Source organism: Desulfobotulus alkaliphilus, from assembly GCF_007830435.1.
Classification (GTDB): Bacteria; Desulfobacterota; Desulfobacteria; order Desulfobacterales; family ASO4-4; genus Desulfobotulus; species Desulfobotulus alkaliphilus.
The window spans coordinates 1-46426 of sequence record NZ_VLLC01000009.1 but is presented as its reverse complement, the minus strand read 5'-3'; the positions used below and the strand labels follow the sequence as shown (position 1 = coordinate 46426).

Here is a 46426-nt window from a genome sequence, read left to right as displayed (position 1 = left end):
CGGGGAGTTTTTGCCGCTTCCGCACAGGGCAAGAAGCTCCCGAATAAGATTGCGTCACGGGCAAATAGCCTGGAGCCTGTGCATCTGTCTTGCAGGTATGATATGAAAAACTGTGCTGAATAATTACTGAAAACAAAGAAGAGAAAGGGAGGCGATCATGCTGAATGCACTTGGAATGGTGGAAACCAAAGGTCTTGTGGGAGCCGTTGAGGCAGCCGATGCCATGGTAAAGGCAGCCAATGTGACGCTGATTGGCCGTGAGCAGGTGGGCAGCGGCCTTGTCACCGTGATGGTACGGGGGGATGTGGGTGCCGTTAAAGCTGCAACGGATGCCGGTGCCGCCGCAGCAGACCGCGTAGGCGAGCTTGTGAGCGTGCATGTAATTCCCCGCCCCCACAGTGAAGTGGAAAGGATTCTTCCCAAGGGGCCTGCCGTTTAGGTTTTTCATGGCGTTGAATGATGGAATTTGATTCCTTACCCTGCCCGTTTTCCGGAGAGAGGGGCAAATGTAAACCCTAGCATTCGGGTGGATGGTGCAAAAAGCAGCCGCAGACAGGCCGGAGAACCGGGAGGTTTTAAGGATGACACAGTTTAACGGAAGAACAAAAATCTGCTACGGATCCGATGCCATTGAGACTCTGGAGAAGCTGCCGTCAAAGCGGGCTTTTATTGTCACAGATCCTTTTATGGTTAAAACCGGTTTTGCAGACAGGATCAAAAGCCATCTGGACCGGACAGGGATGGGGCATCAGATCTTTGACGGGGTGGAGCCTGATCCTTCTCTTGAGACGGTAACCCGGGGAACCCTGCAACTTTTAAAGAGTCAGGCGGATCTGGTGATCGCTCTGGGCGGAGGATCGGCCATTGATGCGGCCAAGGCCATTCTCTTTTTTGCCCATAAAGCCGGTCAGGAAAAGGAAAAGCCCATGCTGGTGGCCATTCCCACCACCAGTGGCACAGGCTCTGAGGTAACGGCCATTTCTGTGATTACGGACACGGCCAATGGCGTAAAAATTCCCCTGAATGACGAACTTCTCATTCCGGATATGGCCATCCTCGATGCCCGTTTCACCCGCACCGTGCCGCCCGGTGTCACCGCTGTTACGGGAATGGATGTGCTGACCCATGCCATTGAAGCCTATACCTCACGTCAGGCCAGCGCATTTACTTCAATTTATTCGGAATATGCCATTAAGTATGTGTTCCGCTATCTTTTCCGGGCCTACCAGTGCGGGGATGACATGGAAGCAAGGGAGATGATGCTCCTTGCCTCCTGTATGGCGGGAATGGCCTTTAATAACAGCGGCCTTGGGATTACCCACAGCATGGCCCACAGTCTGGGCGGACTTTTCCATGTTCCCCATGGCAGAGCCAATGCGGTGCTGCTCCCTTATGTGATCCGGTTCAACAGTTTTGACGTGGGGGTACGGTACAGGGAAATTTCCGAAATGCTGGGACTGGCTGCCCATACGGTGGAAGAGGGCACCACCAGCCTCATAGCGGCGGTACGCAGCATGAATGAATCCATGGGGATTCCCAACAGAATCCGGGAGCTGAACATTGCGGAGGATCTTTTCCGGGAACATCTGGATACCATGGCCTCCCATGCTTTGGAAGATGCCTGCACAAAGGGGAATCCGAGACTGCCATCCCATGGAGATATCCGGGGTCTGCTGGAACAGGCCTGGTAAGGGAGAGGTGGTATTTTCTGCCGGAACCGGACTGCCTGTCAGAAGAGAGGCTGGCCATTTAAACGGACAGTGGGGACTGAAATGAGAGAACAGATTGTTGAAAAAATAAAGAATGCGGGGGTTGTGGGGGCTGGTGGTGCCGGTTTCCCAACCCATGTGAAGGTGAATGCGGATGTGGACACGGTACTGGTCAACGGTGCTTCATGTGAGCCTTTGCTCATGAGTGATCCCTACCTCATGGAAGAAGAGCTTGCCACCATGATCCGGGGCCTTGAAACGGTACTGGACAGCACCGGGGCCAAAAAGGGGATCATCTGCCTGAAGGGCAAGCATGAAAAGGCCATGGCTGCCGTAAGAAAAGCTGTTTCAGAAAATCCTTCCGGTCGCCTTGCCGCCTTTGAGCTGAAGGATTTTTATCCGGCAGGGGATGAGCAGGTACTGGTCCGGGAGGTTCTGGGAAGGACCGTGCCCGAAGGCGGCATTCCCCTTCAGGTGGGTGTTGTGGTCAGCAATGTGGAATCCCTTTATAATGTGGCCCTTGCCATGGACGATCAGCCCCTTGTGGATCGCTATGTGACCGTCACCGGTGAGGTGAAGCGGCATATGGTGGTGAAGGTTCCCGTTGGCAGCCTTGTCTCTGATGTGATTGCCTTTGCAGGCGGTCCTGTCATTTCCGATTTCAGGGTGGTGGATGGCGGTCCCATGATGGGCCGGGTGCTGCCGGACATGGATCAGCCCGTGACCAAGACCACCAGCGGACTCATTGTGCTGCCTCCGGACCATACGGTGGTGGCCAGAAAAATCATGGATCCTGAAAGGGTGCGCAAAATCACCAACAGCATATGCTGTCAGTGTTCCCAGTGCACGGATCTTTGTCCCCGCAATCTGCTGGGGCATTCCCTGAATCCCCATAAACTCATGCGGGTGCTGGCTTCCGGCGAGCTTGGCAGTGATGCGGCCCGTGAGGCGCTTCTCTGCTCCGAGTGCGGGATCTGTGAAAAATTCGCCTGTCCCATGATGGTTTCACCGAGGGAAGTGAACGCCCAGATCAAAAAAGTTCTGATGAAGGAAGGTATCCGCTGGCAGGGCGCCGGGAGGGAACCTGTGAACCATCCCTTCCGGGAAAGCCGCTATGTACCCACCAAACGTCTGATGATGCGCCTCAATGTCATGCAGTATGACACCCATCCGGGTCTGGTGACGGGTTTTGTGCCTTCCCTTGTTAAAATTCCTCTGCATCAGCATATCGGAGCCCCGGCCATCTGTCTTGTGGCCGAAGGGGACAGGGTGAAGCGGGGAGATCTCATCGGAGAGATTCCTGAAAAGGCTCTGGGTGCCAGAATCCATGCCAGTATTGATGGTGTGGTGACAAGCACCGCAGGAGGTGTGGTAACCATTGCCGCCTGATGTTTCTGCCCTTGTGCAGAGGTCTGCCCGATTCAGGGACCGTATTCAGGAACACAGGTATCTACTTCAGGGATTTAATCAGAGAGGGTGAACATAATGGATTTAAGAACGATAGGTTGTGTGGAACTGAACAGCATTGCCCTGGGCATGCACACCGCCGATGAAATGGTCAAGGCCGCAGAGGTGAAACTTGTGCTGGCACGTCCCACCTGTCCCGGCCGCTATCTTATTATGGTGGCGGGGGACACGGGGGCCGTGAAAAGCTCCGTGGAAACGGGCCTTGAAATTGGCGGCGAGATGATCATTGACTGGTTTGTCCTGCCCAATGTCCACAGTGGTGTGATTCCCGCCCTCAACGGAACCGGGCTGCGGGCCTCCATCGACGCTCTGGGTGTTATTGAAACCTTTACCACGGCTTCCTGCATTCTGGCCGCCGATGCCGCAGCCAAGGCAGGGCAGGTGGATCTTCTGGAAATCCGTTTTGCAGCGGGTCTTGCCGGTAAATCCTTTGTGACCATGACCGGTGATGTGGGATCTGTGAGATCTTCTGTTACCGCAGGTGTGGAAGGCGTGGGAGACTCCGGACCCGTTTACAGCCATGTGGTGATCCCTTCTCCCAGTTCGGATCTGAAGGCTCAGCTGCTGTAAGGGGACGGACGACAGACTCCCCTTCAGTTCTCCCTCTCCCTCCGGGAGAGGGCCGGGGTGAGGGTTGAAAATACTGACAGGAGGAAAAAAATGGTGATGGCCGATGCACCCAAACAGCGGGTCATTCAGGAATATGTTCCGGGAAAACAGGTGACGCTGGCCCATGTGATCGCAAGCCCCCAGAAAAGCATCTACCTGAAGCTCGGTCTCGACGATGATGCAGGAGACGCCATCGGCATTCTCACCATCACCCCCAGCGAGGGCGTTATCATCGCAGCGGATATTGCCACCAAGGCTGCTTCCGTGGACATCGGTTTTCTGGACCGCTTTGGCGGCTCCCTTGTCATTGTGGGGGATGTGGCCAGTGTGGAGGCCTCTTTAAGGGCCGTTCTCCACTATTTTGACGAAGTGCTGCACTACGCATCCGTTGACATGACACGTTCATGAAAACAGGAAGGAAAGCCCATGCCGAAGACCATGAAAAGGGTGCTTCTCATTGGTGAAAACGGTGTGGGCAAGACCGCCCTCATGGAAGCCCTCTCGGGACAGCGTCCTGCCACCCGCAGGCCCATGGCCCTTGAATTCTGCGGCCCCTTCATCAACACGCCGGGTGAGTTTCTGGAAAACCGGCGCTTCTATCCCGCCATCATCACCACCTCCGCAGACTGCGACATGGTTCTTATGATTCAGGACGCCACCCGCATCAGCAGCCTTTTTCCGCCCCAGTTTGCCACCCTTTTCACCCGCAGGGTGCTGGGTGTGGTCTCAAGGGCCGAAGCCCCTGAAAATCAGGTGGAAAGGGCAAAACGTTTCCTTCAGAACGCCGGAGCCAAAGAAATTGTGTGCTGGAATACGGAAACGGGGGAGGGGCTTGGGGCTTTGAAATCTCTGATTTTTTGAAAACAGCATTTATAAAGCGGAAATTTTACCTTTTTTCTGTCATGCCAGCCTTATGGAACTTTAGTCTGAAGAACCGTTTTTAGAAATTTATTGAATGCATGGTTTATTCAAAAGAGGGGTTTTCTTGTTTTATGGAAAAAAACTCGTAAATTCATGTGTTTAAAATGTGAGTATATGTTCATAAAACAGATTTTACAGGCGGATAACGCCAAAATATCTGGTCTAAACAGGGGCGGGTATCTTAGGAGTACATCGATTTCCGGCGCCTATGTAAGGCTCTGAAAATCTGGTAACCGCAACAACAATCATGAGTTTCTGCCCTTGTTGCCTTCCTGTCTTTCCTCGTTTTCAAGGAGAAAGGTCATACGAAGGAGCAGAAGATTTCTGGATCTTATAGACGAGAAGGCATTCAAAAAGGCAGCCTGAAAAAATAATCAGGCTCTAAAAACGGATCTTTCAGCGGCTTCAACAGGCATTGTCAGGCCTGGGGCTGGAAGATCCGTTTTTTTTACCCTTTGCTATATTTTGAAACAGACATAACGGCGACTTTAAATTATGACTTTTTCGAATAATGACGAACTTTGTTGCATATGAGGGTTTTACATCTGCAGAGTTTATATTGACAAAAAATGTCTGTTATTGACCTTATTTGTTTCGGATGTTGACACAGAAGACCTGTTTCTGTGTGCTTTATGTGGGAAAAAGGCAGAATATGTTTTTTTAGTAACGCACGTCGTGTTAGGGCGTTTTGTGACAAAGAAACTTTTGAAGTTGTCCAGAAGCAACCCACGCCTGTTACAGCGTCTTACCATAGAATAACTCGTTGTCGGATTCAAACTCATTTCCACCAGCGATGGATGATTGGCTTTTTAAGTTATTGAATTTAAAAAACCAAATTAAAACCGCTCAAAAGCGGCATACTATTTGCAATGTGCGAGTGAAATGTTTGAAAGCAGACTTTTTGTCTGTGTGTATTTCGTTTTGCTGCTTATTCTCTGGCTCAGCCACGGTTTGGTGATCCGGTTGTTATTGTCAGGTCATATGGGCGCAGATGTTTTATGCAAGCTCACACAAAGCTGTCCTGTGAAAATTTTTTAACACCTTCTTTTGCTGGGGTACCCCTCAGAGGTGGAGCAAAATCTGATTATACAATTTTCCCGAGTTAAGGTTCGCATGGGGGAAAAATTGTGGCCCTTTGATTTGTTAAGGGGTTGGTATGGCCAATTGCAGTGCGTGCCAGGTTTTCTTTACTCGTTTTTGTAGCTGGCGATCATACTCTTTATTTGTCTGAACCCTGATACTCCGGAACTTATCCTTTTAACAAGGAAAAGAGAATGCCGACACTAAAAAACTTTATCATAACGACTCTCACCCTTTGTTTTTTAGTTATCTTTCCGAATCAGCAAGCAGAAGCATCTGAAAAATATGCGACCATGGGCGAAAAGCTCATTGAGGTTCACGATGCCCTGTTGGGCCGGGTTGTGGAAACACTATACACAAACAATAATTATATCTTTGATAATCAGGGAAAATTTTATGTTGATTGTTCTTATTGGGTGGGAAAAATTCTGGAAGAGCTGGATACTTCCATCCCTGATCCGGATCATCCCTCGCCCTATTTCAATGATTTTCCTAAAAGCAGTCGAACTCAACCTGATAATCCCCAAAGACCCCGTGCAAAGGATTACTATGAGCACATAATGGACATTGCTAATGGTAAGCAAAGCCCTTACTGGCAGTCTGTGGGGCATATCCGTGATGCCCTGCCGGGAGATCTTATTGCCTATAAACATACGGATGGCGATGTCCCAGGAAATACGGGTCACGTCATGATAATTTATTCCGAACCCCAAAAGATATCCGAAGATACCTATGAGATGTATATTGCCGATGCCACGTCATCGCCCCATGGAAGTGATACGCGTAACAAAGAAGGCGATTATGCTCACATTTTCAATTACGAGTCCTTGCCCAGAGTGCCCGGCGGCCTACCAAGCGGTGTAGGTATCGGGAAAATGGTATTTTCCACTCCTGAAGTGGGAGACCATACGTATCGCTGGCGTGGCAATACTCCGGACAGTCCTCCCACGAAAGCCGGAAGGGATGGCATTCTTGCAATTGGAAGGCCCGTTGAAACTTTTACCGTAAGTACCGTATCCGGCTTTACGGATGCCATAAGGCCTGTCAGCAGTCATGTTATTCAGGGTAATACCACGTCTTTTACCCTGTTTCCGCCTTCCGGATACACCATTGATCACGTAAGGGGCTGTGGCGGCAGTCTTTCCGGAAACACCTACACCACAGGGCCTGTGACCGGAGCCTGTACAATAGAGGCTTCCTTCAGGCTGCGGACCTATGCGGTGAATACCCTGTCCTCCGGTGCAGGCGGCAGTATTCAGCCCGACACCCGCAGCGTTGGGCACGGACAGAGCACAAGTTTTATAATATCTCCGGACAGTGGTTATGAGATTGAAAGTGTCGGCGGCTGTGGCGGCAGCCTTTCCGGAAACACCTACACCACAGGACCTGTGACCGGAGCCTGTACAATAGAGGCTTCCTTCAGGCTGCGAACCTATGCGGTGAATACCCTGTCCGGTGCAGGCGGCAGTATTCAGCCCGACACCCGCAGCGTTGGGCACGGACAGAGCACAAGTTTTGTAATATCTCCGGACAGTGGTTATGAGATTGAGAGTGTCGGCGGCTGCGGCGGCAGTCTTTCCGGAAACACCTACACCACAGGACCTGTGACCGGAGCCTGTACAATAGAGGCTGCCTTCAGGCTGCGGACCTATGCGGTGAATGCCCTGTCCGGTGCAGGTGGCAGTATTCAGCCCGACACCCGCAGCGTTGGGCACGGACAGAGCACAAGTTTTATAATATCTCCGGACAGTGGTTATGAGATTGAAAGTGTCGGCGGCTGTGACGGCAGCCTTTCCGGAAACACCTACACCACAGGACCTGTGACCGGAGCCTGTACCGTGGAAGCTCTATTTCAACCTATAGCGCCAGTCTCCCATACAGTAAGTACCCGATCCAGCCAGGGAGGAAGTATCTATCCTTCCGCCCGTAATGTTCATAATGGGCAGCGAACCGAGTTTATTATATTAGCCGAGCCAGGTTATGCCATTGAAACAGTTGATGGCTGCGACGGTATCCTTTTCGGCAACACCTATACCACAGGCTCCATCAACGCAGCATGTACCGTCGAGGCCGATTTTAAATCTGCTTCTGTTTATTACACCCTGAATTATCATGCTGGGATCAATGGTAAAATCTTTGGTCTGGCCATGCAGAGTGTCAGGGAAGGAAGTCATGGAACAATCGTCTCGGCCATTCCCGACCTCGGTTACGTCTTTGCAGGATGGAGTGATGGCTCTAAGGAAAATCCTCGCAGGGATCTGAACGTCAAAGCCAACCTCAGCGTAACTGCAAGTTTTGAACCTTCTTCTTTTACGATAAAAGACAAGAATGGTAACTCTGTGGATAAAATCTCTGCAGAGCTTGGAGATGTTGTTTTCTTCTCTGTTTCGGATGGTTTTGCCCCGGAGATCTCACAGGTTCGCATTAATGACATTACCTTGCCTGTGGAAGATCTGCTTCGGCAGACGGATGTCGGAAAGTATGAGCTGGATATACTGAAAACCGGGTTGTACAGCATCGAGGTTCGGGATCTTGCCAGGAAGGAAGTTCTGAATATTATAGTTTATCCAAGGGTAGGCTTTGTTTCTGAAACCCAGACTACGGGTGCTGGTAATGCTGTTTCCGTAAAAATTTTTATGGAAGGCAGAGCACCGTACTATCCTGTCCGGGTACCCTTTGAAACGCAGGGAGCCGCGTGGATTTTCCCTGAGGACCTCAGAAAAGGAGAAATCATTTTTAATAAGCCACTGCAGGATGAGGCAGAAGTACAAATGGCAGCCCTTGTTTTTCAAACTACCGCAAAAATTTCTTCTGCTCTGGATGTCGATTTTGTACTGGGAGAGCCTGTACATGCACAAAAAAGTACACTTGCAAGACATCCCCTGCCCCTTTCCCCAGCCCCACAACCGCCGGTCATTCACCTGTCTCTGCTTCAGCCGGATATATCCATGCCCGTTACAGCCCTTGTGCAGGGGCAGGGGCCAGGAATGATAAGATCCTATATGGTCAGGAATGGTTGCTCAGACGTTGTCTATGAATGGAGTCTCTTTGACACCAAAGGCCGTCCCGTGCACGCACCTGGCAACGTATCTGAATGGGTTCTGGATCCCTCTATTTTTCCTTCGGGGGTTTATGATTTAGGTCTTCAGGTATCCAGCGCATCGTGCGATATTTCTTCCTATGCCGGAATGCGCTTCAGAATATTGGATACCTGCCCGGCCCCCTCTGCCCCTGGAGATGGTTGCGGTGTGCTGGATTTTTCTGAAAACAGAATACCCGATTATCTGGACCCGGAGCATGTCCATCCAAACAGGATACGGCTTGTTCCTGGGGCGAATGATTATGCGGAAACGGTCCCAGGGCTACGAATCCGTCCAGGCCCGGTGGCCTATGCCGCAGGAAAACAGGGTATTCAGATTACTATGGAAGATCTTCTCCTTTATGGCGGTCTTTCAGGAAGTCCGGCCCATCATGCAGAGGACGGGGGTATGCGACACTATGGTTTTTTGTATGATTTTGAAATTTCAGGTTTCAGCAGTTCTGGTCAAAGCACGAGACTGATTATTCCACTGACTTTAAATGGCGGTATTCAAAGGGAAAGTATTTTACGTATATATGACAGCCTGTACGGATGGCACACCTTTGTTGAGGATAGCAGAAACCGGGTCCGGTCGGCGCATATGAAACCGGCGGGGATCTGTCCCGGGCCGGGATCCGGGCAATACAGTGACGGACTTGCTGAAGGGCATACCTGTGTTCTGCTGGAAATTGAGGATGGTGGTCCCAATGACATTAAAAGATATCCTGACGGAATCACAGGTTTTTTATGGGGGCTGGCCGTGTCAGAACAGCTGCCTCCTCCCGACCCTCAACCGCCTTCACAGCCTCATGCTGAAGAAAAAAGCAGCTCGGGAGCTTGTATGATAGGGGCTCTTCTTCCAGGTATCTTTTTAAAGTAAGGATTTTAGTCTTCCTTTTCAGTTCCGTGGAGCTTTTGAACATAAAATTCAGAAGACTGCAGCAACAAAAAGGCGGTTATGCTTTATTGGGCGGTATGGTGTTCAAAAATATCCGGATCATCCATATTGAAAAGGATGGTTTTTTGAAAATTCCTTTCCTTTATAAAACGGGTCTGGGTGATGAGGAAGGGAGCTTCCACATCCTCCAGCATGAAAGAAATACAGGAGTCCGAATATCCCGCATCAATGGGCATGAAGGCTGCTCCGGTTTTGATGATGGCCATCTGGGCCGTGATGAGTTCCGGACAGCGGTCCATGAGAAGGCCCACTACTGTTTCCGGTCCGGCACCCATGGCCAGCAGCTTTCGGCTAAGGGCATTGGATAAAGAGTCCAGCTTCCCGTAGGTCAGAACCCTTTCTAGCCACACCACAACCCTTGCTCCGGGGTTGCCGGACGGGCCTCTGCTTCCATATGGGCCTGAGGGGTATGGCGGCTTTCGGGGAGGGCATCCTTTGGGTTGAAGCCCTCAATCTGTTCCCCTTAAAACGGCAAAGAAGTGAAGGGGATGCTCCAGCATGGGCATGGGGGTTCTGCTTTGTTTATCCATCCACTCCATGCAGTCTTTCTCATCCCTGTCTGAAAAATCCAGCATGAGAAGGGGAATGTCTTCCCTGTCTGAAAAGTATTTCTGCGGAATGCCATCCGTTTCCCTGAACCGGACCTGAATATCCCTTCGGTTTTTCAGGAAAAGCTGCACGGCTTTAAACAGAAGATCCCCGTCTCCGGAAGGCAGCCGGAAGGAGGTGGGGACATTCCACATGGATGATTCCGGGTGCATTTTCTGGGTGAGGTAGATGCGTTTTTCCGCATGGGTCAGGGGATGAAAAGAAGGCATGGCAAAGACCCTTTCTCTCAAGCTGGGAGATATGATTATAAAAAAGCTGAAAAGCCGGGGTTTTTTGATGACAGGAAAAAGCTGTTTTGCTTTTGAATATGGAACGGTGTTTCTTATAGCAGGCAAAGCAGGGGAAGGAGAGGAAAAAACGGCAGGGACTGTCCATACCTCATGTCATTTTTTATTGATTTTTCTGAAGATGGTGCTGCGATTGATTTTAAAAATCCGTGCCACCTGCTGGACGGAGCCGTGGTGCCGGATGGCACGATTTAAAAAGTCAGATTCAATTTCTGCCATGATTTCTTTAAGGGAACGTTCTCCCTGCAGAAATTCTTTATAATCCTCTGCTGTTTCCGTTTTTTTTCCGTGAATAGAAGGTGGAAGGTCGGCAGGGGCAATGAGGGGCCCCTCATGGGTTATGACAAGGGAGTGGACAAGGTTTTCAAGTTCACGAACATTTCCCGGCCAGTGGTAATGGGTGAGGGTTTCCAGGGTTATGTCCATGAAGGCGATCTGTTTATGGTATCTTAGGCTGTACTGACGCAGAAAAGTTTCTGCGAGGAGAGGAATGTCAGCCCTGCGTTCCCGCAGAGGTGGAATTTTAACCGTAGCAACATTGAGTCTGTAAAATAAATCCTGCCTGAATTTTCCCTCTTCAATACTGCTGACAAGGTCCCTGTTGGTTGCTGCTATGATTCTGGCATCGACTTTGACGGGCTTGTTTCCGCCTATGCGCATAATTTCTCCATCCTGAAGAACGCGGAGGAGGCGGGTCTGCATGGTGAGGGGCATTTCACCTATTTCGTCAAGGAAAATGGTGCTGCCTTTGGCCAGCTCAAAGTATCCTGCCTTTCCCTTGCTTGAGGCTCCCGTAAAGGCTCCGGCCATGTAACCAAACATTTCCGATTCAACGAGAGATTCGGAGATGCTCCCGCAGTCAACCTTCATCATCACTTTATCGCAACGCTGGCTCTGACCGTGGACATAGCGGGCAAAGACATCTTTGCCCACGCCGGTTTCTCCAAGAATCAGAAGAGTGGCATCGGTTTTTGCCATGGTCTGCAGGAAGCTGAGGGTTTCCCGCATCACTTTACTTGCAAAAACAGGCGTTGTGGTCAGGGATTGTTCACGGGCCATATAGGCCATCTGTTCGTTGGTCTGTTCGATGAGCTGTTTCTGCTCTGAAATCTGCTCGTTCAGCTGGCTGATTCTTGTAATATCCCTTGCAAAGGTAATCACAAGGCGCAGGGCCCCGGATTCATCAAAAACGGGGGTTCCCGTGAGAACAAGCATTTTCCCGTTTCTGAGCCGCTGGGTGTGGGTAACGGTTTTTGATTTGCGGACCACTTCAGGATTCAGCGCTACGTCAAAAACACCTTCCTCAACCAGGGTTCGTACCTGACGACCCAGCACCTGATGCCGGGAAAGACCTGTCAGCTGTTCATACATCCGGTTTACGTAAAGTGTAATGCCCTCAAGGTTGGTAACAAAAACGCCCTCGGGAATGGCGTCCAGAATATCCAGGCTGTGCCTGGCCAGCAGATCCTTGGCATTTGGCAGCATATCTCTGTCTTGCAATGGAGGGTTAATGGCAGAAAACCCATGGTTTGTCATTAAGTCTCCGGCAGTCATCCGACACCGGAAATTCACCTGTCTCAGGCTTTGCCATAGAAAAAAATCCGGTCAGAGATTATCAGAATCATCTGTTAAAATAAAGAATTATCTTAAGCCATCGCCCTTAATCTGTCCTTACAAGCCTGTCTCCCAGTATGCTTTGCGCTGTATCCTGCAGGCTGGAAAAGCGTTTTTTATCAAGCTGAACTTCACCCATGGATGGTATCCGGTCAAGGAAATGGTATTTTTGTGTACCGAGGCGGTGGTAGGGCAGCAGTTCATAGGAGACCCCTTCTTTAAAGGGGCGCAGGAATTCGGCAATGGCCCTGATGGCCTCTTCATTGTCGTTGAAATCCGGTATGACCGGAGTCCGGACGAGGATGGGGGGAGTGTTCTGTAAACCGGCAAGGCGCTTGAAATTATCCAGAATACGGGCATTTCCCATACCTGTGTGCCGCTCATGATCCCCGCTGTTCATATGTTTGAGGTCAAACAGCATATCATTGACAAGCCGGGAGGCCCCGTGCAGTGTTTCCCAGGGAATCATACCGCAGGTTTCGATGGCCGTACGCACCCGCCTTTTTTTTGCTTCCCGCAGCAGGGCCATGGCAAAGTCATGCTGCAGCAGGGGTTCACCCCCTGACAGGGTAAGCCCGCCGCCGGAGCGGGTATAGAAAACCGCATCCTGTTCCACCACGGACAGCACATCCTCAACGCTGCGCATTTTACCATAAACAATAAGACTCTGGGCAGGACAGGCCTCGGCACAAAGGTGAGGGCAGTCACCGCAGAGACTTCTGTTTACATGCACAAGATTTTCTGCATCCGCACCGATGGCACCCTTTGGGCATACATCCAGGCAGTAGCTGCATTTGTCAAAGCCAAGGCACCGGCCTTTGTTGCAGGCCAGCTCAGGGCCATATTCCTGGGATTCCGGGTTGCTGCACCAGCTGCAGCGAAGCGGACAGCCCTTGGTGAAAACGATGGTACGTATGCCCGGCCCATCGTGTACGGAATATTTCTGGATATTGAAAATCATGCCTTGTACTTTTCTGTCTTCAAAGCTGCTCATGGAATCTCCTTGCGGTTTATTTTCTTGGAACAAAGAAGGCTCCGGACAAAGAAACTGTCCGGAGCCCGATGCAGGGCAGAACCGTTGAACTTTACATGTTGTCGTGTTCCGTACGCGCTATGAGGTCGTTTTGCAGATCGGGAGAGAGATCCACAAAGTAAGCGCTGTATCCTGCGATGCGTACAATGAGGTTTCTGTATTTGGCCGGATCTTTCTGGGCGGCGATCAGGGTTTCTTTCCGGATGACATTGAACTGAACGTGCCAGAGTTTCAGGTCACAGAGGGTTCGCATGAAAGAAACCAGCTTTTCCGTACCCTGATCACCTTCCACACACTTGGGGGTGAACTTGATGTTCAGCATCCGGGCAGCCCGCTCGCGCATTCCCATATTCTTGGTATTGTAATTGGAGAGCAGTACGGCGGTGGGCCCATTGACATCCGCTCCATGGGAGGCGGAGGAGCCGTCGGAAAGGGAGAACCACTCCGTACGCCCGTTGGGTGTGGCGGATACCACCTTTCCAAAGGGAACGTGGGAGGTGAAGGGTACATAACGGACATCGTTGTGAATGCCCAGTTCTTTGCTGTATGCCTTGCCAAACTCCACGGAGATGCGGTCAATGTCCCGGCCAATGGCATCGGCATAGGGATCGTTGTTGCCATAGCACGGAGCACTGCGGAGAAGGGCCTGCACATTTTCATGGCCTTCAAAATTGGCATCAATGGCATCCAGTACCTGACGCATGGTGAGGCGCTTTTCTTCAAAGACAAGCTTTTTGATGGCAGCCAGTGAATCCACCACCGTGCCAAGCCCCATGTATTCAAAATAACCGAGGTCGATGCCTTCGGGAATCCTGGGCTGATGCAGGTCCACGCAGTGTTTCATGCAGAGGTCATGCATGGCCGAACCCAGTGGCTGGGCAAAGTGGCGGGCCCTGAGCTGGATGATGATGTACTGCTGAATAAAGGCCGTTTTCATGAAAAGAATGTGCTGGGCTTTGTAGGCTTCCCAGAAGTCTTCCCAGGATGCAAAGGAGCAGGGATCGCCGGTTTCCACGCCCAGAACCTGATCTCCGTATTTTTTCATGCGGCCATTGCGGAGTACCATTTCCACGGCAGCGGCAAAGTTGATATAGGCCCCGCCTGAGGTATAGGTGTCGCGGTTGGGCATACGGGCTTCCGTGCATCCGGAAACGGCATAGTCCAGTGCCTCTTCAAAGGTGGCACCCTTGGATACATAAAGGGGAACAATTTCTTCGTCATTGATGATTTTGGGGAAGCCGGAGCCGTCCTTGATGGTCTCTGCCACATCCCAGAGGTAACTTTCCGGTGAGCGGGAGTGGATGCGGGCGGCAAGGTCCGGGTAATGAAGGGGAAATTCCCGCTTGGATTTCAGGATAAGGTGGGTCAGCTCGTTGGTGGCATCATAGCCTTCCGGTGTCTGGCCGCCAACGGTGACGGCTTCCCAGTGGGCATATCCTTCATTGAAGGCACCGCCCGTGGGCGATATGTACATATCGATAAACTCAGCCATTCCCACCCACATGCATTCCAGAAGCTCCATGGCCTGCTCTTCCGTAATCCGGCCTTCATTCATGTCGCTGATATAATAGGGGTAGAAATACTGATCCATGCGGCCGTTGGAAATGGTGGTGCCGGTTTTCTGTTCCAGACGGGAGAACATCTGGGTGAACCACTGGCTCTGCACAGCCTCGTAAAAGTTTCGGGCAGGCTCACCGGGTACATGCTCCGCAATTTCTGCCATGCGCTGGAGTTCGGCGCGGCGGATGGGATCCTTTTCCTTTTCAGCCATCTGATAAGCCAGTTCCGCATGGCGTCTGGCCCAGAGAACAATGGCTTCACAAACGATAACAATGGCTTCAAGGAAAGGTTTTTTCTCGCAGTTATCCACGGGGCTCATGGGATCAAGGGCTGCCAGTTTTTCTTCTGCCTCCCTGCGGATGCCGTTGAAGCCTCGTTTGAGGATTTTTTCATAGTCATGCACCCACTGGAGGGAGGACCGGAAAGAGGAGGTTTCATTAACAATGAAGCGGGAAATCAGCCCTTCAGGATCGTCATAGGTCAGTTTGTGAACCTCGGGGGGAAAGGCTTTGCTCAAGGCTTCATGGTAGGTTTTGCCTTTCCAGTAGGGGGCAACCTCTTCAATGACCAGCTTGGCGTCTTCTTCGGTGATGGTGGCAGGAGACTGGCTCCGGGTGGGCAGGTCACGTACGGCAATGTCAAGAAAGTCTCCATCCAGTTCCGGATATAAAATACCATAGCGGCCATCGCAGCCCGCACGTCCCAGCAGCAACTGGTCTTCCTGTACGTAAACCGTGATATTCTGAGCAATGTGCATGAGTGCCTTTGCCCAGCGCAGAGGCAGGGGCTGGCCTTCGGTTTCCTTCATGGACTGGGTGAAATACAGGGCACGTTCCACGTCAATGCGTGGTTTCTGGCCATCAAAGCGTTCCAGCATTTTAAAAACACGCGGATGGGTCTGGCGGAACATATTTTCTTTTCCTTCAATGCTTTCCAGAAGGCGCTGTTCCTGGGGGGATACACAGTCACACCCTGCATAATCGTACATAAATCTACCTCCTCTGTATTACCATATAATGAATGAACGGCTCACCTGGCCTTGTGATCACTCCTAAAGCAGTTTTATATAATTCAAATATTATGCCATGCTTGCATGTCACTGATTTTTAAGGATGATTTTTTATTTTTCATGGAATATTATTTCTGAGAGGTGTGGGCTGTTCTGTTTGGTTGCGTATTTGCAACATTGCATTGGAGAAAGGATGGATGGATTAAAAAATGTTGCGTAATTGCATCAATTTGAAATTCATTTTCCGCTTTGAAGGCAGCAGGCTGAACAGGGGAGTGATGACGATGTAATAGTTTTTAATTTCAGTTTTTTATCTTGTGTTAGCCGAAGTGCCCCGATGCATAAATGCAACGGTCCCATACACCGCAAAAGAAAAGCCACTGCCCAATGGCAATGGCTTTGGATGGATTCAGGGTGGAGGTGCAAGGATTTTACCGGAACTGATGGAGGACCTTTTCCTCTGCTTTTTTAATGAGAATATCCAGTTCTCCATTCTGCTTCATTTCCTTGATGACCGCATCCACACGGGGTATGAGGTGTCTGTTCTTTTCATGGAGGTAATGAAAAAGATCCAGCACCGCAAGGGGTTTTTCAGCAGGAACGATATCTTCAGAACCCAGTTGAAAAGGTTAGTTTTTTATTTCCAGTTTCAAAACTTTTTTTGCGTTTTCATACATGACCTTGGCCCTTACCTCGTCCGTCAGCGGGAAGGATTCATAGACAGCGAGGGCATGGCTCAGTTCAATAAAGGGGTGGGCACTGGCAAAAAGTACCTTGTCTGAAATGGTGGTAGCCATGGCTTCAATGAAAACATTTGCCATGGGGGCCTCTTCATATTCGGAAAAATCCATGTAGACATTGGCATTGCGCATGCAGGCAAAAATGCTTTCATTCACGAAAGGGTAGCCACCGTGACTCATGATCAGGGTCAGCTCGGGAAAGTCCCTTGCCACACGGTCGATGTCTCTGGGATCGGCATAGTCCATGATGGCTCCGGGTACCTGTGGGGGAGGAGCCATGGTTACAAAGACGGGTACATCCAGTTCCGCACACTTGGTGTAAATGGGATAAAATCGGGCTTCACTGGCCGGGATGTGGGCAAGGTAGGGGTCTATGGCGATGCCTTTCATCCCCAGCTCTTGAATGGCGTATTCAATTTCCCGGACGGCAGCCATTTTTTTGTGTGGATCAATTCCCCAGAATCCTGCAAATTTTTCAGGAAAGGCTTTGCAAAAGGAAAGGACGCTCGGGTTGTTTGCCGGGCTTCCATAGGTGGTTTCGCAATCCCTTCCCGTGATCACAGCCAGCTCCACGTTTCTGGCATCCAGATCCGCAATTATTTCCTCAAGGGACTGGGGTTTGCTGGCATCAAAGCCGATGGCCTTGCAGGCAGCTTTGAACATGGCGCTGTTTTTAATGCCATCTATAATTTCAGGTGTGTTGGGGCGGAAACGAAAATCGATAACTTTCATCTGGCTGTCCTTTTTTAAAAACGGGAGTCATGCAGTCACGATGGATATGTCCGAATGGTGCAGAAACCAGACGGGGGGCCGGTCTGCTGCGGTCAGACATTGACAATTGTGTGCACAACTCCCTTAAAATGTTGATGGTTTATCTGTTCCCCACAAGAAAGAGCGGTATTTCAGGAATAAAGGTGCAGAGCAGAAGGATGAGAAGCATGCATAAAAGCATGGGCAGCACGGCTACGGACACCTTCTCCAGCTTCACCTTGGCAATGCCACTGGCCACAAAAAGGTTGACGCCCACAGGCGGAGTGATGAATCCGATGGCAAGGTTAAGAACCATGATGACACCGAAGTGAAGGGGAGAAACCCCGACACTGGTTACAATGGGCAGCAGAATGGGAGTGAGAATTACTATGGCCGCAAGGGCTTCCATGAAAGTTCCGACAATGAGAAGAAGGATGATAACAAGTATTAAAATTATGTATTTATTGCTTGTCAGATCCAGCAGCCATCTGGCTATGCTTCCGGGAACATCCTCAATGGTCATGATATTGCCAAAGAGGGTGGCCATGGCAATCAGGACGATGATCATGGCCGATGTTTCACAGGCCTCCCTGCACGCAACGACAACGCCTTTTGCGTTCATTTCCCTGTAGACGCATACTCCCACAAAAAGTCCGTAAAAGGCTGCCACGGCAGCGGCTTCCGTAGGGGTCATGATGCCACCGTAAATGCCTCCCAGAACAATAACAGGAACCATCAGTGCCCACTTGGCATCCCATGCGGCCCGTGCAAAGGTGGCGGGTGTACGTTTTTTTGTGCTGCCGCGCCAGCCTTTTTTACGGGAATAAAGGTAACAGTATACCATCAATACAAAACCCGTGAGTAAGCCGGGGATGATACCACTGATGAAAAGATCACCAATGGAAACCTGGGCGGAAACCCCGTACACCACAAAGGGATTGCTGGGGGGGATCATCACGCCCACACATCCTGCGGCAGCAATCAGTGCCGCAGAAAAGTGGATGTCATATCCCCTCTCTTTCATGGCTGGAATGATGAGGGCACCAATGGCCGCCACCGTTGCCGGACCGGAACCGCTGATGGCTCCGAAGAACATGCAGGTCACAATGCAGGTCAGGCCCATTCCGCCGTACAGTCCACCCACGATTTCATCGGCAAGGGCCAGCAGGCGTTCGGAAAGCCCGCCTGCTCCCATAAAGACACCCGCTGCAATAAAAAACGGAATGGCCATAATGGGAAAGCTGTCTATGGAAGTAAAGGTAATCTGCGCCATGTAACCCACGGGCAGGGTGTCTGCGCAGATAATGGTGGCAAGGGTGGAAAGTCCAAGGCTGATGGCAATGGGCACACCCAGAATGCAGAGCAGGATGAAATAGCCGAAAAGTACGGGAATGGGCTCAATGTAATCGAAAATAAAACAGGGTGAAACGATGAGCATGGTGAGGGCCAGCCCTGTAAAACTGTCCTTTATCCCACAGATTCTGAACTGGCGGCTAAGGGACTGGAGAAGCCGGAGGGACATCAGGCCAAAGCCGACGGGCAGAATCAGATAGGGAATAAGGAAGGGGATGCGCATGGCCGGTGTTGTCTGTGGGAATTGAAGCAGGTTCTGAATTTTGCCGTAACCAAACCAGGCAATGGTGAGGGTGAGGCAGAGAAAAAGAACCTCAACAACGACCCAGCTGATATTCTGAAATCTTTTGGACAGTTTGTCATATATGATGTCCACCCGTATGGATGAGCGCTTTCGGATGGAAACACTCAGGGCAAGGTAGGATATCCAGATAAAGATATATCTTGATAACTCTTCGGCCCATACGGAACCACCAGCCCTTTCAATGAAACTTACAATGATGTAACGGTAGAGTACCTGCCAGGTAATGAAAAAAATGATGGTCAGAAGGCCGGTGACCATGAAGATGGATTCAAAGTTTTCGTCAATCCAGTGCAGGGGGCTTTTTTTCGTTCTTGCAGCTTCCATGCAATCGCCCTCGTTTTGGAAAAAAGTAGGCAGCAAAAAGGGGTATCTGTTTTTTGGCAGCTACCCCTTTGGTTTCAGATAGTTATTTCTGTGTTTCGGCAATCAGCCTGAGCAGTTCCGCAGGAATTTCCTTTGCAAATCTTTCACGGACCGGGGCTGTTCTTCTTTTCAGTTCGGCACGCTGTTCCGGGCTGAGTTCGGTAATTTCTATGCCCCTGTCCCGGAAGGCCTGCCATGCGAGCTCTTCAAGCCGGATGGTTTCCGCACGCTGCCAAGCCGTGGCTTCCCGTGCAGCTTCTGTGATAATACCCTGCTGCTCAGGGGTAAGGCGGTCCCACCGGTTTTTGTTCATCAGCAGAATATGCATGGAATAGTTATGCCTTGAGTCCATGGCATAACGTATGACTTCCGTGTGCTTTGCATCGTTCAGCAGGGAGAAGGTGTTCCCCTGAGCGTCCACCGTGCCCTGCTGCAGGGCCGTATAGGTTTCACCCCAGGCAATGGGAGAGGGATTCATGCCAAGCTCAAGGGCAACGGCTACTTCGACGGGTGAGGCCGTTGTACGGACCTTCAGGTTTCTCAGATCTTCCACCTGACGAAGGGGCTTGCTGGTGGACACGAAGTTTCTGTATCCGTATTCACTGAACATGATGGTTTTTAAGCCCACACTTTCGGCAACACGATCCAGGGCCCGGCCCAGCTCTCCTTCGTCCAGGGCTTTATAAAGGCTTTCCTGATACGCAGCATCGGTGATGTAGGGGAGGTCGATGGCCATGTAAGCCGGAGAAAAGCTTGCCATGTTGGGTGAGGAACTGGAAGACATATCCAGAGTTCCTGCCTGAGCCGCCTCTGTGGTTACCCTGTCGCTGCCCAGCTGGCAGTTGCCGAAGATCTGTATTCTGATCCTTCGGTTACTCTTTTCTTCCACCAGTTCTTTAAATTTTTCATAGCCAACGGTCACGTTGTTGCCCGGAGCCATGGGGTGAGCCAGCCTCAGGGTAATGGGTCTTTGGGCAAGAGCCAGTACAGGAAGACTGGTCAGCAGAAAGATGGTGGCAATAATCCAGACAGTTCTTTTTTTCATCTTTTCCTCCTCAGGTTAAAAAAAAGTAAACAGCTTTATTCTGACTCCGTTTTGGAGTTTGTTCTTCAGGATAGACTCCACATCAGTCTCAGGGGGCTTTTTGCAAAACCTGTTCCATTTTAATCGGGGTAGAATTATAATATGATATTGGAAGTTGTTGGGAAAAAATAATAAATATGGATAATCAGATCGAACCATATTTATTTATGGTGCATAATTGCAACGATTCGCGGGGTGGGTGTAGGTGGTGAGGAAAAGCAGTTCTTTAAAGATGAAATGGTATTAAAATAAGATATATATGTATGATTTGTTTGGTTTTTGATTGCAAGACAGTTAAGGGTTGTTGCAATTATGCAACTGTTTTTTTCATGTTTTTTGACTTTTCTTGTCTTGTGTTGCAAAAAAAAGACTGAATTTTAAGGTTAAAAAATATTTTTTAAACTGAATGTTCAAATACAGGTGTGCGTGCGAATGAACCTGTTTTTCCTTTGAAAAGACGGGGTGTTCGGCTTTGTATTATTTTATGCTGTAATTCAGATTAATTTTGTACAGGTGGCAGAAGAATCAGCAGTGGCAAGCCGGGCATCATCTTCTACAATACAAATTTCCTGCTGCGACAGTCCCTCTTCCGGCGGAAAGGCATTTGGTGGATGTAAGCCCATGGCATAGCTTCCTTGAACAGGCAGTTTTGATGAATAAATGAAAAAACGGGATAAATAATACAGGCAAGTTCTTAGCAGTACAAGGATGGCAGAAATATTTTGGATGGCTGTCTGGATTGGCCGGGCGAATAAGAATGGTCTGTATGGGGGTATCAGTTTAAAATTGCCTTGTTCCTTCCGCTTTTTTTGGCTGTGTAAAGGGCCTCATCCGCCCTTTTCATAAGGCTTGGGATGTCATCATTTTTTCTGTAAAGGGTGACACCAAAACTGGCCGTTGTCCTTTGTATTTCCGGAAAAACAAAGGATGCAATCACGCCCTGAAGTTTTTCAGCCAGCATTTTAATCCCGGCTTCATCAATTTCCGGACAGATGATCAGAAATTCCTCACCTCCCCATCTTCCGATGATATCCGTTTTTCTTGTATTGGCGAGAATCAGGTCTGAAAGAATGACAAGAATTCTGTCACCTGTCTGATGCCCATAGGTGTCATTGATCTCTTTGAAATAATCAATGTCCATCAGAATGATGCCAAAGGAATGACCATATTTTTCTGAGCGGTCTACTTCATACTGAAAGGATTGATCCAGTTTGAGGCGATTATAAAGCCCGGTGAGCTGATCCGTAACGGCCAGCCTGTTCAGCGCATGGTTTTTTTCTTCCAGCTCTGTTTTCAGCCTGTTCAGATCACAAAGCAACTGCTGAAATTGTTTTTTTTCTGTGGAAAGTTTTCTGTTCCAGCAGATAATGATAAAAATCAGGAAGCTGGTTGCAGCCAGAACTTTCCAGGCCAGAGAATTGTCTGTCCGGTCCATTTTGATTCGGATCCATTTGTTGTAAATCCGGTTGTGTTCCTCCGGGGAAATTTCTTTAAAAACCTTATTAAAGATGGCAACCGTGTGGGCATGTTCCGGCGGAAGCCCCATGCGGTGTTCAAACACATATTCTGTTTTTCCTGCGATGCGGAGATCAGGACCGTACTTTCTCATGGCGTACATGACAACGGCGAGGTGTCCGACAAAGGCATCAATTTTTCCCCGTCGGAGCAGATGGAGGCCCTCAGGTACGTTGGCTGTGGTGACCAGCTCAATGGCCGGATAGTTGTTTTTCATAAAGTTATGGCTTGTATAGCCCTTGCCCACGCCCACTTTTTCTCCCTTCAGCTCATGGGTGTAGGCGATAAATTCCCTGTCTGACCGTGTAACGATGACCAGCGGAAAGGATATGTAAGAATCAGTAAAAAGAACGTCGGTTTTTACATCATCTTCCAGTGCCAGAGCAGGGATAAGGTCAATTTCCCTGTTTTGAAATTTGTCCAGCACCTCCTGCCATGTTTCACTGAGAATAAATTCCATTCTGATGCCGGTGCTGCTGCTGATGATGTCAAGGTAATCGGCAATGAGACCTTTGTAGACAGGGTAGTCGGAAGTGTAAGAAAGGGGCTGCCAGTCCACCTCGCTGAAACGCAGGGGGGAAATGCCCTCCAGCCAGATTTTTTCTTCAGGAGATAAGTCCAGACTGAAACTTATTTCTGTAAAAAAATGAAATGAAAAAAAGAAAATTAAAACAGCATGGATGAGCGCAGCCTTTCTCATAGAACTTATACATCCCTAACCATAGTAGCCAGTTTTTTAGCTAAAGAATCCAGCTTTTCTGCATTGGAGGTTAATTCAGAACTGCTTTGTGTTATTTTACTTGCGGATTGATTCACAACAGAAATATCTTTTGCAATTTCTGAAGAAACAGAAGAACTCTGAATGATATTATCATTAATATCTGCTACCCGCGAAGAAGCCTCCATTATGTTTTTTGACATTTCACGACTTGTAACGGACTGCTCTTCAACTGCAGAGGCAATAGAAGAAACGACGTCGTTAATTTCAATTATGACCGCTGATATTTTTTCAATTTCTGATACGGTTCCATCGGTTGATGTCTGAATTCCTTCGACTGTCTGTTTTATTTCATTGGTTGCATTGGATGTTTGCTTGGCAAGATCTTTGATCTCTGCAGCTACAACAGAAAAGCCTTTTCCTGCCTCACCTGCTCTGGCAGCTTCAATTGTAGCATTTAAGGCTAAGAGATTTGTTTGCTCTGATATTTCTGATATCATTTCTGTAACCCTAGCAATCTTTTTAGCAGACTCTCCAAGAGTTTTTACCTGAACAGATGCATTTTGTCCCTGTTCTACAGCATGGCTTGTAATAGTTCTTGCATTTTCAGAATTTTTTGCAATTTCATTAATCGTTACATTCATTTCTTCGACTGCCGAAGCTATGTGATTCATGTTCATGGTTGTTTCTTCCATAGCCCTGGACATCGACTGCATACTGGAGCTCATTTCTTCGGAAGCAACGGCTACGGAATCGGATCGTTGTGAGGTAGAAACGGAATTTTGTTCGAGCTGTTTTGCGACATCAAGAAGAGATTCTGAAGAAGGGGTAAGTATTTTAGCTGTATCTGATAATTGTTTTAATGAGTCTACGTTAGTTACCAGCTCTACGTGCCCAATTTTTTTCCCGCTATCATCGTTAATATAGTGTGTATCAACTTGCATGTATGTGCTGGGAGCATCAGAATATTCTTGTGTATAATGAGTTGTCTGTTTTCCTTTTCTAAGGCAGTGGACACCACAGTTTTCTGTTTCACATATATCAGCTTGCCAATTTGAGCAGTGTTTGCCAATAACACTTTTTTTATCTAAATTTTGACGGGCCAATAAAGTTTCTGTTGTCTTATTAATAAATACCCATCTCATTTTCATGTCGGTTGTAGTTACAGGGAATGGTAATGCATCTAATGATCCTTCTAAGTAAAAAATTAAGCGTTGTTTACTGTAATTATATCTTAATAATATTAAGTTCATTCCAAATAATATTATTATAATAGATAATAAATTTTTTATTTTTTCAGTTTCTTGAAGGTCGCCAATGAATATTTTATAGCTAAAAAATCCTATGACAATTAAAAAAATGGACCACATGGCAAGTTTAATTTTATACTGAATGTTCAGCATGAGCACTACCTCCTTTTTGAAACTTAAAATTTCTTGGAAAATCAGTAACCAATCTGGCTATTTATTCATTACAGCGCAGGCTTAATTATTCCCCGTTCTTGAAGATAATCAGCAACAATTAATGCCTTACTCCATGCGAGGGTACCTCCCATGCTGACACTGATAGCACAAACTTCAAAAATTTCTTCGATTGTTGCACCGGAATCTAATGCCTTCGATGTTTGGGAAATCATACAGTCCTTACAACCAGCCTGAATGCCAATTGCCAAAGAAATTAATCTCTTATTTTTTATGCTTAATGAGCCTTCACCATATACAGCATTTTTTACTGAGCCATAGTAGGCTTCACTAAGATCGGGCATTTGTTTCTTTGTTAATTCAAATAACTCCCACATTTTTTCTTCATATTCAAGTATCAATTCACCCATAATATGTTTCTCCTTCATTCAATTAATCGATTTTAATTAAAATAGTAAAAAGTCTATAAAATTAGTACTTTTTGCTCTTGCTAATATGATCAGGTCTGGGACAGCGGATCTTTTATTCAGTAAGTTTCGACCTTCTGAAGGCTTAGGTTTAGTTATTTTAATTCAGGTGTTTAAGGATTATTTAATTGTCTGTAGTCAAAATGATTCTGAATCTGGTAACAAGTTACTCTTATGGCAACGCAGTAGCGCGGCGTGGGCTGCTTATCAGTTATGATTTTTTTAAAGGTATTTTGGTTTTTTTGTATATACTCCGGTTATTTTTGATAAAGACATGGGAATTGATAATGCTATTATGAATCAGGATATTCTGTATTCCAGAAATACCGCATCGGGATAGGGATTAAAGCAGTAGGGTGCTATTTCATTAAACCCGCAATCTTTGTAAAGCCGCAGCGCGGACCCAAGTCTGGCCACACTGTCCAGTCGTACAGCCCGATAAGCAAGGCCTGCGGCTCTGGCAAGGAAGGCTTCTGTCAGGGCTTTACCGATGCCTTTACCCTGATAGGGTTTAAGAACATACAATCGCTTCATTTCTCCTGTACCCGGAGCGATTGGCCTTAATGCAACGCATCCCACATAAGTGTTATCCATTTTCGCCAGCAGCAGAAAACCATGGGGCGGGCCATACATTGATTGCAGGTTTTCCAGTTCATCGGAAAAGTTCTGAAATTCCAGATCAAAGCCGAGAAATGCTGCATATTCTTTAAAAAGCCCTGCGCCAGCCTCAAACTGCTCCGGTCGCTCAGCTTCTTCAATTACAAGGGGCATGGTTTCCTTTCATTGCCGAATTATCAAAATATTTTTATAAAATATTGAAAAATTTGTGTTTTATTTCTAAGGCCCCGGACAGGGTCATTATGGCAGGGCTGCAGCGAAAAAAATTCCACCCCTTTACGGGAAGACATGAACTCTTATTCTTTCGTGGACAGGACATCCTGATGGATCAGTTCTTCAAAGCAATTTACTATGTCCAGCAGTTCGTAGGCGCACATGGTTATGAATTCCGCACATTCAAGCTGATCTTCATCAAGCTCTGTATTTAAAAGCAGTGCAGACATACCGATAATGCCGTTCAGGGGGTTGCGGATTTCATAGCCTGCCCTTGCAATAAAACGGCTTTGGCCGAGACTGACCATTTCACTTTTCATGAGTCCGGATGCCAGCCGTTCTTTCAATGCCTGTATTGACATGTATTTTTCCCCTTGAACAGTTTTTATCCCTCCGGACAGCAGGTCTGCAGGGTCCGGAGGGATAAATATCTTAAAATTTAAACTGGCTTACCAGCTTCTGCAGGCTTACTGAAAGCTTTGAAAGTTCTCCGGCACTCTCACTGACCTGAACCCCTTTGTTTTTTATTTCTTCCATGGCGTGGGTAATGCCTGCGATATCCTTTGTGGTTTCCTGAATGACAGTGGCATTCTGGGTGGCCCCTTCATGGACCGATTCAATTCCCCGTGAAACCTGGGCCACATTGCCTGCCACCTCGCTGGCAGCGGTGGACTGCTGTTCCACAGCAGCGGCGATGTTGCCCACCACATCACTCACCTCATTGATGACCTTTGTAATATCTCCCACTTCCTTAACCGTAGTGACGGTGGTATTCTGGATATCCTCAATTTTTTCCCTGATATCCTGTGTGGCACTGGCCGTCTGCCGGGCAAGCTCTTTGATTTCATTGGCGACAACGGCAAAACCTTTGCCAGCATCTCCTGCTCTGGCCGCTTCTATGGTGGCGTTGAGGGCCAGCAGATTCACCTGCTCAGAAATATCCGTGATGGTTTCGATTACCTTGCCGATGGCATTGGCTGCGGTTTTAAGGTTACCCATGTGATCAGACATACTGGCGGCCCGGTCTGCGGCATCACTGGAAATACTCCTTGCCTTGCCCGCATTCTGAGCAATTTCCGATATGGTTGCAGACATCTCTTCGGATGCCGTTGCCAGAAGGTTGGTGTTGCTGGATGATTCTTCCAAAGAAGATACTGACATATCAATGGTGGCGCTGATCTCTTCGGAAGCTGCCGCCACATTGCCTGATCTTTCGGAGACATCCTGAACCCCTTTGCTGGTTTCATCGGCAATGTCCGAAAGCTGGGTGGCGGAAGAAGACAGGGTATGAACACCACTGCCTATGTCCCGCATAATTCCCTGCAGTTTTTCCACAAAGGTATTGAACCAGCGGGCCAGCTCCCCAACTTCATCTCTGGTATTGATTTTCAGGCGCATGGTGAGGTCTCCCTCGCCCTCGGCAATGTCTTTCAGGCCAGCCACAGCCGCATTGATGGGAGAGACAATGGAGCGGACCACAAAGGTGACAACAAAGCCCACAAGGACAAGGGAGACAAGAATGACAATGACAATAATGTTACGCACACCCACAGCACTTGCAAGAAACTCCTCATGATCCTGCGTTGCGGAGACCACCCAGCCTGTATTTTTTACGGGAGCAAAACCCGCCATCTTGCGAACACCCTGAAAAACATAGCTGTCGGCACCAGTCTGTCCCCTGAACATTTCTCTGGCGATGTGCTGCATTTCAGGAATATTGTTGATATCCGTTTCAAGGACAAGCTGCTGGTTGGGGTGGGCCAGAACAACACCCTTTTCATTGAGCATGTAGCCATATCCCGTGTCTCCCAGTGTGCGGCTGGCAACAATTTCCGTGAGGTATCCGGCTTTGATTACCGTTGCAAATACACCCAGAAAATCACCATTTCTAGCATAGATGGGTGTGTTGATGGGCATGACCAGATTGCCTGTGGCCGCAGAGATAAATACATGGCCGATGGTGGTTTCACGGGAGGATATTGCCCTTCTGAATTCGTCATTATTGGCAATATTGAAACCGATGTATTCGTTGCCGTTTTCAAGGATACCCGTCAGAAGTTCACCCTTGGCATCGGCCACAAAAACGCCCTGATGGTTGGCTGACATCCGGCTTTCCTTGAGGTTTTCAAAAAGTGCCGCAGCCTCTGGCCGAGAGCCTTCCACGCCCTTTTCCCTTGCTGCGTAAAGCAGTTCCTGAACAAGACTTTGGTCTGACATGGATTCACAAAGACGCATTTCTGCAAAAAGAAGATTGTCCATGAGATTGGCAAGGTCCTGGGCAACACCCATGGTATTTTCGGCGGCGTTCTCCGTCAGTGCTGCCGTGGATCTTGTGATGGCAAGGGTGCCCACCACCAGCAGGGGCAGAAGAACAGAGAGGATGGCCATGGCAAAAATGCGGAAACCAATGGATTGGATATTCAGGGACTTCATGATCACAAGCTCCTTTTTCCAGACGTTTTTTGTTTGATGCAAAAGACAGGGTTTATATAAAATACCTGTTTTTATAATGACGGATTAAAAAAACCTTTATGTTTCCAGTATGGTTTTCAGGTCCAGCAGAGCGATAAGTTTTGTATCCGTTTTAAAGACCCCTTTAAAAAAACGACCCTGCGCGCCATTCAGATTGGGTGGTGGAGGTTCAATTTTTAAGGAATCCGCAATGACAACTTCTTCTATTTCCCCCACCAGCAGCCCCAGATGCTCATCCTCATACCCCACCACAAGGGTACGGCTGTCTTTGACGGGCAGAAGCCCGAGCCTGAGGCCCATATCCATCACCGTCAGAATGCGGCCCCGGAGATTTATAACGCCTTTAACCCAGTTATCTGAACCGTGTACGGGTGTAATTTCCGTATGATTGTTGATTTCCTGAATATTTAAAATATCAATGCCACAGAGGGTTTCTCCCACATAGAATGTGGCAAGTTCCAGAAGGGATGGGGCTGCCATGGGTTTTTCCTTTCCTGAAGATTATTTTATGCATCCACCGCACTGCCCAGAAGGGTCCGGACCAGAGTGAAAATATCCACCATGAGGGTGGTGCGGCTGTTCACAATCATGGAACCCATGATGCCCGGCTGTTTCAGGGTGCGCTGATCCATCTCAATGGTAACTTCCACCGCATCCACAGGGCCGTTGACCATCAGGCCCATTTCCCTGCCATCTATCCGGAAAACAATGACGTCCACCTCTTCATTCACACTGATGGGACCAAGGCTGGTGCATTCCCCAAGCTCATGCAGGGGCAGCGATCCTCCCCTGTACTGCAGCACCCTTCTGCCTCCCGCATACTCAATATCCGCTGCCCTGATGCGCTCAATGCGTTCCACAAGATCCAGAGGTACGGCACATTGACCCTGTTCTCCGTTACGGAAAAGAAGCAGGGCTGTTTTATCATCCTTCAGGCTTTTAATTTTATCCCCATGCGCCTGATGCAGATGGCTTGCGCTTGTGTCTGCTGCAGAAAGGGATGCCATGGCTGCCAGAGAAGCCACATCCAGAATCAGGGCCACACGCCCGTCTCCCATGATGGTGGCCCCCGCATATCCTTTGCAGCCTGTCAGGTGACGGCCTAGTGGCTTTACCACAATTTCTTCAGAATCCATGAATCCATCCACCAGAAGGCCGTAACGGAAAGTACCCGTGGAGACCACGGCAATGTGTATGGCGCTTTCTGCCCTGTACCGGCGGTCTTTATTCTTCCTTGGCTGTAGTTTTTCAGAAGTGTCCGTTTTTGTATTTTCCTCTGCACGGCTGCTCAGATCCGGAGATCTGCGGTCTGCGATATTGATTCTGCGCTCGGGTTTTTCTTCTCCGGTGGCAGGGTCTTTATACGTACGGAGGATACCCAGTATTTCAGCCAGATTCAGTATGGGAAGCAGCACCCCCCGGAGTCTCAGAACCGGGGCATTGCCTACCCTTTCAATGCGTTCTTTCACCTGAGCTGCAGGAATGCGGATGAGTTCATCGAGATTGACCTGAGGAATGGCATAGCGTTCTCTGCCCAAGGAAATAATCTGGCTGGGGATGATGGCAAGGGTCAGGGGTAGCTTGATGCGGATGCGGGTGCCCTTATCTATGACAGATTCAATGTCTGTAATACCACCCAGCCGGTCAAGGTTGGCTTTTACCACATCCATGCCTGCTCCCTGGCCTGACACATCTGTAACCTGCTGGGCTGTGGAAAAGCCGGGAAGAAAAATAAGATTGATTTTTTCCCTTGTCCCCATGGTCAGCAGTTCCGTTTCAGAAACCATCCCCTTGCCCAGGGCAGACGCGGCAATGGCTTCCGGGTCCATCCCTTTGCCATCATCTTCAATTTCTATATTTACCTGACCGGCTTCATGGAAGGCCTTCAGCTTTATGGCGCCTGCATCGGGTTTATTTTTTTGCAGACGAATCTCCGGCTTTTCAATGCCGTGATCCACGCAGTTTCTCAGAAGATGGGTGAGGGGCTCCTGAATGGCCTCTATGATGGTTTTATCCAGCTCCACTTCATTGCCATGGATTGAAAGTTCTGCTTTTTTATCCTGAGAAAGGGAAAGATCCCGGACGATGCGGCCGAATTTGTCAAAAACATTGGCAAGGGGCTGCATACGGGTACGCATGATGGCTTCCTGCAACTCGGATGTGATCAGGTCAATGCGCTGCCCTGCCACTTCAACGGTTCTGGCATTGCTGGTGGAGATCCCCTGCGTAAGCTGATTGCGGCTCAAAACAAGCTCTCCGGCCAGCGTCATGAGGCTGTCCAGAAGGTGTACGTTTACCCTGAGGGAGCCTGCCTGCCGGGCCTGGTCTTCGGACATAAAAGCTCCTTGAATTTTTTTAAACAGTCATTGAAAATGGGTTGATTAAGCTGTCTTTGTCGATTATGTTTAACAAGTATTTTATGAATGCTTTCTTGTCAAGTATTTTTTCCAGTTAGATTCCATCAGATAAAAAAGCTTCTTTTTAATGGAAAGGTTATGAATTATGGGGAAAAACACTTCACGAAATTGTAAAACAAATAAAGGGTGGGAAATCTGAAAAGTGAGTGAGGGCTGTCGGGATGAAAAATGATCTGGGTAGCAGAAACAGGTATTTTATATAGATCTGGTGCATGGGAACGAAATATGCCTTTTACAATCATGGATTATCATGGGGTGCAGATTTTTTTTATTGGTGTTCCGACTCTCTTAACCGGCATCCTTTGTTTTGTCCTTGTCCGCTTACGGGAACAGAACAGGCTGCTTGTGCAGAAAAAAAAAGAATATGAAGATTCTTTCCGGCGTTTTTTTACAGCCAACAGAATTCCCATGGCTTTAACGAATCTGGAAACTGGGCTTCTTGAGGATGTGAACCCTTCTTTTCTTGAGGTTACGGGATACGCAAAAGAGGAAATCCTTGGCCGTACTTCGCTGGATCTTGGCATTATCAAGGCTGAGGAGCGGAACAGGATGAAGGCGCTGCTTGCAGAAAAAGGAGCACTGGAAAATATCCGGGTACATATTCCCGTGAAATCCCATGAGAAAAAATTTTATACCTGTTTTGGTGAGGCTATTCTGATGCCCCCCGGCAATAAAGTCCTCTGCATTGCAAGGGATATTCACCTGCTGCTTACCTCCCGTCAGCTTCTGGCGGATCAGGAAAATCTGCTGGATACGATTTTCCGGAACACACCGGACTTTCTGATCTTAAAGGACAGGAATTTTGTTTTTAAAAAAGTAACACCTTCATTTTTTAATTATTTTAAAGATTTTAATATGAATTCCTCCATTGAGGGTAAGACGGATTTTGACTTTTTCCCGGAGGAAAAAGCAAAGGAACACAGGAAAGAGGATGAGGAGATTCTTGTAACAGGAAAAACAATGACCATCAGCAAAGCCTATCAGAGTGATATCGGGCGGCGCTGGTACCATATTATAAAGGCCCCCATCAAGGATGTGGCTGGGGAGGCTTCGGGGATTCTCTGCACCATTCGGGATGTGACAGCGGAAAAACGCATGGAAATGCTGCTGGAAGCCAGGCTTCGCATCAGTGAATTGAAAGATTTTACCACCAGTCACGGGATAATCCAAAAAATAATAGAAATCGCAGGGGAGATTACGGAAAGCGGTTTTGCCTTTTTCTGTTCCAGAAACAGCAGCCTTATGAAGGGAATCATGCTCCATGGACCTGATGGTTTTTTTCATAATGAAAATCTTCATCAGAGTGATGCCCTGTGTGCATCCCGGCTTTTTACCTCATGCAGAGAAAAGGGGGATGTAATGGTCTGCAATCGAAACAGCATCCCTGACTTATCTGCTTTTCCTGGTGTCGAGGAGATTCATTCTGTCATTTTGCTTCCCTTATTTGAAAAAAAACAGCTTGTGGGATTTTTCGGTGCCGGAAACAAGGATACGGATTATGATGAACAGGACAGGGATATACTCAGAGAACTCGCCCATATGGGTAATGATATTATAAAGCTTAAAAGGACAGAGGAAAAATGGATAGAGGTACGGCGCATTCTCCAGAACATTGCCGACTATTTTCCGGGCATGATTTTCAGATCCTCAGCCTCCTCCGGCTGGATCATGGAGCATGTGACAGGGACCTGTGAACAGCTAACCGGATATGCCGCAGAAGTGTTTAGTGAAGAAGCCAGGCTTCCCTTTTCTGCGCTTATTCATCCGGAAGACAAAAAAAAGCTGGAAGCAACCCTTGCCAGATCTTTTCTGAACAATCAGCCCTATGAGAAGGAATACAGGATATTCCATAAAAACGGCATGTGGCGCTGGGTACTGGAAAGGGGCGTTGGCGTCTATGCAGAGAACGGGCGTGTGGTATCCATCGAAGGGGTCATTACGGATATCCATGAGTATGTGGAAATCCGTAAAAATCTCAGAAGACAGGAAACGATGATGAAGACCATGCTGGATGGCATATCCGATATGGTGATTCTTTTTAAAAATGACTTCAGCATTCAGGCCATTAACCGGGCAGGGGCAAGTGTTGTCGGTAAAAGCCCTGAAGAGGTAAGGGGGATGAAATGCTACGAGCTTATACAACGTTCAGCTCCTTGCGAAGGCTGTGCGGTAAAAGAGGCTATTGACACAGGAACCAATGCAAAAAAAATTCAATTCAACAGCTTTTTCAATGCCTGGTTTGATTATAATGCCATGGTGGTGAAAGGCGTTGATGATGAAAACCCCGTAGTCATAGCACAGATGCGAAATGTGAGTAACAGGATAAAAAAGGATCAGGAACTTCGGATGCTGGAATCTGCCATGCAGCAGACCGCTGAAATGATACTGATCACGGATAACAACGGAAGGATCCAGTACGTGAACTCTGCCATCGAAAGGGTGACTGGATATACAGCCGCAGAAATGGTGGGCATGCATCCCAGAATGCTTGCAGGCAATCCGCCAAGCATGCCGCCTTCCCACTACAGAAAAATGTGGCAGGTGCTGCGCTCCGGCAGAACCTGGCAGGGTCGTTTCAACAACCGGAAAAAATCCGGAGAAAATTATACGGAACAGGCATCCATTACACCCATACTGGATGAAACCGGCACCATTGTATCCTTTGTGGGTGTATCCACGGACATAACAGAAGAGTTACAGAGGGAGTATCAGGTTTATCAGGCCCACAGAATGGAGGCCATCGGCTCCCTTGCCGGAGGAATAGCTCATGATCTGAACAATATTCTTTTCCCGCTCATGGGTTATGCGGGTTTGATAAGGGAAGCGGTGGCTGAGGACAGTCAGCTTACGGACTACATCAATGAAATTTTTATTGCATCGGGTAGGGCCAGAGACCTTGTCAAACACATCCTCACCTTTAGCCGGAATGTTCCCGAAGAAAAAGTATCCATGGATATGCAGGTCATTTTGAGGGAGGTGCTGCACTTTTCCAGGGCCAGTATCCCCAGCACCATCCGTATTCGAAATCATATTGATGCTGCATGCCGTCCTGTCTGGGCAGATTCCACCCAGATGCACAGGGTTTTTATCAATCTGGTGGCCAATGCCTTCCAGGCCATGGAAAAGGATGGCGGTATCCTGACCCTTTCCCTCGAAGAAATTTATCTATCTGAGGATGAGCATCCCATACTGCCCGAAGGGTTTTATGCCTGTGCAGGGGTGAAGGATACGGGGACTGGCATTGATCCTTCCATTCTCGATAAGATCTTTGATCCTTATTTTACAACAAAGGGAAAGGACAAGGGCACGGGGCTGGGGCTTTCCCTTGTGCATGCCATGGTCTGCTCCCATGGCGGGCACATAGATGTAAAAAGTACGCCCGGAGAAGGTACGCATTTTTTAGTGTACATTCCCTGTATCATGGATAATCAGGGCATGGAAAAAAGTGATCCAGAAGAAAAGTTTTCTTTATCCAGCCCTGATCTCAAAGGGAGTGAACACATCCTTGTGCTGGATGATGAAGAACCCATCGCCCGAATGCTTACTCACATGCTTGAGCTGCTGGGCTATACGGTAACAATGTTTACCAGAGTATCTGAGGCACTGGAGGCTGTTTTTAATGATTCCTTTGCCTGCGATCTGGTGATTACGGATATGACCATGCCGGATATGCGGGGGGAGGAAGTCTGCGCCCGGATTAAAAATATCAGACCGGATCTGCCCCTTATTATGTTTACTGGAAGAACAGATCTGGTTCAGGATGAAAACCCATCATCCATGGGATTTGCAGGAATAATCACAAAACCTGCAAAACATACGGAAGTTGCCGTGAAAATAAGGGAAATTCTTGATAGAAAAAATCACAGCAGTTTATGATTTTTGGAGTATCATAATTTTTGTGTGAAAAGTGTGGTAAGACAAACATGTATAATATGTTTGTTTTTTAAAGAAAGGTATTTAAATAATTATGAAGCCATCCAAACCCTTTTACAGCGTCCCCGAAGCAGCAGCCCTCTGCAGTGTCAGCCGGTCCACCATGTGGAACTGGGTGAAATCCGGCAGTGTAAAAGCCATGGTCACCCCTGGAGGCCATTATCGTATTTCCCCTGAAGAAGTGGAGCGGCTTCTCGGGGGGGAGGGAAGGCTTCCCCAGAATAACGATGGCATTCACAGGGTACTGATTGTGGATGATGATCCCCAGATGGTAAAAATCCTGCAGGCCAAGCTTTCCCGCATGGGTATTGAGACGGAAACGGCAAAAAATGGCTTTGAGGCCGGTGTGAAAGTGACAGAGATGATGCCGGATCTTGTTATTCTGGATCTCTTTATGCCCGGTATAGACGGATTTGAGGTCTGTCAGATGATTAAAGAAAAAAAGGAGCTGAGCGGCATCAAGGTGCTTGCCATGACGGCCTTTGAAAAGAAAGATACGGAAGAGACCCTTTTGAAAATGGGTGCTGAGGCCTGTGTGTCGAAATCCCTTGATGTGGAATCCTTTATTGAAAAGGTGATGATGGTTCTTTTGGCACCATCCCGGTCCGGCACCAGAAAAAACCAGGGATGATGGTTTTTGTACCTGAATTTCTTTTTAATATTGACACCTGAAATCGATGCCCTTATCGTAAAACCAATACATAAACGATAGGGAGGCGCCATGCAAACCGTCACTGTATCACCTAAGTATCAAGTCGTTATACCCAAGGCCATCAGAGAAAAACTGAAACTTAAACCGGGCCAAAGGATGCGCATCGTTGAGTATGATAATCGCATTGAACTGATACCTGACCGCAATATGACGGAAATGCGGGGTTTTCTGAAGGGGATAAACACAGAATTTTCCCGTGAGGGGGACCGGGTATGAATATCATTGATTCATCTGCCTGGCTTGAATATTTTTCCGACGGACCCAATGCCGACTCTTTTTCAGTCCCCATTCAGGATGAAAACGCTCTGATCGTACCAGTCATTACCGTTTATGAAGTTTTTAAAGTCGTACTGCGTGAAAGTACGGAAAATAATGCCCTTCAAGCAGTAGCAGCGATGCAAAAAGGCCGTATGGCTGACCTTACCCATGATCTGGCCATTGAAGCATCAAGGCTGAGTTTACAATACAGTCTTCCCATGGCAGACAGTATCATCCTTGCAACGGCAAAAAAATATGACTGCACCATATGGACGCAGGATATTGATTTTAAAGATATTGAAGGTGTTAACTATTTCGTTAAAAAAATGGCAGCTTCCGGGTAGTTTCAAGGCCTGCCTTCTGACAGAACGGCCAAAACACGGTGCGGCTTTCTAAAAAAGAGAAGCGGCTTCCAGCCGCTTTGACCAATGCGACATGCTGACGCACCTGCAAAAAGAAACAAAAGCAGTTTCTGAGCAACCTGATTTCAGGAACTGGCCCTGTCCGCTGTCAAAGGTGCCCTCTGTGCATTTTTGCCCATAAGATAAGGAGACACCATGCCCATTCCCTTCACTTCCGGCCTTCCCGGACTGGACAAGGTTTTTAAAGGCGTCATGGCCGGAGACAATATTGTCTGGCAGATCGACAGCATAGAAGATTATCAGGCACTGGTCCTTCCCTTTGCCGAGGCCGCAGCCGGTCAGAACCGTCGGCTGATCTATTTTCGTTTTGCCTCCCACCCGCCCCTTCTGCCCGAAGACAGCCCTGCGGAAGTCCATTATTTTGATCCCCATACGGGCTTTGAAACCTTTGCCACCCGGCTCCATCAGGTGATTGAAGAGGCGGGATACGGTGCCGCCTATGTCTTTGACTGCCTTTCCGGGCTGGCCGGAGCCTGGAAGTCGGACCAGATGCTGGGCAATTTTTTTGTCCTTACCTGCCCAAGGCTCTATGAGCTGGAAACCGTTACCTATTTTGCCCTGCAGCGCAATGCCCATTCCTCCTTTGCAACGGACCCCATCACGGAAACCACCCAGTATCTTCTGGACATTTTCCGTTATAATGAAAGGCTCTATATCCGGCCGGTCAAGGTGCAGTACCGTTCCACCTCTTCCATGAACACCATCCATCTGTGGGAAGATGAAAACAGTTTTCCGCCCGTCACCCGCAGTGCCCTGATTGCAGAAATCCTTGCTTCCGCCAGCTGGCCGGGGCTGCATGCGGACAGAAGGCTGGGGTTCTGGCGAAGATCTTTCAGTGATGTGCCAAGAATACTGGCAGAATCCCGGGCAGGGCTTTGCCCGAAGGAAAAGGAGACCAACCTTTTCATGCGCCTTTCCCGGCAGATGCTTTCCAAAGATGAGCGCATGCTGGAGCTGATCCGGAAATATATGAGTCTTGAGGATATTCTCAGTATCCGGGACCGCATGGTGGGTATCGGCTTCATTGGCGGGAAAGCCGTGGGGGTGCTGGTGGCAAGGGCCATTTTAAAAAAAGAGAACCCCCGTTTCCATGAACTGCTGGAAACCCATGATTCCTTTTACATCGGCTCCGATGTCTTTCACACCTTTCTTGTGAGAAACGGCATCTGGTGGATACGCCAGAAACAGCGGAGACCCGAGACCTTTCTTGCGGATATCGCCGAAGCCCAGACCCGTATCCGGCAGGGGCATTTCATCAATTACCATATGGAACAGTTCATGAAACTCATCGATTATTTCGGTGAGTCTCCCTATATCGTGCGTTCCAGCTCCCTGCTGGAAGACAACTACGGCAATGCCTTTGCCGGAAAATACGACAGTGTCTTCTGTGTGAATCAGGGCTCCCGCGAAGCCCGTCTTGACATGCTGCTCAATGCCATCCGCCATGTCTATGCCAGCACCATGAGTGAAAATGCCCTGCGATACCGTAACCAGCGGGGGCTGCTGGACAAAGACGAGCAGATGGCCCTTCTGATCATGCGGGTTTCCGGACAGCCTGCGGAGGATACCTTTTATCCCCATGCCGCAGGTGTTGGATTTTCCTACAATCCCTATGTCTGGAGCAGGGAGATTGATCCCAAAGCCGGGGTGATGCGCCTTGTCTTTGGTCTGGGAACACGGGCTGTGGACAGATCCGATGATGATTATACACGGGTGGTGGCCCTCAATGCCCCTTCCCGAAGGCCGGAATCCAATTTCGATGAGGTCTGCGAATACTCCCAGAAGCGTATGGATTATCTGGATCTGGCGGCCAACAAGCTCAGGTCCGGATATTTTTCTGATGTCGGAGCAAAAAACAAGGATATCCCCCTGCCTCTGGTGGCCTCCTCTGCTGGCGGCGGCCTGCTGGGCAAGGGACCAAGGCACTGGATTGTCACCTTTGACAGGCTTTTGAGTCAGACGCCCTTTGTGGAGGATATGAAGGAAATTCTTGAGACCCTGCAGAGAGCCTATGAACATCCTGTGGATATAGAGTTTGCCATGAATTTCATGGAAGATGAAACTTACAGAATCAACCTTTTACAGTGCAGGCCCCTGCAGGTGGAAGGGGTGGATGAGGTGGCCCTGCCCGAGGTGGAGATAGCACCAAAGGATATGATCCTTGAAACCCGTGGGGCTGTGGTGGGAAAAAGCCGGATTCTGACCATCGACCGCTTCATTTATGTGGTTCCTTCCCTCTACGGGGAGCTTCCCGTAAAAGAACGTTACGAGGTGGCCCGTATTATCGGCAGGCTCAACCGCCTGACGGACAGGGAAAACTGCAATCTCATGGTCATGGGGCCGGGCCGGTGGGGAACCAGCAGTCCGGATCTGGGTATTCCCACCCACTTTGCAGAAATTGACCGGGTGCGGGTGCTCTGTGAGGTGGTGACCATGCGGGAAAATCTCATTCCCGATGTATCCCTTGGAACCCATTTCCTCAATGAGCTGGTGGAGATGAATATGCTCTATCTGGCCCTGTTTCCGGAAGGGGAGGGGAATGAACTGAAGGAGTCCTTGTTCCTCAATGCCCCCAACCGCCTGACGGAGCTTCTGCCGGAAATGGAAAAATGGCAGGACATGATTCGGGTGCTGGATACCTCCCGGCTGGTGCCTGAGGATACCCGCATCACCCTCATGGCCGATGCCGTGGAACAGCGGGTGGTGGCTTTTCTGGACCGGAGGGGGGGCGTTTAAGCTGAAGTTTCAAGTTAACGGTATTGACTCGGTCACAATCAAAAGACAGGAGATTATGATGAAGGCAGAATTTACAGCCATAATTGAAGCAGCACCTGAAGGTGGCTTCTGGGCGATCTGTCCAGAGGTGCCGGGTGTAATGGACAGGGCGAAACGATTGATGACGCTAAAGACAATTTACGGCAGGCCATTGAATTGATTTTAGAGGACCGAAAGGCTGACATTCTCCGAGGGCTTCCAGATGACGCTATCCAGAAAATCTCAATGCAGAGTAAGTGACCGAACCGGCTCCCTATCCTCAAAATCCAGGGGGCTTTTCTTTTCTTTAATGGTCGTGGAAACAACTGTGTGGGTGTAGATCATGGTGGTGCGGATGTCGCTGTGCCCCAGAAGTTCCTGTATGGTGCGCAAATCCACATTGGCCGCCAGAAGATGACTGGCAAAGGTGTGGCGGAAGGTGTGGGCAGAGGCGCGCTTCAAAAGCCTGGACTTTCTTACGGCCATCTTTATGGCCTTTTGTACATGGGTTTCGTGGAGGTGGTATCTTCGCAGCTCCCCCGTATCCGGCACAAGGGTGAGTTCTTTGGACGGAAAAAACCACTGCCAGACAAGCTCCTTTGCCGCACCGGGGTATTTGCGCTCAATGGCGGAAGGCAGAAAAACCCCTGCATAGCCTGCGGCAAGATCCTTTTCATGTTTTTCCACAACAAGATGCAGATGATTTTCCAGCTCTTTTTTCAGCTTTTGGGGTATGGGAACGGTGCGGTCTTTTTTCCCTTTCCCGTCATGGATGGTGAGGATCATGGTATCAAAATTAAAATCCTGTATCCGCAGCTTCATGCATTCGGAAAGCCTCAGTCCGCATCCATAAAGAATTTTTACTATAAGATCAAAGGGATATTTTAAATTTTCTATGACCCGCCACACCTCTTCTCTGGAAAGCACCACAGGAATATAAGGTTTCCTTTTTACCCGCACCACCCCCTCCAGCGTCCCGAATTCCCTGTGAAGCACATGGCGAAAAAAGAAGAGCAGGGCATTGAAGGCCTGATTCTGGGAAGATGCCGCCACCTTTCTTTCCACGGCAAGGTGGGTGAGAAAGCGTTTCACATCTTCCACATCCAGCATTTCCGGTGGTTTATGGAGGGTAAAGTAGCGAAGCTTTTCAGCCCAGAGGGTATAGGCTTTCAGGGTTTTGGGAGAATACTGCCGTACTTTGATTTCATTGCTCAGGGATAAAAGGGCCTGATCCCATGGAGAGGGGGCTTTATGGGCCTGATTCTGGTGGCTTGAGGAAGGGGATGCGCTGGCCGGAGCTGGGGGGGCTGGGTTCTGGTGCTGGTCTGGAATAAAACGCTTTTTCACCTTCATTTCTGTTTGGGAGAAGAGGGGGGTAGGGGCTTCCTGCTCCAAAGGCGGCTTTTTTCCTGAGAAATCAGAATTTTCTGGTGAGCAATCCGCAGGCCGGGCAGGAGGTTCAGGAGGTGGGGGCATGGATATACCGGAATGGTATATTTTTACGGCCTGCTCTGCCTGATGGATCTGTGTGGCTGTCTTTTTTTTCTCTTTCAGTCTTTCCGTAAAGGGAAGGATACTTTGGGAATCTGTATCGGACAGGACTTTTTTTTTGCAAAAATCCAGATAAGAGCGAAGCCATTTCAGATAATTCGGCCTTTCTCTTGGGGGAATGGCATCTTTTTCCAGAAGCATCTGAAATTTTTCCTCAAGGGGCTCAGGAAGCTTGATCATAACTTATCCATTTTTCTTTATAATTTAAAAATTAAAGTATTATCCAGTTAGGAAAATAGATACTTGACAGCTTGAGGGTTGTCAAGTATGAAAAAAAGAGTGCAGTTGTGCAGATCCACGCAATAATGTGTTAGGCTAAAAATGAGGCGAGAAAGATGAATGAAGTTAAGGATCTGATTTATCTCGACATGGATAAAGTTAGCTCGCTTTATAGCCAGATAACTGGGGGAATAATTCAGCAGTTTGAAACATCAACTTCCTCCAATAAGACGGATAAAAATCTACGAAACTATGATCTCAAGCTGTTCAAGCATGAGGCGGGTGGTGTCGGCACTGATTCGGAGTCATTTAAGGAGACGCGAGTTAGTCACCATGAATTGTATAATGAATTAGAAGATCAGCTTTTTAAATTAGGGTATGCAGCAGAAATAGGTGTTGACGTAAGCAAAGAACAGCTGGCTTCGGGTGAGGCAATATCGATATTCGAAAACACGCTATGTATTAAAGCGACAGGATGGGCCGTTCTCGAAGATTATGAGCGTATATGTCGAATATCAGCTAACTACAAAGATATTGTGGCTCTTATAAATCGAAGTATAGAGTCTTCGCTAAGAGAGTCAGATGAGTGTAAAGAGATACTAGAAAAGATCGAGTCCCAGAGGAATGAAATCCGATTGATGAAAAATGGACAGCAAAAGACCAAGCGAAAAAATGAATTAGATGAGTTGGAGCGTCACGTAGAGCTTCTTATCAAAGCTAAGTCAATTGGCGAGGTTGAAGACTGGATCATTGAAGGAATGCAAAACTGGATAAGAGTATTCCTTCCCGGAGTAATTAATTTCCGGCTATATCCATTTGATGATATATCTGAATTTCATATATTGTCGAATTTAAAACGAGAGTCTTTTCTGGAGAGTAGTACTGAATCGGTACATTTTCTTTATGGATCAAAACCAACCGTTAAGCTTGATATTCTTGGCGTAATTACTGCGATTCCAAAAGAAGGAAGCAAGCAGTTTGATCCAATGGTCGAGTTCAATGAAGAAGAGTTAAATCAGGAAGGACGTGAATCGGAATCAGTAGAGAGAGCTTTCAGAGGTGTTTTTCGTGGCTTCGATGGGTTTGAAGAAATGATACGAACGTGTAGGTATCCTCGAATTATGATTCATCCAATTGCAATTTATCGATCTATCAAGCCTAACGCCGCATTGCAGCGGACAAGCCGTTGAATGCGGCGTTATGGGTTAAGAACCAGTGCAGTAATTTTTTAGCGATTTGTTGAAAGTTGTTTGAATCTGTAGATGCGTCTAATTAGATGTTTTTGAGGTTTGCATGAAAGAGAATTATATTGGGGAAATATTTGGTGTTTCATTCACAAGACCAATTGAAGTTGACAGTGTTCTACGCTTAGTTGATTCTTTCCCTGACCTGGCTATCAAAAGAGTTGAAGAAAATGGGATCAGTGAGAGGGAAGCTGTCGATGAGATTATAAGTGAGTTTTTGAATTTTATTGAGAATTTGAATAAAGATGATTCATCAGAATTTATTGACATTGCAGAGCCAGCATTACTTGCTAAGGGGACCGAACATACTACTGATTTAGTAAGCGAAATGGATCCTGACAAAACAAAGTGGAATTTCTATATCCGATTTAAGGTGTCGAAGCCATTAGGAGTAGATGAAGAATCACTGAATCTTCTTGATCAATATATCATTGAGGCAGATGATGGTAAATCTCTGAAAGAAGAGAACGTTTTGGTTCTGAGAAACAAGATAAGTTTGATTTATCGTGAAATATTGCCGCTTTCTAAAAAAGTAGAGCAAATATTGATTATGGCTTTTGCAGAATTGGGTATAGGGATAGCCTATCCTGAAAATTTAGTATCTGGATTTGCTTTAGATAATATCCAAAAAAATCTGGAAAGTGCATTTATTGGTCATCATACAAAGTTCTTCGATGACTATTATGAGAGGCCATTGATTCATTTTAGCGATAAGTTTGGAGTTGTGTTATTTCAAGAAGAATCAAGCCCTTGGAATAGTAACGCCACCGTAGAAAATGAACCTTATGATGTAAATCTTTTGGAAGAGGCATTTGGAGACAATTTTAACCACCTAAAAGATACCAGTGTTTGTGATGATCAATTTAGGAAAATTGAATTAGCTTCATCTATATTGACAACATCAATCTACGAAGATTCACTTGTCAGCAAGATAATATTATCAATGACAGTTATCGAGGTTTTGTCAGAAAAGACGCGTAGAGATAATGAAGAGCTAAGAGCATTAGACTTTTTAGTACAATCAATGAATGAAACAAATGACTTTGACCCAGATGTAAAAGCTTCGTTAACAAGAACATTGGAATCCATGAGATTTCAATCTATTGGTAAAAGTTGTAAATCTTTAGTGAAGAGCTTGCTAGGTAAAAAAGATTCTCAGCTTTTTTATAAGCTTTATGATTATAGATCACAGCTAGTTCACACGGGATTTTTGAAAGATGATCAGGAAAAGATATATAAAATATATAGCGACTCTTTCTTCTTAGCTAAAAAATTGCTATCAACATACATAAAGCAATTCAGCGAGACTTCATAATCTTGCAAATGTTTCCTGTAGCAATAAAAAAGCCATAGTGAGTGAACTCGGATCACATAAAAGCGCATGTTGCCGGACTGGTTTTCCGGTGCGCTTCAAACCAGCCGCAAATGCGGGCGTTAGCCATACGGAGAAGTAACGTGCCAAGAAAAAAACAACTCAAGGTTTCAGGAAGCTTAATTACCAGCTTCAGCGTGGAGGTGAAAAAGGTAAAAAGCGATCACTCGGACTCCCTTATTGACGTAATACATCTTGACATTCACGCCGATGGCGATGTCTACAAGTACGACATCCGTAAAGATGAACGCGCACCTGATATAAATGAAACAAGAGATCAAATTGAAGCCTCACTTGAGAAAGCGAGGAATGATTTTTTAAAGGTGGAAATTTCGGAGTATACCGAAAGATTCTATTTGTTCTTCAAGGTACAGGGCGTCTGTAATGCCCAGTACACTGGCTACAGGATCTGAATGGCTAACACGGCGCTCAAGTTCGTTCCGCGCTTCGCGCTCCACCGGACGCGGCTAACGCCGAGCCGCTTAGCTTAGACGTTCGGTTTCACGCATGTTTCCGATATGCGGTATATTTACAATAAATTGTGAATGGTGATTTAATGAGCACCGGATTTGAATTTGAAATATTAATTGATGAAAGCTTTTTAGCTCTTACCCCAGAGTGCTCACTTAAGCCAGTGGATAACAAAAATGTTTTAACCATTTTAAATGATTTTGAAGATGAAAAATGGAGATATTATAAATTTCAGAATTTTATTTGGGATAATATTGCAGAGACAGCTTTGTCACAAAAAGAAAGAGAAAGTCTTTCAAACCAATCACATTCTCTTTTAACAGCGGCAGCCTCAAATTTAAGGCTTACAGATTCGTTAAATGAAATTGGAAAAGGTAGTGAACTGGCTGAAATAGTTCTCTATGGAATAATGAAGAACCATTATAAAGCTTTGCCTGTGGTTCCGAAAATATTTTATAAACAGAATGTTCAAGACAATGCGAAAGGTGCAGACAGCGTTCACATAGTTCTTGAAGGACCTGATAGTTTTACAATATGGTTTGGCGAAGCAAAATTTTATTCAAGCATTGAAGATTCAAGGCTCACATCAGTTATAGAATCAGTTAAAAACTCATTAAGTACAACTAAATTAAAAAAAGAAAATGCTATTGTTACAAATTTACAAGATATTGATAGCCTCATCGAGGATGTTGAACTAAAAGAAAAAATTAAGGATGCATTGAGTCCAAAAGAGTCCATCGACAATCTTAAGCCAATACTGCATATACCCATTCTTCTTTTACATCAATGTGACCATACGTGTAAGGCTAAATACATTTCTGATGATTACCGCGAAAAGATAATTTCATGGCATAAGGATCGCTCAATGTCATTTTTTACCAAACAGGTTAAACAACTGTCAGAAATTATAAGGTATTCTGAGATAACATTTCATCTAATCCTTTTTCCTGTGCCAGAAAAACAAACAATAGTCGATAAGTTTATTTCGGCTGTACAATTTTATAAAGGACAGTGAGCATATCATGGAAATTTTTGATGCCTGTCAAATAATAAATGAATTTTTGTCCAAAAACGATACAGAATCGGCTAGAAATGAACTGATTGGACTGTTAGGATATCATGAAGAAAGCGGTATTGAATATTCTCCTGTTGTAAATCATCTGATTCGTGAAACAGGCCTATATCCATATATCAAACCAGAGACAGCGTTATGGCAAGACAGATTCGTTTATAATGTGTTTAAGGTAGATGTTGGCAAAAAGGAACCAGTTACCCTTCATCGAGAACAATCTGAGCTATTAAAGAAATTGGTACAAGGTTATGATATAGCAGTAAGTGCACCAACAAGTTTTGGAAAAAGCTTCGTAATCGATGCTTTTATATCAATTAAAAAGCCAAAAAATGTAGTAATAGTTGTACCCACTATTGCACTTACAGATGAAACAAGGCGTCGATTGTATCCCAAATTTTCAAGGGAGTATAAAATTATTACCACTTCAGACGTTGAGTTGTCGGATAAGAATATTTTCATTTTTCCACAAGAACGTGCAATAAACTATCTTAATAAGTTAGATGAAGTAGACATCTTGATTATTGACGAATTTTACAAGGCAAGCTCAGATTTTGATAAAGAGCGATCCCCTTCCTTGATAAAAGCACTTATGGAGCTCAGCAAGATCACAAAACAACGGTATTTTCTTGCACCCAATATTTCGACATTGAAAGACAATCCTTTCACACAAGGGATGGATTTTGTTCCTCTCACATTCAATACAGTTGTATTGAATAAATGTTAATGGCCATGGTAAATGACCCACTAGCGGTCAATAATTTTGACCCACCCTAAAGCACATCGGCGGGTATTTTTATTGCCCAAAATTCTATAATCTCTCAGGCTTTTAACCTAAGCCGGAGACGAAAGAATGAAGGAGTGGGTTGTGATTCACAAGATAAAAGCACTGCATGATAATGGTGACGGCTTATCCATCAGGCAAATAAGCAAAGAACTGGGTATTTCCCGTAATACCGTTCGTAAATATCTCCGAATGGACGAGGCAGCAGTCAGCAACTGTCTTAACGATCCGTCAAGAGTCAAAAAACTCGATGAATATAAAGACTATATCTTTACTCTCCGCCTGTTCAGCTTCCCTCACTAAAGCCCCAATCGCAGTTCCAGAGCGAAGCAGTTGCTTACTTACTAATAAAATCGAAACGCACTCGACAGGATTTCTTCTGCGTCAGGCTTAATGACAATAATCATGTGTTTTTATCTACGTCGAGTGTGAAATGATCTTTTTAGTAATACAAATTCTTTCTTTTCCGTGTTAAGATAACGGCATAATTTCACAATCCGCAATGCAAACAAAAATGATTTGTCCCTGACAGCATTTTTTTTGCCTGAGACCTGCTTCCCATTCTCCATTGTCAATTATCCATTCTCAATTATTCCTGTGTTTTGCCACCTGCAACACCTTCTCGATGAGCGCATCCATCTGATCCAGTGACAATTCGATGCCCCTTTCTGTCTTCAGCTCATCATAGATATAATCATCAATCTCGTTGATCACCTGTTTCTGGGCATCTTCATCCTCCCAGAAGTGAACTTTGTTGTGTTTTTCCAGTATGGCCTGAATAGCTAAGGCCGTATCCGCAGCGGTTTCGTCGAATACGGAATTCTGAGTTTTGAGTCCTGAGTTTACTTTCAATTCATCCTTCATCACGGAGCATTCAGCACTCGCCAGAAATGGCATCAGTACACCGAAATAAGCCATGGCATCTTCATTCCCGGAAAGCTTATCCGGTACGTCATCATGCACCCTGAAGGCAACCCTGTTGCGGATATCTTTGGCTTTGTTCAGATAATCCAGATCCGATATCCTTTTAGCCCTGAAATCTTCAATGGCCTGCTGGATCAGTTTTGAGAACTTTTCATAAAAGGCAGGGTCTTCATCCATTTTTTCCGTAATGACCTTTTTGGTGGCATGGGCAATGGTATCCGCCTTTGAGGCCGTTGTTTTTTTAGAGCCGAACACTGCCTGCTCTTCTTTTACCATCATGAAGGCATCATCATCAAAAATATTAACCGGCTCATTCAGCTGCACCACCTCATTGGCCTGAATG

At 47.2% G+C, this 46426-nt stretch carries 37 protein-coding genes and 2 pseudogenes; 19 read left to right on the top strand and 20 right to left on the bottom strand.

Features of this window, described 5'->3' with window-relative positions:
- Window positions 1-157 precede the first annotated feature (157 nt).
- The 7 genes from LZ24_RS07005 (at window position 158) to LZ24_RS06975 (ending at window position 9745) form a co-directional block, all read left to right on the top strand.
- Window positions 158-439: a BMC domain-containing protein gene (locus LZ24_RS07005; RefSeq protein ID WP_144683973.1), complete on the top strand. Its 282-nt coding sequence runs from the start codon at window positions 158-160 to the stop codon at window positions 437-439.
- 142 nt (window positions 440-581) lie between these two features.
- A complete protein-coding gene (locus LZ24_RS07000; protein WP_144683971.1) occupies window positions 582-1691 on the top strand; it encodes a 1-propanol dehydrogenase PduQ in 1110 nt (369 codons plus the stop codon).
- An 81-nt stretch (window positions 1692-1772) separates the two neighbouring features.
- On the top strand, window positions 1773-3098 hold the full coding sequence (locus tag LZ24_RS06995) for a 4Fe-4S dicluster domain-containing protein (protein ID WP_144683969.1): 1326 nt from the start codon (window positions 1773-1775) through the stop codon (window positions 3096-3098).
- Between the two features lie 96 nt (window positions 3099-3194).
- Complete coding sequence (locus LZ24_RS06990) at window positions 3195-3746, top strand: BMC domain-containing protein (RefSeq protein ID WP_144683967.1); 552 nt, start codon at window positions 3195-3197, stop codon at window positions 3744-3746.
- 90 nt (window positions 3747-3836) lie between these two features.
- On the top strand, window positions 3837-4193 hold the full coding sequence (locus tag LZ24_RS06985; RefSeq protein WP_281282278.1) for a BMC domain-containing protein: 357 nt from the start codon (window positions 3837-3839) through the stop codon (window positions 4191-4193).
- An 18-nt stretch (window positions 4194-4211) separates the two neighbouring features.
- On the top strand, window positions 4212-4646 hold the full coding sequence (locus tag LZ24_RS06980; protein ID WP_222427566.1) for a EutP/PduV family microcompartment system protein: 435 nt from the start codon (window positions 4212-4214) through the stop codon (window positions 4644-4646).
- 1334 nt (window positions 4647-5980) lie between these two features.
- Entirely contained in the window at window positions 5981-9745 is a 3765-nt protein-coding gene (locus LZ24_RS06975; RefSeq protein ID WP_144683965.1) for an InlB B-repeat-containing protein, read from the top strand.
- A gap of 83 nt (window positions 9746-9828) precedes the next feature.
- Here LZ24_RS06975 and LZ24_RS06970 read toward each other — a convergent pair.
- The 18 genes and pseudogenes from LZ24_RS06970 to LZ24_RS06895 form a co-directional block, all read right to left on the bottom strand.
- Window positions 9829-10185: pseudogene (locus tag LZ24_RS06970) on the bottom strand (AMP-binding protein); the annotation flags it as partial.
- Window positions 10186-10272: 87 nt separating this feature from the next.
- Window positions 10273-10641, bottom strand: coding sequence for a condensation domain-containing protein (locus LZ24_RS06965; protein ID WP_144683961.1), 369 nt, complete (start codon window positions 10639-10641; stop codon window positions 10273-10275).
- A 174-nt stretch (window positions 10642-10815) separates the two neighbouring features.
- Entirely contained in the window at window positions 10816-12255 is a 1440-nt protein-coding gene (locus LZ24_RS06960; RefSeq protein WP_246118541.1) for a sigma-54 interaction domain-containing protein, read from the bottom strand.
- A 124-nt stretch (window positions 12256-12379) separates the two neighbouring features.
- Window positions 12380-13327, bottom strand: coding sequence for a (2S)-3-sulfopropanediol dehydratase activating enzyme (gene hpsH / locus LZ24_RS06955; protein ID WP_144683959.1), 948 nt, complete (start codon window positions 13325-13327; stop codon window positions 12380-12382).
- Between the two features lie 91 nt (window positions 13328-13418).
- On the bottom strand, window positions 13419-15914 hold the full coding sequence (gene hpsG / locus LZ24_RS06950) for a (2S)-3-sulfopropanediol dehydratase (RefSeq protein WP_144683957.1): 2496 nt from the start codon (window positions 15912-15914) through the stop codon (window positions 13419-13421).
- A 452-nt stretch (window positions 15915-16366) separates the two neighbouring features.
- Entirely contained in the window at window positions 16367-16513 is a 147-nt protein-coding gene (locus tag LZ24_RS17180; RefSeq protein WP_186442982.1) for a hypothetical protein, read from the bottom strand.
- 51 nt (window positions 16514-16564) lie between these two features.
- Window positions 16565-17407 (bottom strand): amidohydrolase family protein, encoded by an 843-nt coding sequence (locus tag LZ24_RS06945; RefSeq protein ID WP_144683955.1) that lies wholly within the window; start codon window positions 17405-17407, stop codon window positions 16565-16567.
- Between the two features lie 139 nt (window positions 17408-17546).
- Complete coding sequence (locus tag LZ24_RS06940) at window positions 17547-19406, bottom strand: TRAP transporter large permease (RefSeq protein WP_144683953.1); 1860 nt, start codon at window positions 19404-19406, stop codon at window positions 17547-17549.
- Between the two features lie 82 nt (window positions 19407-19488).
- A complete protein-coding gene (locus tag LZ24_RS06935) occupies window positions 19489-20490 on the bottom strand; it encodes a TRAP transporter substrate-binding protein (protein ID WP_144683951.1) in 1002 nt (333 codons plus the stop codon).
- Window positions 20491-21023: 533 nt separating this feature from the next.
- Window positions 21024-21152, bottom strand: a complete 129-nt coding sequence (locus tag LZ24_RS17930; RefSeq protein WP_281282277.1) for a hypothetical protein — start codon at window positions 21150-21152, stop codon at window positions 21024-21026.
- A gap of 152 nt (window positions 21153-21304) precedes the next feature.
- Window positions 21305-22744, bottom strand: a complete 1440-nt coding sequence (locus LZ24_RS06930; RefSeq protein ID WP_144683949.1) for a transporter substrate-binding domain-containing diguanylate cyclase — start codon at window positions 22742-22744, stop codon at window positions 21305-21307.
- Between the two features lie 5 nt (window positions 22745-22749).
- The gene (locus LZ24_RS06925) at window positions 22750-24165 is read right to left on the bottom strand and encodes a methyl-accepting chemotaxis protein (protein WP_144683947.1); all 1416 of its coding nucleotides are present in this window, start codon (window positions 24163-24165) and stop codon (window positions 22750-22752) included.
- 68 nt (window positions 24166-24233) lie between these two features.
- Window positions 24234-24593 (bottom strand): carboxymuconolactone decarboxylase family protein, encoded by a 360-nt coding sequence (locus LZ24_RS06920; protein WP_186442981.1) that lies wholly within the window; start codon window positions 24591-24593, stop codon window positions 24234-24236.
- Window positions 24594-24950: 357 nt separating this feature from the next.
- Entirely contained in the window at window positions 24951-25421 is a 471-nt protein-coding gene (locus tag LZ24_RS06915; RefSeq protein ID WP_144683943.1) for a GNAT family N-acetyltransferase, read from the bottom strand.
- A 143-nt stretch (window positions 25422-25564) separates the two neighbouring features.
- Window positions 25565-25843: a histidine kinase dimerization/phospho-acceptor domain-containing protein gene (locus LZ24_RS06910; RefSeq protein WP_144683941.1), complete on the bottom strand. Its 279-nt coding sequence runs from the start codon at window positions 25841-25843 to the stop codon at window positions 25565-25567.
- 70 nt (window positions 25844-25913) lie between these two features.
- Window positions 25914-27914: a methyl-accepting chemotaxis protein gene (locus LZ24_RS06905; RefSeq protein WP_144683939.1), complete on the bottom strand. Its 2001-nt coding sequence runs from the start codon at window positions 27912-27914 to the stop codon at window positions 25914-25916.
- A gap of 96 nt (window positions 27915-28010) precedes the next feature.
- A complete protein-coding gene (locus tag LZ24_RS06900) occupies window positions 28011-28433 on the bottom strand; it encodes a chemotaxis protein CheW (protein ID WP_144683937.1) in 423 nt (140 codons plus the stop codon).
- A gap of 26 nt (window positions 28434-28459) precedes the next feature.
- The gene (locus LZ24_RS06895; protein ID WP_144683934.1) at window positions 28460-30289 is read right to left on the bottom strand and encodes a chemotaxis protein CheA; all 1830 of its coding nucleotides are present in this window, start codon (window positions 30287-30289) and stop codon (window positions 28460-28462) included.
- A gap of 306 nt (window positions 30290-30595) precedes the next feature.
- Here LZ24_RS06895 and LZ24_RS06890 point away from each other — a divergent pair, with 306 nt between their 5' ends.
- The 6 genes from LZ24_RS06890 (at window position 30596) to LZ24_RS17560 (ending at window position 38630) form a co-directional block, all read left to right on the top strand.
- The gene (locus LZ24_RS06890; RefSeq protein ID WP_186442980.1) at window positions 30596-34246 is read left to right on the top strand and encodes a PAS domain S-box protein; all 3651 of its coding nucleotides are present in this window, start codon (window positions 30596-30598) and stop codon (window positions 34244-34246) included.
- A 91-nt stretch (window positions 34247-34337) separates the two neighbouring features.
- Window positions 34338-34934: a response regulator gene (locus LZ24_RS06885; protein ID WP_144683930.1), complete on the top strand. Its 597-nt coding sequence runs from the start codon at window positions 34338-34340 to the stop codon at window positions 34932-34934.
- Between the two features lie 90 nt (window positions 34935-35024).
- Window positions 35025-35231, top strand: coding sequence for an AbrB/MazE/SpoVT family DNA-binding domain-containing protein (locus LZ24_RS06880; RefSeq protein WP_144683928.1), 207 nt, complete (start codon window positions 35025-35027; stop codon window positions 35229-35231).
- Window positions 35228-35617 (top strand): type II toxin-antitoxin system VapC family toxin, encoded by a 390-nt coding sequence (locus tag LZ24_RS06875; RefSeq protein ID WP_144683926.1) that lies wholly within the window; start codon window positions 35228-35230, stop codon window positions 35615-35617. Before LZ24_RS06880 ends, LZ24_RS06875 begins: the two co-directional genes overlap by 4 nt.
- 213 nt (window positions 35618-35830) lie before the next feature.
- Window positions 35831-38431 carry a PEP/pyruvate-binding domain-containing protein gene (locus LZ24_RS06870; protein WP_144683924.1) on the top strand — a complete coding sequence of 867 codons (2601 nt, stop codon included), beginning with the start codon at window positions 35831-35833 and terminating at the stop codon, window positions 38429-38431.
- 55 nt (window positions 38432-38486) lie between these two features.
- Window positions 38487-38630, top strand: a complete 144-nt coding sequence (locus LZ24_RS17560; protein WP_222427565.1) for a type II toxin-antitoxin system HicB family antitoxin — start codon at window positions 38487-38489, stop codon at window positions 38628-38630.
- Window positions 38631-38692: 62 nt separating this feature from the next.
- Here LZ24_RS17560 and LZ24_RS06860 read toward each other — a convergent pair whose 3' ends face one another.
- A complete protein-coding gene (locus LZ24_RS06860; protein ID WP_144683922.1) occupies window positions 38693-40180 on the bottom strand; it encodes an integron integrase in 1488 nt (495 codons plus the stop codon).
- A 155-nt stretch (window positions 40181-40335) separates the two neighbouring features.
- Here LZ24_RS06860 and LZ24_RS06855 point away from each other — a divergent pair, with 155 nt between their 5' ends.
- From LZ24_RS06855 to LZ24_RS06830, 6 genes and pseudogenes are all read left to right on the top strand, one after another.
- Window positions 40336-41409 carry a DUF6414 family protein gene (locus LZ24_RS06855; RefSeq protein WP_144683920.1) on the top strand — a complete coding sequence of 358 codons (1074 nt, stop codon included), beginning with the start codon at window positions 40336-40338 and terminating at the stop codon, window positions 41407-41409.
- Between the two features lie 103 nt (window positions 41410-41512).
- Complete coding sequence (locus tag LZ24_RS06850) at window positions 41513-42778, top strand: HEPN domain-containing protein (protein ID WP_144683918.1); 1266 nt, start codon at window positions 41513-41515, stop codon at window positions 42776-42778.
- A gap of 140 nt (window positions 42779-42918) precedes the next feature.
- Window positions 42919-43248, top strand: a complete 330-nt coding sequence (locus LZ24_RS06845; RefSeq protein ID WP_144683916.1) for a hypothetical protein — start codon at window positions 42919-42921, stop codon at window positions 43246-43248.
- A 143-nt stretch (window positions 43249-43391) separates the two neighbouring features.
- Window positions 43392-44321, top strand: a complete 930-nt coding sequence (locus LZ24_RS06840) for a HamA C-terminal domain-containing protein (RefSeq protein WP_144683914.1) — start codon at window positions 43392-43394, stop codon at window positions 44319-44321.
- Between the two features lie 7 nt (window positions 44322-44328).
- Window positions 44329-45102: a DEAD/DEAH box helicase gene (locus tag LZ24_RS06835; protein WP_144683912.1), complete on the top strand. Its 774-nt coding sequence runs from the start codon at window positions 44329-44331 to the stop codon at window positions 45100-45102.
- A 141-nt stretch (window positions 45103-45243) separates the two neighbouring features.
- A pseudogene (locus tag LZ24_RS06830) lies at window positions 45244-45456 on the top strand (helix-turn-helix domain-containing protein); the annotation flags it as partial.
- 288 nt (window positions 45457-45744) lie between these two features.
- Here LZ24_RS06830 and LZ24_RS06820 read toward each other — a convergent pair.
- Window positions 45745-46426, bottom strand: a 682-nt coding sequence (locus tag LZ24_RS06820) for a hypothetical protein (RefSeq protein WP_222427563.1), incomplete at its 5' end; no start/stop codon positions are given.

Excerpts from the sequence above, each read along its gene's own strand:
- LZ24_RS07000 (WP_144683971.1), top strand. The coding sequence starts at position 582 with ATGACACAGTTTAACGGAAGAACAAAAATCTGCTACGGATCCGATGCC.
- LZ24_RS06940 (WP_144683953.1), bottom strand. The coding sequence starts at position 19,406 with ATGGAAGCTGCAAGAACGAAAAAAAGCCCCCTGCACTGGATTGACGAA.
- LZ24_RS06990 (WP_144683967.1), top strand. The coding sequence starts at position 3,195 with ATGGATTTAAGAACGATAGGTTGTGTGGAACTGAACAGCATTGCCCTG.
- LZ24_RS06850 (WP_144683918.1), top strand. The coding sequence starts at position 41,513 with ATGAAAGAGAATTATATTGGGGAAATATTTGGTGTTTCATTCACAAGA.
- LZ24_RS06980 (WP_222427566.1), top strand. The coding sequence starts at position 4,212 with ATGCCGAAGACCATGAAAAGGGTGCTTCTCATTGGTGAAAACGGTGTG.
- LZ24_RS06960 (WP_246118541.1), bottom strand. The coding sequence starts at position 12,255 with ATGACAAACCATGGGTTTTCTGCCATTAACCCTCCATTGCAAGACAGA.
- LZ24_RS06945 (WP_144683955.1), bottom strand. The coding sequence starts at position 17,407 with ATGAAAGTTATCGATTTTCGTTTCCGCCCCAACACACCTGAAATTATA.
- LZ24_RS06915 (WP_144683943.1), bottom strand. The coding sequence starts at position 25,421 with ATGCCCCTTGTAATTGAAGAAGCTGAGCGACCGGAGCAGTTTGAGGCT.
- LZ24_RS17930 (WP_281282277.1), bottom strand. The coding sequence starts at position 21,152 with ATGGGCTTACATCCACCAAATGCCTTTCCGCCGGAAGAGGGACTGTCG.
- LZ24_RS06880 (WP_144683928.1), top strand. The coding sequence starts at position 35,025 with ATGCAAACCGTCACTGTATCACCTAAGTATCAAGTCGTTATACCCAAG.
- LZ24_RS06930 (WP_144683949.1), bottom strand. The coding sequence starts at position 22,744 with ATGAGAAAGGCTGCGCTCATCCATGCTGTTTTAATTTTCTTTTTTTCA.
- LZ24_RS06855 (WP_144683920.1), top strand. The coding sequence starts at position 40,336 with ATGAATGAAGTTAAGGATCTGATTTATCTCGACATGGATAAAGTTAGC.
- LZ24_RS06925 (WP_144683947.1), bottom strand. The coding sequence starts at position 24,165 with ATGCTGAACATTCAGTATAAAATTAAACTTGCCATGTGGTCCATTTTT.
- LZ24_RS06920 (WP_186442981.1), bottom strand. The coding sequence starts at position 24,593 with ATGGGTGAATTGATACTTGAATATGAAGAAAAAATGTGGGAGTTATTT.
- LZ24_RS06900 (WP_144683937.1), bottom strand. The coding sequence starts at position 28,433 with ATGGCAGCCCCATCCCTTCTGGAACTTGCCACATTCTATGTGGGAGAA.
- LZ24_RS06870 (WP_144683924.1), top strand. The coding sequence starts at position 35,831 with ATGCCCATTCCCTTCACTTCCGGCCTTCCCGGACTGGACAAGGTTTTT.
- LZ24_RS06935 (WP_144683951.1), bottom strand. The coding sequence starts at position 20,490 with ATGAAAAAAAGAACTGTCTGGATTATTGCCACCATCTTTCTGCTGACC.
- LZ24_RS17560 (WP_222427565.1), top strand. The coding sequence starts at position 38,487 with ATGATGAAGGCAGAATTTACAGCCATAATTGAAGCAGCACCTGAAGGT.
- LZ24_RS06965 (WP_144683961.1), bottom strand. The coding sequence starts at position 10,641 with ATGCCTTCTTTTCATCCCCTGACCCATGCGGAAAAACGCATCTACCTC.
- LZ24_RS06835 (WP_144683912.1), top strand. The coding sequence starts at position 44,329 with ATGGAAATTTTTGATGCCTGTCAAATAATAAATGAATTTTTGTCCAAA.
- LZ24_RS06975 (WP_144683965.1), top strand. The coding sequence starts at position 5,981 with ATGCCGACACTAAAAAACTTTATCATAACGACTCTCACCCTTTGTTTT.
- LZ24_RS06875 (WP_144683926.1), top strand. The coding sequence starts at position 35,228 with ATGAATATCATTGATTCATCTGCCTGGCTTGAATATTTTTCCGACGGA.
- LZ24_RS06905 (WP_144683939.1), bottom strand. The coding sequence starts at position 27,914 with ATGAAGTCCCTGAATATCCAATCCATTGGTTTCCGCATTTTTGCCATG.
- LZ24_RS06895 (WP_144683934.1), bottom strand. The coding sequence starts at position 30,289 with ATGTCCGAAGACCAGGCCCGGCAGGCAGGCTCCCTCAGGGTAAACGTA.
- LZ24_RS06860 (WP_144683922.1), bottom strand. The coding sequence starts at position 40,180 with ATGATCAAGCTTCCTGAGCCCCTTGAGGAAAAATTTCAGATGCTTCTG.
- LZ24_RS06840 (WP_144683914.1), top strand. The coding sequence starts at position 43,392 with ATGAGCACCGGATTTGAATTTGAAATATTAATTGATGAAAGCTTTTTA.
- LZ24_RS06995 (WP_144683969.1), top strand. The coding sequence starts at position 1,773 with ATGAGAGAACAGATTGTTGAAAAAATAAAGAATGCGGGGGTTGTGGGG.
- LZ24_RS06985 (WP_281282278.1), top strand. The coding sequence starts at position 3,837 with ATGGTGATGGCCGATGCACCCAAACAGCGGGTCATTCAGGAATATGTT.
- LZ24_RS06910 (WP_144683941.1), bottom strand. The coding sequence starts at position 25,843 with ATGTCAATACAGGCATTGAAAGAACGGCTGGCATCCGGACTCATGAAA.
- LZ24_RS06890 (WP_186442980.1), top strand. The coding sequence starts at position 30,596 with ATGCCTTTTACAATCATGGATTATCATGGGGTGCAGATTTTTTTTATT.
- hpsH (WP_144683959.1), bottom strand. The coding sequence starts at position 13,327 with ATGAGCAGCTTTGAAGACAGAAAAGTACAAGGCATGATTTTCAATATC.
- hpsG (WP_144683957.1), bottom strand. The coding sequence starts at position 15,914 with ATGTACGATTATGCAGGGTGTGACTGTGTATCCCCCCAGGAACAGCGC.
- LZ24_RS07005 (WP_144683973.1), top strand. The coding sequence starts at position 158 with ATGCTGAATGCACTTGGAATGGTGGAAACCAAAGGTCTTGTGGGAGCC.
- LZ24_RS06885 (WP_144683930.1), top strand. The coding sequence starts at position 34,338 with ATGAAGCCATCCAAACCCTTTTACAGCGTCCCCGAAGCAGCAGCCCTC.